The following is a 56,776-nucleotide window of genomic DNA, read 5'->3' as shown; positions in this document are numbered from 1 at the left end:
CGGCGGCCTCGTTATGTTGAGGCAGGTTTCCGTTGTCGGGGAACTTGGGCTGTATATAGTCACGCCAGCCAAAGAAGGGAAGAGGCGAATGCGCCAGGTGATTGCGGGGCTGGTACTGTGGGCGTTCGGCGCGATATCAGCGCTGGCCGATGGAGAGAAGGCCGGTGAGTTCGACTACTATGTCCTGTCGCTTAGCTGGTCGCCAAACTGGTGCGCGCGCGAAGGCGATGCGCGCGAGTCGGATCAATGCGACGCGCGCCATGACCATGGTTGGGTGCTGCACGGGCTTTGGCCGCAGTTTCATCAGGGCTGGCCGTCGTATTGCAGCACCTCAGAGGCGCCACCCACCCGTCGCATGACGGGGGAAATGCAAGACATTCAGGGCAGTTCCGGTCTTGCCTGGCATCAGTGGAAGAAACACGGTTCCTGTTCGGGTCTCAGCGCAACGGACTATTTCGCGTTGTCTCGTGCGGCGTATGAAAGCGTTCAGCGCCCGCAGGTATTCCGCAAGCTGGACACGTCGGTCAAACTGCCCGCGTCGGTAGTCGAGGATGCATTTCTGAAGGCTAACCCATCCTTGGCGCCCGATATGATCACCATCACCTGCAAACAGGGTTACATCGAAGAAGTTCGCCTGTGCCTGTCCCGCGATTTGAATCCCGTGCCCTGCGGCCGCGACGTGATCCGCGACTGCACGGCCGAAGATGCGCTGTTCGATCCGATTCGCTAGAGCGTCTTGTTCTGGCAGTCCCGGGCGTAATCCAACGCCTTGGCGGTGCCTTTCAGGTCGATCGCCATGACAACCTCACCCGCAGGGTTGTAAACGGTCATGGACTTGTTCTGGGCGATTGCATTGACGAAGTCGCGGTCGGTGAAAAACACCGTCGCGCCGGGCACGCGATCCTGTTTGAACCCGATGGCAGTAGCGTCATAGCTTTTCCCATCCAGCTCGAACCGGATCGGATAACTCTGTCCCGGCTCGATATCACCCCAAGCCTTATTGTAGACTGTGAAATACCCGCGATTGTCCAGCGCGTCATAGCCTAGGCGAACCACCGAAAGATCCTGATAGACCGTCTGGATCAGGCAGCCATTGCCGAGGTTCGGGTCCATCATGATGTTCCACCCCTCGACAAAACCTTTGTCGATCAATTCCTGCGACCAGGCGGCGGTGGCAGTGAAAGTGGCGAAAATCAGGGCGAGAACACGTCTCATATAATTTGCTCCGGACAAATGTACGTTAAAGTCACCTCTTCCTAACCGTTATCCTCTTCTACCCCAACGACATTTTGAAATCTGAATGAGGATGCCATTCCGAAATGGGCAGGGGCTTTCTTGAGGCGGGTTAGTTTTCGTTGAATGCTTTTCGTATCTGCCGGGCATTGATCAACTCTTCGCGGACTTCCATCCGGGGCCGCCAGTCGTATCGTTTATCGGCATCGAGCTTTGACCAGAACAATACGCCACCGTATCGCCAGGGGTCCAGCAATATACCATCATGCACTGTATCGCCTCGTTTGCTGATCACGGCCGAATGATGGATGATCCTGAAGTCTGTTGGCGGAGAGGTGGCCCAATGCATGGTCAGCGTGCGGAAGTTTTCCTGGTTCAGGCGTTTTTGAAGATCCTCGGCCCAGTCATTGCAAAGACCACGTTCTCGAAATCCATGAATGACCTTGGCATTGTGAATGATTGGTGGATCTGTGACCCGATATTCCTGTGCGAGTTGAAGTGAATAGCTGTGCGCGATTTGGGCCGCTCGCGTGGCCTCTTCCGGATCAACATCTGGTCCAAGTCCGCGAATTTCCGACGCCAGCCCATCGATATCAGATTGCTGGGCAGTTGGCTTTGCGGTGCATCCAGCAAGTGTTAAGGCAAATGTTGCAACAAGTAGCCATGCAAAGATCTTTGGCATCTTTTCTCCAATGGAACAGGCAGCGTGCGCCCTGTCTCAGTAAGTTTGGACATCTACGTGCTTGGGTTCGGGCGTAAGCTTCGTTGGTGATTTTCCAATTGGCAAGCCTCAGCCGTCACAGTTCTTTTCGTGCCCTGAGTGCTGCGGAAATCGTACCGTCATCCAGATAATCCAGTTCGCCGCCGATCGGCACGCCTTGCGCCAATGACGTCAGGCGCACCTGACCCTCCAACTGATCTGCGATGTAATGGGCGGTGGTTTGGCCATCTACGGTGGCGTTCAACGCCAGAATAACTTCGGTAATCCCTTCGGCTGTCACCCGGTCTTTAAGGCGGGGAATGCGTAACTCGTCTGGGCCAACCCCGTCCAGGGCTGATAGGGTCCCGCCCAGAACGTGATAGCGGCCTTTGAAGACTGCAGCGCGCTCCATGGCCCAAAGGTCGGCCACATCCTCGACCACGCAGAGCTCTCCGGTCGCGCGGACCTCGCTATCGCAGATGTCACAGATGTCGGTGGTGCCTACATTTCCGCAGTTCAGGCATTCACGGGCAGTGGCCGCCACCTGCTGCATGGCGTCGGCCAGAGGTGTCAAAAGCAAAGCACGCTTGCGGATCAGGTGCAGCACCGCACGGCGGGCCGAGCGGGGCCCGAGACCGGGCAGCTTGGCCATCAGGTCGATCAGGTTGTCGATGTCGCTGTTCGAACTCACCGGCGCGCTCCTGTAAATGGGCCGGGCGTTGAGCCCGGCCGATAACCCGTCAGGCGGGTGTATCAGAACGGCAGCTTGATGTCTTTCGGCAAGCCCATGCTTTCTGTTAGCCTGCCCATCTCATCTTGCGAGCGTTCAGCGGCCTTGGCCTGTGCGTCTTTGATCGCGGCCAGGATCAGGTCTTCGACCACTTCCTTGTCGTCCCCGTTAAAGATCGACGGGTCGATGTCCAGACCTTTCAACTCGCCTTTTGCCGAGGCAGTGGCCCTGACCAACCCTGCGCCGGATTCGCCGACAACCATGATGTTGTTTAGCTCTTCCTGCATATCCGTCATTTTGGTCTGCAAATCCTGTGCGGATTTCATCATCTTGGCCATATCGCCCAGACCGCCGAGTCCTTTGAGCATCGCTGTTCTCCTGCAAATCGGTTTGAGCCTTAAATACGGACGGCATCCGTGCGGCACAAGGGGCGAGGGGCTTCCCGCCCGTCGTCAAGGTATTTGGCAAGGCCCTTCTTACCGTTGAGCCCCGGTTTCGTTTCATCCAGTTTGGACAGTTTGGACGTCAGTCTTCCTCGAACGGATCCCATTCGTCCTCAACTTCGGGCAGGGCTTCTGTCTCGACCTTTGCTGCCCGTTGTTCCGGCGTTTCAATTCTAGTGATCCGGGCTTTGGGAAACTGCGTCAGAACGGCTTGAACCAAAGGATGTTCAGATGCAGTTGCTTTCAAGGCCAATTCGGAAGCATCGCGCACTTCACCAATAGTGGGCGCATCACCATGCGACACAATCGAAACGGCCCACCGATTGCCTGTCCAACGTTGCAGCGCGGATCCCAAACGAGGGGCCAAGTCTGTTGGGGCGGGTGCAGCCGGCGTAAACTCGATGCGACCCGGCTGGTACGAGACAAGGCGCACCCCGTTTTCAACCTCGACCAGCAACTTTACATCCCGATTTGAGCGGATCATTTCGACAACGTGCTCGAATGTTGGATAGCGCGCGAGTGCTGCTTGCACATCCTGCGCAAGCGCGGCAACAGGCGCACCGCCCGACCCGTGTGAGGCCGGGATGGCAGACGTCGAAATTGCGGCACTCGCCTGAACGGGAGCAGTGCTTTTTCCAGACACTGGGACACCTCCGCCCGGTCCACCAACAGTCGGAGGTGGCGAGTCTTGCAGCCTCTTGATCAGCTCTTCGGGGCTTGGCAGATCGGCCACATGGGTAAGACGAATGACAGCCATTTCTGCCGCCATCATGGCGTTCGGGGCTGCTGAGACTTCTTCCAGCGCTTTCAGCAGCATTTGCCACATCCGTGTCAGAACGCGCATTTGCAACGCCTCAGCCATTTGTTGACCACGGGCACGCTCGTCTGGTGATACTGTCGGATCCTCGGCTGCATCGGGTGTGATTTTCACAACCGAAACCCAGTGTGTGATCTCGGCCAAATCGCGCAGGACTGCCAGCGGGTCAGCCCCTTCGGCATATTGAGCGCTCAATTCTGTCAATGCCCCTGCTGCATCACCGCGCAGGATCATATCCATCAGATCCAGTACACGTCCGCGGTCTGCCAGACCCAGCATGGCGCGCACCTGATCTGCGGTGGTCTCGCCCGCGCCATGAGAAATCGCCTGATCCAACAACGAGGTAGCATCACGCGCCGAGCCTTCAGCGGCCCGCGTGATCAACGCCAGCGCGTCATCTGCAATCTCGGCGTTTTCGGCCGCTGCTATCTTGCGCAGCAGGCCTATCATGTCTTCGGGTTCAATCCGACGCAGGTCAAATCGCTGACAGCGCGACAGAACCGTAACCGGAACCTTGCGAATCTCGGTGGTGGCGAAGATGAACTTCACATGTTCAGGCGGCTCTTCCAACGTCTTGAGCAGCGCGTTGAAAGCGCTGGTCGACAGCATGTGAACTTCGTCAATGATGTAAATCTTGTAGCGAGCGCTGGCGGCGCGGTAGCGGACGCTGTCGATGATCTCGCGAATATCGTTCACACCCGTGCGGCTGGCGGCGTCCATCTCCATAACGTCGACATGACGGCCTTCTATGATGGCCACACAATGTTCGCATTGCCCGCAAGGTTCGGTTGTTGGTTTGCCTTCGCCGTCAGAACCGATGCAGTTCATGCCTTTAGCGATGATCCGCGCGGTGGTGGTTTTCCCGGTGCCACGGATGCCGGTCATGATGAAGGCTTGCGCGATCCGATCCGCCTCAAACGCGTTTTTCAGCGTACGCACCATTGCGTCCTGACCCACCAGATCAGTAAAGGTTTCCGGGCGGTATTTGCGGGCGAGAACCTGATAGGCGGGGCTGGGTGCGTCGGTCATGTTTACTCTGGCGGATTCGGGGCTTCGGCACAGCGTAGTGGTCACCATCGCCCGCGTCCACTGCAGCGTGCGAGGATTTTTATTTTGGAATCGGACCGGATGCGCGTATTGCTAGAGGGGTACATTTCACGAACTATTTTTCGCGACAGTAATTAAAGGGGGGGGAGCGTTACATGTCTCAGCTGGTGATCTACGCCTTGCAAGTTGGAGGAGGCACGCTTGCCCTCACATCAATGCCCGGTCGCGGCGGGGACTACGCAGGTGATCTGGACACAATCTCAAGCTGGAAGCCGGGTCTTGTGATTTCTACGGCAACCGAAGTCGAGATGTTTCAGGCCGGCGCGCAGGACTTTGGAAGCGATATTCAAAGTCGGGCCAGCCGATGGGTTCATCTGCCAATCGAAGACTTTAACGCGCCACCCCGCACCGTTCTGGATGAATGGCCGTCCGTTAGCTCTGCCGTGCGCCACGCCTTGTCTGGAGGCGGTCGTGTCATGCTGCACTGTAAGGGCGGTTGCGGCCGGTCGGGAATGCTTGTTCTACGGCTGATGGTCGAATGTGGCGAACAGCCCGACAAGGCGCTGGTACGGTTGCGCGCCTTGCGCCCCTGTGCCGTCGAAACAGACGAACAAATGGCATGGGCCGTCGGTTCGACCCTGGAAGAGGTGAGCGTCAGATCAGGCTAAGATGCCCGCGGCCATCTGCACGGGTTGGCGAGGTTTAAGAGCCAAAACCTCGAGCATTGCGCAAGGCGGCGTTGCGATGATCCCGGATGGCATGGTCTGGATATCGGTGCCAAAGATCATGTCGGCATAATCGTCCAGCTGTTTGGTGTTTGCCGTGGCATCGGTGCCGCAAAATACACGCATCTGATCGGGCTGGGCCCGAAACCGCGCGGTGCAGCCCTCGGGACAATGGGTCAACTCGCTGCTGCCTTCGATTTCGAACTCCGAAGTGGCGACTGGATGAGCTTCTGCCATAGCCTGTGCCATCGCGCGCGCCATTCGGGCCAGTGCAGGGCATGTCTTGCCTGTCCGTTGACAAACGGTTGCTGTGTATTCGTGTGTTCTTGTCTTCCAGATCATCTTGCGCCCTCCGCGCAGCGGACAGGGGCTTGGATCAGGCAGGACGGCGGTGTGCTGTCAGGACCTGCCCGGACACCCCGCCCGAGTTTCGGTTACAGTTCCGATGGCAGGTCTCCTGACTTGCGGGTCATCGCTTTACCGACCTTCCCGGCCATTGGGCCAGTGGTATTTCGGCATTGCTTTCCGCTTACAGTTGCGGGGGCAGTCGCGGATTTGGATCGTCCCGGAGTATCCGGTCAGAACCGCACCGTGTTCCCTTTTCATCCCGACCCCTAGTAGGGGGCAGGAACCATCACACAATCGCTAGCGTCTGATTGCGCCCTGAGTCAAGCTGGACTTTATGTCTTGCGCTCCTACTCAATCCCAAGCGGACGTGTGGTCAACCTGAACCGGTGTTGACTCGGATACAGGAATTGGTGCCATTTGAGGATGGTGAACCGATTGGTTCAGTTTTTCCGAGGTCGCTATGTTGGACACACAGCAGAGGGTATTGACCGAAGACTTTCGGTTCCCGTCCGGGCCGGCGATGCTTTCGGCACGGCTATATCGGCCAGCTTCCGAGCCAGAAATCGTTATTGTTCTAAACAGCGCAACCGGAGTTCCACGAGATTACTACCGATATTTTGCGCAGTGGCTGGCGGAAGAACAGGGCATGGCCTGCCTGACATATGACTACCGGGACTTTGGGCACTCTCTATCCGGAGATCTCAACAAATCCACAGTCACTATGGCAGACTGGGCGCTGATTGATATGCCCGCGGCCAGGGCCGAGATGCGCCGGCGCTTTCCGAAAGCGAAGCAATGGACCATCGGTCACTCGGTGGGCGCGATGCTGGGTCCGGTTCAACCCGACATTGGTCAGATCGACCGAATGATTGGGGTATGTTCGGGGCTGGTCACACTGAAAGATCACCCTTGGCCGTATCGTGCGCTGGCGTGGTTGTTCTGGTATGGGCACGCACCCTTGCTTGCGCGTCTTTTGGGGTACCTGCCAGGAAAGGCCATCGGGTTCGGCACGGACCTGCCAGCTTCGGTTTACTGGCAATGGCGCAAATGGTGCACGGCGCCATTGAATTACGTTCCTGAAATAGGCCTCGATTTACCGGCGGTCAAATGGTCAGAAACAGGAACTCCCGCAGACCTGTTTGCCTTCGAAGATGACGAGATGGTCCCTCCGGACGCAGTGTGGCGGCTGGCGGATCTTTACGGCCCTGACGCCAAACAGCATCTTTTGTCTGCGTCTGAGTTTGGTCTAACCGAAGTCGGTCATATCGGGGCGTTTGCCCGCCGGAATGCGGCTGTCTGGCCTAGGTTGATAGCGTGAGGGATGGGCGCCGAAAACTCGGCGCCCATATATCATCGGCCGTTGCGAGAGTTTTTGTCTTTCATCACCGAACGGACCATTTTGCCAAACGCCTTGTCGCGCGCGCGGGACTGGGCCACGGTTTCCGAGTTTCGCTGATCCTCACGTCGCAGTTTTCTCCATCGTTCCAGACGCGAAGCGTCCAGCACGCCGTCTTCAATGGCACCTTGAACTGCGCAATCTGGTTCCGCAATATGCTGACAATCCGAGAAGCGGCACCTGGTCGCCAACTCTAAAACGTCTGAGAACACCTCATCCACGCCGTCTTGCGCGTCTAGCAAACGCAAGGCACGCATTCCGGGCGTGTCAATCAGCCAGCCACCGTTTCGCATGCGATGCAGCGCGCGGGAGGTCGTCGTATGTCGACCATGCGCATCATCTTCGCGAATGCCTGCGGTTGCCTCGTCCTGACCCGTCATCCCATTGGCCAGTGTCGTCTTGCCGACCCCCGAAGATCCAACCAGCGCTGCGGTCTGGCCGGACGGGCACCAGGACAGGACCTGCTGGATTTCTGTCTGATCCAGCGCGTTGATTGCAACAACCGTCACTACAGGTGCCAAAGTCTGAGCTTGAGCAACGTATGTGTTCGGATCATCGCATACATCGGCCTTGGTCAGCACAATTACCGGATAGCATCCAGCTTGATTGGCCAGTGCCAGGTATCGTTCCAACCGGGGTAAGTTGAAATCAGCATTGCACGAACTGACAATAAACAGCGCGTCGACATTTGCTGCTATCAGTTGCGCTTCGGCGCCGGTGCCGGCTGCGCGGCGTTTCAGGACGCTGCGCCGATCCAGCAGGGTCCGAATGCGATTGTGTTCGTCCGCCAGCACCCAGTCTCCGACCGCATAATCGCCTGTCGGTCGGTCAAGGGTGAGCAGAGGTGTTTCGCCATCCGTGCCCAACCCGGTCAGACGATCGCGATGAACGGCTGTGATACGAAACGGTAAGCAAGACGAATTGGCCGCGTGTTGCGCGGCAAAGTGGTGGGACCATCCCAGGTCCGATAGAAATATGGACATTGTTCTGCCTGTGTTCAGGTACAGTAACCCGGACAGATGGCATGCGCGCACCTGTCGGCTATGTGTTCAGGCGGTTTGAGGTTCGAGTACTAGAACCGGGCTGCCCGAAGGGTGTCTGCTACAATCATAAAAGCCCTCCTTCGGCCAATGCTCTTTGGTGTCTAGCGTCAAGTGAGAGGTTGGACATCGACCCAAGCGGGGCTCGTTGTGGCTGCTTCCTTCCGGATCTGACCAGGTTGGCGAGGCGCTCGCCCGCGCCAACCTCTCAGGTGTCGATATAGGGAAAGCTTGAGAAAAAGACAACCCGTCAGAGCGTCAGGCGGATACGCACGAAACCGTCCGCATCGGTGCCTAGCACCTGGGGCGAATACACATCCAACTCGCCCAGATGCCTGAGCGCGCCCTGGCCCGTCCTGAGAATCGCGCACGCACCTGATAGAGGCAGAATCGCAAAGGGATAGGGTGCTTGTTCCATCGGATCCGCTGGCAGGTGTTTTGACAAATAGTCCCGCAATGCGCTTTTTATATCCAATGGCGGCAAACTGATCGGTTGAGCGTTCGCAATGAATGGAAAGTGACCGCCGCCGTTGGCCCGGTAGTTGTTGAGGGCCACAACGAATTTCTGATCCGGTCGGAGCGGGTTTCCTTCAAACGTTGCATTCTTGATCCGGCCATAGTTCGGATTGATCAGCGTCCCATCCGCGTCCCATCGAGGCGGTTTTGATGGATCGATTTGATAAGATAAGCCAAAGAGAACATCGAAATTATGCCCGGCCCGCCCGGGATCTATCAGGTTGTTTTCTGTGCCTCGTGAAACTTGGTTGAAGATACCTGCCGACATCTCAAGCCAGTCCAAGACTTGTGCGCCGTTGACCTGTATTGCTCGCAGTTCATTGGGAAAAACATGTAGATCCGCAATATGTCGCAGGCAAATCTCTCCGGCAGGCACGTCAGTGTAGTATTGAGGACCTGAGCGCGCGCCGCACTTGTAAGGGGATGCTGCCGAAAGCATGGGTAGATTTTCCGACGCGGTGCCGCGCAGGAATGGGCGCAGGGCTGCGGCTTGTGCGGCGGCGACCAAAGCAAGCCCTAGGTCAGGTGCGCAAAAACTAAAGTAACTATGCATATCTTGTGCAACCCGAGCGACGGGTTTCGCCACTGCTGCCCGCGTTTGGGTGTGCCCGGGTGTAATCAGATGGACTATGTCTTGGTCTTCAGGTGCTAAAATCCCAGAGCTGTGGGAGTGGATAGACCGCAACTCAACGCAGTGATCTTCAACGTGCCACTTATTGTCCGAATTGCGAGTTACACTCAGGTCAACAACGCCCAGATGGGATCCGGCAGAGCCTGGCATGATCACAGGCTTGCCATGGACCAGCCCGGCCAAATGATCGACGTGCTGAAGGCTTTCGTGCGTAGAGCCAGGAAGGGTCAAATGGGTGTGTCCGGCAACAATTGCATCAACCCCGTCGATGGCAGCCAAAGGGATCACGGCGTTCTCCAACCCCGCGCTGGCATGGGTTTGCCCGAGACCTGAATGGGCAAGTGCAACAATCAGATCACAGCCAAGGCCCTGCAGCTTGGTTACAGTTTTTTGCGCCGCACTCAGGATATCTTCCGAGGTCACTTTGCCTTGTAAATGGTGTGCTTCCCATCGTGTTGTCTGGGGTGGCAGTACCGAAAAGACGCCTACGCGAATGGCAGTATTCTGTCCGTCCAGCGGCACGACGCGGTCGAGTATCACATGATCCTGCCACCGTTGCGCGGTATTGCCTTGCCGATGCAAGTTACTACACAGAACCGGGGAGGGCGCTTGTGCGAGGATTCGGTCCAGCGCGTTCAGACCAAAGCCAAAATCGTGATTTCCTAGCCCGATTGCGTCGTATCCCAATGCCTCAAAGGCTTGCATCATTGGATGGGTGCCGTCATTTAGCGCCGCCCACTCCCCTAGCGGCGTGCCTTGAAGGGAGTCTCCGTTGTCAAACAAGAGGACAATGTCGTCTTCCGCCTGTCGTCTGGCCGCGCGGATAAGACTGGCGGTTCGCGTCAAGCCAAGTGTTGGATCCGGCTTGTCTGAATAATAGTCGAAACTTGTTAGGTTCATGTGCAAGTCGGTCGTCGCTAAAATGCGAATACGCCCGCTTGGTGCCTTGGTCTGAATCGGCCTTGAGGGTCGTTGATTAGATCTCAATTTTCCACTTTTAGATGCTGCTGCTCAACCAAATACAATTAGAAGCATAATGAAGAAATTTTCGAGGCAACCATGAGGCTTTTTTAGCGGCATTGTCCGAATTCGTTGCCGGTGAATTGCGTTGCAACGAGGGCCTAGTCGTGGCAGCCCTGTGCGCAAGATCCAAAGGAAACTCAATGAAAAATGCGGAACAGGTGACTTTCGGCGGCTCTGGCCTGGATCGAGCCGCGCATCTTCGAAGCGACGCAGACAAGCTAACCGCGGTTGCAAGTGATCCAAACGCAAAATGCCTGCTGCTCTGGCGTGGCAAGGTTCTGGTAACCGGTGAAGCCCTGGATCAACTTGGGTTTGTCCCAATGACACATGTCTTGATCAATAACGGGCCCGGCGGCATCGTCGAAACTCCGATCTTTCTGGGGCTTAGCGAAATGGGCGCGCCGTTCTTTGCGGCAGATATTTCGGATTGGACGGCCCACGGGCACGACCTCTCTGCTCTCGGCGCGTTTGTCGACAGGTCCGAACAACAGCACCCTGAATTGCCGGATGGGTATGTGTTTGCCGAATTGCGCCGAATCATGACCCGGCTACCCACTCGGGATGCCGAACTTGCTGCGACTGCCAAGGCTGTTATTGGATGGCACGAAACCCATCGTTTTTGCGCACGTTGTGGTGTTGCCAGCGATCTGTCTCAGGCCGGGTGGCAGCGCAGTTGCCCTTCGTGTAGCGGCCAACATTTCCCGCGAACGGATCCGGTCGTCATCATGCTGATTACCCACGGTGATTCTGTTTTGATGGGGCGTTCCCCTGGATGGCCCGATAAGATGTTTTCGCTGTTGGCGGGATTTGTCGAACCGGGAGAAACGCTTGAGGCTGCCGTGCGGCGCGAAGTGATGGAAGAAGCGGGGGTACCCGTCGGCGCTGTCTCATACCTCTCAAGTCAGCCTTGGCCATTTCCGGCGTCGTTAATGTTCGGCTGTGCGGGTGAGGCATTGTCGCGCGACATTGTCATCGACCCGGTCGAAATCGAAGAGGCAATGTGGGTCAGTAAGACTGAGATGATGCAGGCCTTTGCCGGAGAGCATCCGCAGATATTGCCGGCGCGAAAAGGTGCAATCGCACATTTTTTGCTGCAAAACTGGCTTGCAGATACGCTGGTCTGAGGAAACACTGAGCAGTAACTAAGATCAACAAAAGGCCGACATGCAGTTTTCAGCGCGTGAAGATATCGAAGCCCCCATCAACTCGGTGTTCGACATGGTCGCCGATTTTGAGCGTTTCGAGCGTATGGCGATGCGGCGTGGGATCGATGTGCGGCGCAGCGCAGATAGTTCTGTAGTTACGGCAGGAACAACATGGGAAACCGAGTTCAAGCTGCGCGGAAAGCCGCGTCAGATGTCGGTGCTGATGACAGATTGTGACCGCCCGTCACAAATGAGGTTTGAGGCAACCAGCAAAGGAATGACCGGGATTACGACGGTCGATTTTCTGGCGCTGTCGCAGCGCAGAACTCGCCTGAGCGTAGAGATGTCTCTGGCTGCCAAGTCTCTGCCGGCGCGTTTGTTGCTGCAGTCAATGAAGCTGGGACAATCCCGGTTTCGCAGGCAGTTTCAAATGCGTCTGGGTGATTTCGCAAGAGAGCTGGAGCAGCGCCATTTGCATGGGTCTTGAGGCCGTTTTGGGCGGATAAACAACCAGACAGGACCGGGTGTTTGAGCATCGTGATTTTTAGAACTGCGCAAGAAAGTGACGCCGAGGGGATCGCGAGCGTCTTGCAAGATCTTTTCGATGCGGGAAAGAGAAGAAAACCCTGCAGCGCTGAGTTTGTCTTGGGTCACTATATCAGTCATCCTGACAGCATTAGATGTACTCTGGCAGGTGATCAGAGCGGGCACATACTTGGGTTTCAGTCTCTCAGGCATGCTGTCGCGGACAACCCTTATGACGTAGCCGTTGGTTGGGGCATAATAGGCACTCATATTCGGCCCTCGGCTGCCAGGCGCGGCGTTGGACGCGGCTTGTTTGCCCAGACGCTTGATGCTGCACATGGCTTTGACCTGACCTTCATTGACGCAACGATTGGTGCAAAAAACGCTGAAGGCTTAGCCTATTATGAAGCTATGGGCTTCCGGGAGTATCGGCAGATGGAAGATGCTGTGTCGAAAGTGTATCAGTTGCCGTCCTAAAACTGCGTAGTCGAGGGACCTAGTTTCAGCAAGCGGGGTCAGTTGTGTCGCAGATCATATTCCTCCACGGTGCGTCCAGCAGCGGCAAAAGCACGATTGCCCGCGCCTTACAGCAACAGATCGAAGTACCGTTCTGGCATGTATCCATCGACCATTTAAGCGATGCCGGTGTTTTGCCGATGGCACGGTATAGGGCAGAGGACTTTGATTGGCCTTCAGACAGGTCTGCGATTTTTGACGGGTTCCACAGGTCTGTTTCAGCGTATGCCGATGCGGGTAACAACCTGATCCTTGAACACATACTCGACACACCGGGATGGGCGGAAGACCTTAAAACGCGTCTGGAGTCGCATGATGCTCTGTTTGTTGCTGTGCAATGCCCGATTTCGGTTCTGATCAAGCGAGAACGCCTGCGTGGTGACAGACCCTTTGGAAGTGCTGCGCGGGACCAGGAACGTATCCATGAGGGCAGGGTATATGACCTGGAGGTCAACGCAACCGAAGATGTTGCAGCCAATGTGGACAGGATTCTGACCGCGTGGCGCAGCGGTGAGCGACGGTCAGAATTCAGCCATGAGTAATTGTGGACAGCGTTTAGCCGCGTGGTTGTGTAGCAGGATAAACGCCCAGGATTTCCACATTGGTCGTAAAGTGCTGTAGCTCGTCCATGGCAAGCTGCACATTTTGATCCTCGGGGTGACCCACGATGTCGGCGTAGAACTGCGTCGCCGTGAATGAGCCGTCGACCATATAGCTTTCCAGCTTTGTCATGTTGATACCATTGGTGGCAAATCCACCCATCGCTTTGTAGAGCGCCGCAGGGATGTTGCGGACCTGAAACACGAAACTGGTGATCATGCCGTGTTCGCCCCTACGCGACTGGTCGGCCTGTCGGGACATGACAAGAAAACGGGTTGTATTGTCGCCGTGGTCTTCAATATTGCGGGCCAATATATTCAGGCCATAGATTTCTCCGGCCAGCTCGCTGGCCAGGGCAGCAGAATGGACGTCACCGACATCAGCAACTTCCCGAGCCGCTCGGGCGTTGTCGGGACTGACACGACCGCGGATACCGTGCTTTTTTAGGAAAGTCGCACATTGTGGCAGCAGCACAAGATGGGAATGAGCCTCGGTAATGTCCTCTAGCTTGGCCCCGGGAACACCCAGAAGGTTGATATGAACCCGGACGAAAGCCTCATCAATGATATGCAGCCCGCTATGGGGCAAAAGCCGATGAATATCGGCCACGCGCCCATAGGTCGTGTTTTCAACCGGCAACATCGCCAAATCGGCCTTACCCGCGCGAACCGATTCGATCACATCTTCGAAAGTTCGGCAGGGCAGGGCCTCCATATCCGGGCGCGCGTTGCGGCAGGCCTCGTGGCTATAGGCGCCGGGTTCCCCTTGAAATGCGATGCGATTGGTCATTAGGTCGATTCCGTGCAACAAGTTGGCAAATTGGGCGTTTAGTCGCGGTGTCTATACCTTGCCTCTCGTTAGGGGAAGCCTTAGACACCTGCGCAGACAGCTGAAATGGACACGCGATCAATGTTCGACACGATGACAGTTACCAAGGCCGCGGCAGGCCTGTTTGGCACTTTCCTGGTGCTGCTTCTGGCCAAATGGGGGGCGGATATCCTCTATTATGCAGGTGGTGGCCACGGCGATTCTGAGGCCGCATACATTATCGAAACCGAAAGCTCTGGCGAAAGCGCTGACGGCGAAGAAGTAGTTTTTGAGGACATGCTGGCTGCCGCTGACCCTGAGAAGGGGGCGAGAGTATTCCGCAAGTGCACCGCCTGCCACAAGCTGGAAGATGGCGCAAACGGCACTGGTCCTTACCTGTATGCGATCGTTGACCGCCCTGTCGCTTCGGCCAAGGGCTTTACCGGTTATTCTGCGTCAATGCAGGCCCACGGTGGCAACTGGACGCCCGAAGCACTGGACGCCTTCCTGGAACGCCCGAGCGCCTATATCTCCGGAACATCGATGAGCTTTGCTGGCCTGAAAAAACCTCAGGAACGCGCTGATCTGATCGCTTACCTGCAGACAATCGGCAACTGATTGCTTGCTGAAGATTGAAGAATTTCAAAGCCGCTGCCCCTTGCAGCGGCTTTTTTGTCTTAAGAAATCTTCACAAAGCGCTCACGCGTTCTAAACTTGCTACTGTAATCACTGGACCTTTAGCTAGGTTTAGGCGCATTAAGACGTTCCAAGGGGTGTAGGAGACGCGGGCATGACAGTTAGACGCAAGAAACCGGTACAGGGCGGTATGCAGCGGCGGACTGCACTGCAGCTTTTGGGCGGAAGTGCCGTTGCAGCATTGACGCCGAGCGTAAGAGGCGCATTTGCGGCGGCGAGCGAAAGTAGCGACATTATTAAGGCGCACGGGTACTCCTATTTTGGTGACCTTAAGTATCCGGCAGATTTTCCACATTTTGACTATGTGAACCCGAGCGCTCCCATAGGGGGCCAAATCTCGGTGTCTTCACGCGGTACGTTTGATGGGATGAACCGCTTTAACTGGCAAGGTAAAGCGGGCCTTTATTCTGGCCTGATTGCTGAAAGCATGTTCGGCAGCAGTCCGTTCGGGTCTGCCTCACCGGCGGATTCCATTACCGAAGCCTATGGTTTGCTGGCGGAATCCGTTGAATACCCGAGCACCAAGGATTGGTGTATTTTCTATATGCGACCCGAGGCGCGCTTTGCCGATGGTACACCACTGACAGCGCATGATGCTGCGTTCACCCATGATCTGTTTCTAGAACAGGGTATTCGCAGCTATGCGCGTGGCGTCAGCCAGCGCATCGAAGGGTATGAGATCATTGATGACCACACGATCAAATTCAACTTCGTAGATGGAATATCGCGCCGGTCTTTGATCTCGCAGGTTGGTGGCACGCCAGTGTTTTCCAAGGCGTGGTACGCAGAAACAGGTGAACGACTGGATAAGCAAAGTTTGCAGACCCCCATGGGGAGCGGCCCTTATGTCCTCGATGACTATGAGCTCAATCGATACATCGTCTACCGCCGCAATCCAGACTATTGGGGTTGGCATCTGCCGATCAACGTGGGCCGACACAACTTTGAAACAGTGCGGGTTGAATACTTTGCGGATGACGCCGCCGAATTCGAAGCTTTCAAGGCCGGAATCTATACGTTTCGAGCCGAAGGCAGCACCAAGAAGTGGGCGACAGGCTATGATTTCCCCGCAGTAGAAAAGGGCTATGTTAAACGCGATAGCATCCCAGTAATGGTGCCACCGTCTCCGCAGGGTTTCATTTTCAACATGCAGCGCGAGCCATTCAAAGACATAAAGGTCCGTGAGGCGCTTGGGTTGGCCTATAATTTTGAGTGGACATCGGAGTCGCTTCAATACGGTCTGACCGAACAGCGCCATTCCTTCGCGGAAAACTCTGAAGTTGCAGCCGATGGCTTGCCGACGGAGCAGGAAACAGCTTTCCTGAATTCATTGGGTGATTTGGTTCCAGAAGAGATCTTTACGCAGGAAGCCGTTCGCGCCCACAGTTCGAAAGGAAACCGAACGGTAGATCGCGCCAACAAGCGAACGGCGCTGAGGCTTTTGTCAGAGGCAGGCTGGACGGTGTCGGCGGGTGGCAAGCTTCAGGATGCCGAAGGCAATCCGATGAAAATCACGATTATGCTCTCGGCGTCTACTTCCGATACGGCGGAAGCCATCGTAACGACGTATGCAGCTAACCTGGAGAGCTTTGGCGTCGCTGTGAATGTTGAGAAAATCGACAGCGCTCAGTGGATACAAAGGTATTACGACAAAGACTTCGACATGATCTTTTTCCGCAACCAGTCCTTCCTAGAGGCCGGGACGGGATTGAAGCAGTTTTATGGATCCGAGACTGCGGTGGTGTCATCCTACAACCCACAATCATTGCAAGAGCCGCTTGTGGACGCGATCATCGACGCAGCGCTGGAAACGAAATCCCGCGAAGATGAGATTGCAGCCCTAAAGTCGCTCGACAGGGTACTGCGGTATTTGCGTATTCAGGTGCCCACTGGGTATGTGGCTGACACCTGGGTCGCCTACTACGATATGTTTGAACACCCCGAGGAACTGCCGCCGCTGGCTGTCGGGCAGTTTGATTTCTGGTGGTTCAATGAAGAGAAATACCAGAAACTGAAAGCTGCAGGCGCGGTGAGGTAACCAGCTTTGGGAGCGTATATTCTTCGCCGGCTGCTGCTGGTCATACCGACATTGCTTGGGATCATGATTGTGAATTTCACACTGGTGCAATTCGTACCAGGTGGACCAATCGAACAAATACTGGCCCAAATGCAAGGTGAGGGCGACGTTTTTGCAGGCTTCGCCGGCGGGGATAATGCTCAAACCGAAGAAACCTTTGGCTCTGACAGCGAGTATATCGGTGCGCGTGGTCTGCCAAAAGAGTTCATCGAAGACTTAGAAAAGGAATTCGGCTTCGATAAACCGCCGCTCGAGCGGTTTTTGAACATGATGGGCAACTATCTGACGCTGGATTTCGGCCAGAGCTATTTCCGCTCGATCAGTGTTATCGATCTGGTTCTGGAAAAGATGCCGGTTTCCATCTCGTTGGGCTTGTGGTCCACATTGATCGCTTATCTGGTGTCGATCCCGCTTGGAATTCGCAAAGCCATCAAAGATGGCACGCGGTTTGATACCTGGACCAGTGGTGCCATCATCGTCGCCTATGCCATTCCAGGCTTCCTTTTTGCAATCCTGTTGCTTGTGCTGTTTGCGGGCGGATCTTATTGGCAGATATTTCCGTTGCGAGGGCTGACTTCGGACAATTGGGAAAGCCTCAGCCTGTTCGGCAAGATCACAGACTATTTCTGGCATATCGCTCTGCCGATCATCGCTCTGACGATTTCGGCCTTTGCGACGCTGACCCTGCTGACCAAGAACTCGTTTCTGGATGAGATCAAGAAACAGTATGTTATGACCGCGCGCGCCAAAGGGCTGAGCGAAAGCAAGGTTCTGTACGGGCATGTCTTCCGCAACGCGATGTTGATCGTGATTGCGGGCTTTCCTGCGGTGTTCATCGGCGTGTTCTTTGGTGGTTCGATCATCATCGAAACGATCTTCTCGCTCGATGGTCTTGGCCGTCTTGGTTTCGAGGCCGCTGTCGCGCGAGACTACCCAGTCATATTTGGTACGTTATTTATCTTTGGCTTGATGGGGCTGGTTGTCGGTATCATCAGTGACTTGATGTATGTCCTTGTCGATCCGCGCATCGATTTTGAGAAACGAGAGGGTTAAATGGCACTTTCCCCTCTCAACCAACGACGCTGGCGTAGCTTTCGGCGCAATAGCCGGGCCTTTTGGTCGCTGATCATTTTCTCGGTGCTTTTTGGCTTGTCTTTGTTTGCCGAATTCATCGCGAATGACAAACCGATCCTGGTGAAGTACCGCGGTGAGTTCTACACGCCCATCTTCAACTTCTACGCCGAGACTGATTTTGGCGGCGACTTCCAAACCGAAGCGATCTATCGCGACCCTGAGGTCCGATGCCTGATTGACAGTGGTGGTCTCGAGCAATGCTTTGACGACCCTGACGGCATCATCGAACAGATTGATGCGGGTACATTGCAGGTTGACGGGTTCGAACGTGGCTGGGCCATCTGGCCATTGATCCCGTATTCTTTCAACACCAGCGTGGACCGCCCCGGAGCGGCCCCTCTCCCGCCCAATAGCCAAAACCTGCTGGGCACGGATGATACCAAACGGGATGTGCTGGCCCGAGTGATCTATGGGTTCCGCCTATCGATCCTGTTCACGCTGATCGTGACCGGCGCGGCCAGTTTGATTGGGATCTTCGCTGGGGCCATACAGGGGTTTTTCGGAGGCTGGCTTGACCTGATCTTTCAGAGGATCATCGAGATATGGTCGGCGACGCCGTCCCTGTATGTCATTATCATCATGTTCGCCATTCTCGGGCGAAGTTTCTGGCTGCTTGTTGCCTTGATGATCCTTTTTGGATGGACGGGTCTGGTGGGCGTTGTGCGGGCCGAATTCCTGCGCGCGCGAAACCTTGAATACGTGCGTGCGGCACGGGCGCTTGGCGTGGGTAACATGACAATCATGTTCCGTCATATGCTGCCAAACGCAATGGTGGCGACGCTGACATTCATGCCGTTCATCGTGACGGGCACCATCGGAGGCTTGGCCTCTTTGGACTTCCTTGGCTTCGGGTTGCCCTCTTCTTCACCGTCCCTGGGTGAAATGACCCTACAGGCGAAACAGAACCTGCAAGCCCCCTGGCTGGCCTTCACTGCGTTTTTCACCTTTGCCATCATGCTGTCGCTTCTGGTCTTCATCTTTGAAGGCGTCCGCGATGCATTTGATCCGAGAAAGACCTTTTCATGAGCTTGCTGGATGTGAACAACCTTAAGGTCTCGTTCCGGCAGGACGGTCAGATATCAGCAGCCGTCAAAGGCGTCTCATTCACTGTTGATCGCGGTGAAACCGTCGCTTTGGTCGGCGAATCCGGTTCCGGAAAATCCGTGACAGCGCTGTCCACCGTGTCCCTGTTGGGCGACAGCGCGATTGTCGAGGGCTCGGTCAAATATGATGGCCAGGAAATGATCGGCGCCTCGGATCAGCGTTTGATGGATGTGCGTGGCAATGACATCAGCTTTATCTTTCAAGAACCGATGACCTCGCTCAACCCGCTGCACACGATCCAGAAGCAGATGGCGGAATCGTTGGCGCTGCATCAGGGTCTGACCGGGGATGAGGCACGAGACCGGATTATTGAGCTGATGATCAAAGTGGGTATACGTGACCCACAGGATCGGTTGGACAGCTATCCGCACCAACTGTCTGGCGGGCAACGGCAGCGGGTCATGATCGCTATGGCACTGGCCAACAAACCCGACATCCTGATTGCCGATGAACCCACGACCGCGTTGGACGTGACCATTCAGGCGCAGATTCTGGAATTGCTGGCCGACCTACAGAAGTCGGAAAACATGGGGATGTTATTCATTACCCATGATCTTGGCATTGTCCGGCGGATCGCGGATCGGGTCTGTGTGATGAAAGACGGTGAGATCGTCGAAACTGGTCCGACTGTCGAGATCTTTGATGACCCGCAGCATCCGTATACCCGCAAGCTGCTTGCGGCCGAACCATCCGGTTCGCCAGATCCCGTGCCCACCGACGCTGAAGTGGTTGCACAAACTGATCATCTGAAAATCTGGTTCCCGATCCAACGTGGATTTCTGAAACGCACAGTTGGCTACGTAAAAGCCGTCAACGATGCGACGCTGAGTGTACGCGCAGGCGAGACCCTGGGTATTGTCGGCGAAAGCGGCTCGGGTAAGACAACACTCGCGTTGGCGATCATGCGGCTGATCGCTTCCGAAGGTGGAATCACCTATCGCGATCAGGATGTACGCCGCTGGTCCACGCGCGAGCTGCGGCGGCTGCGCAAGGACATGCAGATCGTGTTCCAGGATCCGTTCGGCAGCCTCAGCCCGCGTATGACCTGCCAGCAGATCATTGCTGAAGGATTGGCCATTCACAACGTCGATCCGCACCGGGCCCCGCGCGATTTGGTGGCCGAAGTAATGACCGAAGTTGGTTTGGATCCGGCCTCGATGGACCGATATCCACATGAGTTTTCTGGCGGGCAACGCCAGCGTATCGCGATTGCACGCGCCATGGTTCTGCGGCCTAAACTTCTGGTGTTGGACGAACCCACCAGCGCGCTCGACATGACGGTGCAGGTTCAAATTGTCGATCTGCTGCGCGAGTTACAGCGAAAATACGGGCTGGCCTATTTGTTCATCAGCCATGATCTGAAGGTCGTGCGGGCGATGTCGCACAACGTCATCGTTATGCGAAATGGCGACGTGATCGAAATGGGCGCCGCCGAAGACCTGTTTGAAAACGCCCAGACCGACTACACCCGCGAACTGATTGCGGCGGCGGGCTGATAACCCACCGATTCTCCCGTCAGGCGTTGGCTGTTTCCCGTGTTGCTGTTTTGGGCACCGGCCCGCGCAGTTCTTCGTAATGGTCAAAGCTCAGCTTCACCCAACCGGTGCCTCGGGTGGCACTGGCGAGCGTTCGGTGCAGTTCATCTTCGGCCACTGCCGGCAACATGGCGTTAAATACCTCCCAGCCTGCGGCATTTGGGTTGCCCTCAAACCCCAGGATTTGCCCTTGCAACGTGCTGATTGTCGGAACGAGATCGCCCACGAAATCTGATGGCAGGTGGATTTCTGCGTTCAGGATCGGTTGCAGGACCACGGGTTTGGCTTGCGGCAAAGCCTCGCGCACGGCGATTTTACCCGCTGTTCGGAAGGCGTAGTCCGAGCTGTCGACGTTGTGGTGTTTGCCATCGCTCAGTGTGACCTTCACATCGACCACCGGAAATCCTTCTGGACCCTGAACCAACGCGTCTTTGGCGCCATGTTCGACGGACGGGATATAGTTCTTGGGGACCGAACCACCTTTTACAACTTCTTCGAACTGGAACCCTGAACCGCGCGGCATTGGTGCAACCGAGATGACGACATCCGCAAATTGCCCAGCACCACCAGATTGCTTGCGATGTCGCTGCCGGTGTTCGACGGTCGATTTGATGGTTTCACGATACGCGGTTTCCACCGGGTCGGCTTGGATTTCGATGCCAAAATCCTCGGCCAATTTGGCTGTCACCCGGCGCATATGCTGAGGGCCCTGCGAACCAAGAACCGCGTGTCCGCTCAATTCGTCCTGTTCCATATGCAGGCCCGGATCAATCTCGACCATCCGGGTCAAGGCATTTGAAAGACGTACATCATCACGCTCATGCGCCGGGGATACCACTTGCCGATGCCCAGCCGGGTGGGGTTCTGCCCATTCCGGGAGTGGCGTGGCCGAAGTGCTGTCATAAAGAAAGCCGGGGTTGAGGTGATCGGATTTCACCGCCAACCCGATCTGTCCAGCCCCCAAAGCGCTGATCTGGGTTTTGGCATCCAACGTGGTCAGACTGCCGACTGTCTCCCCGCCCAAAGCTTCATGCGCTTTTACACCATCACCCAGACCACGCAGCACGACGATCTTGCCGATGTGCTTTTTGACATCCGCGAAACCCGCAATAGCGCGGGCACTGTCCGCCGCCTCATCCCGGCCTGCTGCGATGTCAAACTCCGGGGCTTCATGCCGTAGTGCTTTCATCAGCCGGGTCAGACCATTGCCGTGGCTGGCCGCGCCCAGACAGGCTGGAATCAGTTGGTGGCTTTGCAACACTTGTGCGGCAAGGTCGTAGATTTCGGCGCTGGGCGGCTGCTTGTCTTCGATCAGTTGCTCTAACAAATGGTCGTCGTAATCCGACAGGGTTTCGAGCAACTCGGTACGGGCTTCCTGTTCGCGGTCTTCCACGGATTGCGGCAGCTCGATCAGGGCCGAGGGTTGCCCCTCCTGATACTTCCAGGCCCGTTCCGAGATCAGATCGACAGCACCTATGATCGTACCGCCGTCACGGATCGGCACCTGACGAAGCGTGATATGGTGGCTGCAATAGGTTTGCAGTGCCGCGATGATGTCGCGGATTCGTCCATTTGGGCTGTCCATCCGGTTGATGAACAAGAAACAGGGAATACCGGCTTCTTCGACCAGGCGCAGATAAGGGGCACATAAAACGGCGGCATCGGGGTCGGGTGGAACCACAATGACGGCTGCGTCCGAGATCGCCATGGCCGGGCCGACATACGCCAGCGCATCGCCACCACCATCCACGTCAACCGCGCACCACGGCTCGTCCAAATAAGAAAAACCGTGCAGGTGCACGGTTCCGGATACGTCGAACGTGGCGGGCCGGCCATCGAGGCGGCTGATGGCCTCGACCAGTGTAGACTTGCCCGATTGACTGGGCCCGAGGACGGTAAAAACGCGCATAGGTGCTGTCCCTCTTTCAGGTTGCAGAATGGATGCACGAAAGGAGTTGTCGAGCGCGTCAGCGTCGGCATGGATCGCCTGTAATCTAGCCTGCCTCAGGCTGTGGGGTGGTCAGTTTCCCCAGGTCTTTAGTGTGGAGAAAAGCCAGGGCGTACGTCAAGCCCCGGTTCAGGAATGCTGCAGAGTGGCCGATATCGGCCCGCCCAATTCTGGTCAGATCGCCGAGCTGTGCCCGGCTTTGCTGAGATCATAAGCATCAAAGCTGCGGGCGATCATCCTGGTCAACGGGCGCGCCTCGGGCGGAACGAACAGCCCGTCCTCGTCAATGCGCAACAGTCCATCAAAGGTCGCGTTCGCGGCGCTATACATACCGTGTAACTCGGCAGCGGAGATATCGTGGTCCCGAAGGATCTCGGCTGTGTCGATCTGGAAATCGCACATCAGAGCCTCGATCAAACGCGCGCGCAAAACGTCCTCACCTTCGAACAGATGGCCGCGCGAGGTCGAAAACTGACCGTTGCGGATTGCTTTCGTGTGGGCAGACGTCGCCGGAGCATTCTGTGCGTATCCTTGCGGGAAGCGAGAGATTGAGCTGGCCCCAATCCCGATCAAAACTTCGGCCTGATCGTCGGTATAACCTTGAAAATTGCGTTTCAAACGACCCGCACGCAAAGCGTGGGTCAGGCCATCGTCATTTGTGGCAAAGTGATCAATTCCGATTTCGGCGTAGTTGTCCCACATAAACAGCCGCCGCGCGGTATCGAACAACTCCAGCCTTTGTTCAGGTGTGGGAAGCGCATCAGACGGGATCATCTGTTGCCGCTTCGCCATCCAGGGCACATGCGCGTATCCATAAAGCGCAACCCGATCGGGGCTGAGCGACAGCAGCTTTTGCACGCTTTCCGTCATTCGCGTTTTGGTTTGGTGCGGCAGGCCATACAGAATATCGGCGTTCAGGCTGCTGATACCTCGGGCTCGGATCATATCGATCGCGTCACGTGTGGTGTCGTAGCTTTGGACGCGTCCGATGGTCTTCTGAATCTCATCATCGAAATCCTGAACGCCAATCGACGCACGGTTCATTCCCGCGCCGGCCAGCGCGTCCAGTCGCGCGTTGTCAATTTCATTCGGATCAATTTCGACCGAGAATTCTGCGTTTGGACCCATTGGTACGATGCCCAGAATGTGCTGTGCCAGATCGCGCATCAATCCCGGGTTTAGCAACGTCGGGGTGCCGCCACCCCAGTGCAGGCGCGACAGGACCACACCGTCTGGCAAGCGCTCGGCTAGCAGGTCCAGTTCTGCTTTTAGAACATCCACATAGGCGATCACTGGATTGTCTGTTTGTGTTCCCTGCGTCCTGCAGGCACAGAACCAGCACAGCCTGCGGCAGAATGGAACGTGGATATACAGTGAGATCTCGCTGCCCGGTTTAATCCCCGAAATCCAGTCGCCAAAACGACCCGCCCCCAAGTCATTGTTGAAATGCGGGGCGGTGGGATAGCTTGTGTAACGCGGGACTTTCGCGTCAAATAGTCCAAGCTTTGCCAATTGTGGTTTCACTATCATATCGATACCCTTAGGTGAGATACGACTTAGCGACTTTGACAGAGATCAAGTGGAAACGCGCATGACCGTGAAGGCCCAATTTGACCACACCAATTGCGAGGGGTGCCCGATTCGGCATCGGGCTGTGTGCGCGCATTGTGATACTGATGAGCTCGAAGAACTTGAGGGCATCAAGTATTACCGAAGCTTTGAGGCCGGGCAGACAATCATCTGGTCAGGGGATCAGATGAGCTTTGTTGGGTCTGTCGTGTCGGGCATTGCGTCGTTGACACAGACCATGGAAGACGGCCGAACGCAGATGGTGGGCTTGCTGTTGCCAAGCGATTTTGTCGGTCGTCCTGGCCGCGAGACGGCCCCTTACGATGTGCAGGCAACAACTGACGTTGTGATGTGCTGTTTTCGTAAAAAGCCGTTCGAAGACCTGATGAACTCGACACCTCATATTGCGCACCGTCTGTTGCAGATGACGCTGGATGAATTGGATGCAGCCCGCGAATGGATGCTCGTGCTGGGGCGCAAAACCGCGCGTGAGAAAATCGCCAGCCTTTTGTCGATCATAGCGCGCCGGGATGCGTCGGTCAGCCAGAAGGCTCAGTCTGGGCCAATTGTGTTCGACCTACCGCTGACGCGTGAGGCAATGGCAGACTATCTTGGCCTGACTCTTGAAACGGTAAGCAGACAGATATCAGCTTTGAAACGGGACAGTGTGATTTTGCTGGAAGGCAAGCGGCACGTCACGATCCCGGATATGGCGCGGTTGATGGATGAAGCTGGCGACGATTCAGATGGTGGTTTTTTGGTGTGATCACGTTCCTGCGTGACCTCGAACTGCAGCCGTGATCTACTGGTCCGGATGAAACGAATATCAGGAGCAGCGCATGACATTCAGTAGCCTATTGGCCATGATTTTGATCGGTGCAATCGCCGGTTGGCTGTCGGGCAAGATCATGGAGGGCCGGGGTTTTGGCCTGATCGGAAACATAATTGTCGGGATCGTCGGGGCCTTTCTTGCGGGTTTGATTTTCCCGGCACTTGGGTTCGCTGTGGGCGGCGGCTTGATCTCGTCGATACTGTTTGCCACGGTCGGAGCCGTGATCTTGCTGTTCCTGATCGGATTGATACGACGCTGATAGACAAGCCGCCTTGTCGGGCGGCTTGTTGAATTTCTCAGATCAGTGGGCGAGGAAGACCGGCACCACCGACTGTTCCAGCATATTGCGCGTTGCGCCGCCCAGAATGGCCTCGCGGAATCGCGAATGGCCATAAGCCCCCATGATGATCAAATCCGATTCGGTGTCTAACGCGTGACGGTTCAGAATGTCGGACACTCGGGTCATGGTTTTGCTGAGCACTTCGATCTCGCATTTCACGCCGTGCCGCGCCAGCATCTGGGATAACAGTCCACCGGGATCGGACCGATCCGGGCCATGGCGCGGAGGGTCGATCACCACGATATGCGCCAAGTCAGCGTGTTTGAGGAAGGGCAAGGCGCGGCGAATGGCTCGCATGGCTTCGACGCTCTCGTTCCAGGCAATCATCACTTTGCGCGGCACAGAAAACGGCTCGGCGTCGTTAGGAACCACCAGAACAGGCGCGTGACCTTCGAACATGGCCGCTTCGATTATCGGCTCCGCCTCGGCACCCCGATCCTCACCATAGGGATGGGGAAGGACCACCAGATCTGAGAACCGTGCCCTATGTGCCACATGGCGCCCGATATCCGCAATTTGCGCAACGCCGTTTTCAGCAGACCAGCGAATACCGGTTTTTCCCAGAAAATCCTTGGCGAAATTCAGCACCTCATCCGCTTCGGCGTTGGCACGGCTTAGCGTTTCCTGAAGGATCAAAGCGTTGGCGCCAGCATAGTAATAACCGGTCTGACTGCGATCCACGCCCAGGCATAGCGCTTCGGCGTGGGCATCCTGTGCTTCGGCCAATGCCGCCAGCTGAGCCAATGCTGCCTGAGCTGTCTTTGTTTCGGTCATAACTGTGAGAAGAGATTTGTAGCCCATATCGACCTCATATTTTGAGCATTTGGTCCCATGCGACCAGGTAACCCATCCATCAGCTTATGCGTGTCATAGATTTCGGGCTATTGTCTTGACACAGATCAAAGCAGCATTGGTCGCTGTCCGACAAAACAGCAACCAGACAAAAGGGTCTTGCGCGGCGAGGGAATCGGAATCGTGTGAGGCAATTCAAAGGGACGCAAAATGTCGAATTACATCAAGCTGATCGTGCTTGGGCTGGTCGTGCTGTTCGCAGCGATCGGGACCAACTACGCACGGGATTTGGCGTATCAGGTGCATGCGGTACTGGTGATGTTGATTGCCGGTGGACTGTTCATCTGGACGCTGCGCAACACCGATGAGCCAGATATCCTTGTTGACCGCTCGTCAGAGTACATGGATGACGTGATACGTTACGGCGTGATCGCGACGGCCTTTTGGGGTGTGGTTGGGTTCCTTGCCGGAACTTTCATCGCGTTTCAGCTGGCTTTTCCTGAGCTAAACTTTGAATGGGCGCAGGGGTACCTGAATTTTGGACGCCTGCGGCCCCTGCACACTTCGGCCGTGATTTTTGCCTTTGGCGGCAATGCACTGATCGCCACCTCGTTTTATGTGGTTCAGCGGACCAGTGCAGCGCGCCTTTGGGGCGGCAACCTCGCGTGGTTTGTGTTCTGGGGATACCAGCTGTTCATTGTTCTGGCTGCGACCGGTTATGTATTGGGCGGGACCCAATCCAAGGAATATGCCGAGCCTGAATGGTATGTAGATCTGTGGCTGACTGTCGTCTGGGTGGCTTACCTGGCCGTCTATCTGGGCACGATCGTCAAGCGGAAAGAGCCCCACATCTACGTGGCAAACTGGTTCTATCTGGCCTTTATCGTCACCGTCGCGATGCTGCATCTGGTCAACAACATGACCGTCCCTGTCAGCATCTGGGGTTCGAAATCCGTTATCGTCTGGTCGGGTGTGCAAGATGCCATGATCCAGTGGTGGTACGGCCACAACGCAGTGGGCTTTTTCCTGACTGCGGGCTTCCTTGGGATGATGTACTATTTCATCCCGAAGCAGGCCGAACGTCCGGTGTTCAGCTACAAGCTGTCGATCATCCACTTCTGGGCATTGATCTTCCTGTATATCTGGGCCGGTCCGCACCACCTGCATTATACCGCGCTGCCTGACTGGGCTTCGACGCTGGGCATGGTGTTCTCGATTGTTCTGTGGATGCCGTCCTGGGGGGGTATGATCAACGGTCTGATGACCCTGTCGGGTGCATGGGACAAACTGCGCACGGACCCGATCATCCGCATGATGGTCATCTCGGTGGGCTTCTACGGCATGTCCACTTTTGAGGGTCCGATGATGTCGATCCGCGCGGTCAACTCGCTGAGCCACTATACGGACTGGACCATTGGTCACGTGCATTCGGGTGCGCTGGGCTGGAATGGCATGATCACCTTTGGTGCGCTGTACTTCCTCGTGCCTGTCCTGTGGAAGCGTGAGCGTCTGTACTCGCTACAGATGGTCAGCTGGCACTTCTGGCTCGCGACCATTGGCATCGTTCTGTATGCCGCGTCGATGTGGGTCACCGGTATCATGGAAGGCCTGATGTGGCGTGAAGTGGATGCCAACGGCTTCCTGGTGAACTCGTTCGCCGACACCGTCGCGGCCAAGTTCCCGATGTATGTGGTCCGCGGTCTGGGTGGGGTTCTGTTCCTCGCTGGCTCGGTGATCATGTGCTACAACCTGTGGATGACTGTACGGAAAGCGCCGGCCAAAGAGGCCAGCCTGACCGTCGCGGTCCCGGCTGAATAGGAGGGCCGGAGCTATGGCAATTCTCGACAAACATAAGATCCTCGAGACCAACGCGACCCTCCTGCTGATCTTCAGCTTTTTGGTCGTAACCATCGGTGGCATCGTGCAGATCACCCCGTTGTTCTATCTTGAGAACACAATCGAGAAGGTGGAGGGCATGCGCCCTTACACCCCTCTCGAAATGGCAGGGCGTGACATTTACATCCGCGAAGGCTGCTATGTCTGCCACAGCCAAATGATCCGTCCGATGCGGGATGAGGTCGAACGCTATGGCCACTATTCGCTGGCGGCTGAATCGATGTATGACCATCCGTTCCAGTGGGGATCGAAACGCACCGGGCCAGACCTGGCACGAGTCGGTGGCCGCTACTCGGATCAGTGGCATGTGGACCACCTGCGCGATGCGCAATCCGTAGTGCCGGAATCGGTGATGCCCAAATACGGCTTCCTCGAAAACCGCAGGATTGACGGCAGATACATCGGCGACGTCATGGCTGCGAACGCTCTGGTCGGGACACCTTACACCGATGAAATGCTCGAGAATGCCGTGCTGGATTTCCGCGCGCAGGCCGACCCAGACAGCGACTATGACGGCCTGTTGGAGCGCTATGGCGAAAAGGTCAATGTTCGGAACTTTGATGGCCAGCCCGAGCTGACCGAAGCCGATGCACTGATCGCTTACCTGCAGATGCTGGGTACATTGGTCGACTTCTCGACCTTCAACCCAGATGCAAACCGTTAAAGGAGGGTGCGATGGAAGAATACACGATCCTTAGGCAGTTCGCGGACAGCTGGATGTTGCTTTTGTTGTTCGTCTTTTTCATTGGCATCGTCATTTGGGTTTTCCGCCCCGGTGCAAGCAAAGAATACAAGGACACCGCCAACATCCCGTTCCGGCACGCTGATGCGCCAGCGCCCCTTCGGGGCGACGATGAAGCTGCGCCCCGCACGGGCGACAAACCCGCCGAATCCAAGGAGGCGAGTAAATGAGCAAGACACCTGAAAAACAGCCGGGTGATCCGAACACCACTGGCCACACCTGGGACGGGATCGAGGAATTCGATAACCCAATGCCACGCTGGTGGTTGTGGACCTTCTATGTCACCATCATCTGGGCCGTCATCTACACGATCATGTATCCCGCATGGCCTTTGGTGCAGTCCGCGACTGCAGGTGTTCTGGGTTGGTCCTCGCGTGAACTGGTGCAGCAGGAAATGGTCGCCTTTGAAGAGGCAAATGCGCCGTGGAATGCCAAGTTGGTCGAAACCCCATTGGATGACATCGCCAGGGATGCAGAGCTGCAACAATACGCTGTGAACGCGGGCGGTGCCGTATTTCGCACATGGTGCGCACAGTGCCATGGTTCAGGCGCGCAAGGCGCGACGGGCTTTCCGAACCTGTTGGATGACGCGTGGCTTTGGGGCGGTACGCTGGATGACATCGTAACCACCGTGAGCTATGGCATCCGTAGCGAGGAAAGCGACGACACACGGTATTCCGAAATGCCCGCTTTTGGCGAGATACTGGAGCCGGAAGAGATCACTCAGGTGGTGCAATACGTGATGTCGCTGACAAATGCCCAAAGCGATGATGCGGCTGCACAGGCGGGCAAGGTGGTCTTTGAAGACAATTGTTCCGCCTGTCACGGAGAAGATGGCGCCGGTGATGTCATCCAGGGCGCACCGAACCTGACAGACGCGATCTGGCTTTATGGCGGCAGCGAAGAGGCATTGACCGAAACGGTCAAGTACAGCCGCTTCGGCATTATGCCGCCCTGGGATACCCGATTGACCGAGGCACAAATCCGCGCTGTGTCGGCTTATGTTCACCAATTGGGTGGCGGCCAGTAACGGATAAAGAATACCTCCGGGCGGTCCACCGCCCAGAGGTTAGGGCACCGGCTGTTCCATCTGTTCGCGCGTTTCCAGAACAGCCGGTGCTACTTTTTTAGACTACATCTCCGACCGGATCCGGTCCAGACGCGTGACGGCCCCACCGTCAATGGCGTGGAGCTTTGCCGCCGTGGGTGTCTTCTTTCCACCAATGCGCGTCCGGCAGCCAACGTCTTTGTGGGGTTTCTTCGCGACGCGCGTGGTTGTCATCCGGCTCAAGCATTCGGGTGGCGTTCATGAAAGTTCTGGCAAAGATCGAGAGCATCGGGTCTCTCCTCTGATTGTGTTGGAACAGTCTCAGGATTGATCTTCGGGCTAAAAAATGCGACTCAATTGCAATTCTTATATGTAAGAGGAAATTACATATGGATTGGCTCAACCTGCCGCCGCTGGCTTCGCTCAGAGCCTTTTCAGCCTTCGCCGAAAAGGGTGGGGTGGTCCCGGCCGGGGCCGCGCTAAATGTCAGCCATGCTGCAATAAGCCAACAATTGCGTGCCTTGGAGAAGCATATGGGTGTCGGCTTGTTGGACCGAACTGGAAAGTCGTTGTCGCTGACCACAGAAGGGCAGCAACTGGCACGCGCTTTGCAACTTGGGTTTGGTTCAATTGGTACCGCTGTCGAGGATTTGATGCGGACGGGCCAAGAGCGTCCGGTCCATGTTTCACTGACCGCATCCTTTGCGGCGTTCTGGCTGATGCCGCGCTTGCCGGTTTTTCAAGCCGAACATCCTGACGTGAATCTGGCGCTCGACCCGACCCCGCACCTTGTCACGCTAAGTCCCGGTGGGGTGGATGTTGCAATCCGATACGGTGTAGGCGGCTGGCCCGGAGTCGACGCCGAGATGTTGCTGGAAACGCCATTTGTCATTGTTGCTGCACCCAGTCTGTTGGGGGGAAAGACCTCTTGGACGCCAAAAGATCTTGGCCAACTGCCATGGCTAGAGGAATTCGGAACGACTGAGGCGACGACATGGCTGGCCAAACGCGGCGTGGATCATGGGCCCAGCGCCGGAAGTATCTCTCTTCCGGGGAATTTGCTGCTGGAAGGGCTTCGCGCGGGCCAAGGCGTGACGGCGACCGTGCGACATTTCGTCGAGCACGACATCGCTGCGGGGCGACTGATCGAACTGTATGCCGAACCTGAAGGCAGCGGATATCACGTTTTAACCGGTAAAGCGCCTGTCAGACCCGCTGTGAAGACATTTGTGAAATGGCTCAAACGTCAGGCGCAAGAAATGTGCTAAAAGATGTTTGTTCGATGCGCGTTTTGACCCATGTCAAAGTCTATCAACACATGATCTGGAAAAAGCGTCGTCAGAACATCCATTAGTGGAGCCAGCCAGTGAGCGAGTCCGACCCCGCACCCAGCCTGTACGCCCCTCGAGAGCCTATCTTTCCAAGGCGCGTATCCGGTCCGTTTCGCAATCTGAAATGGATCATACTTCTGGTCACGCTGGGCATCTATTATGTGACACCATGGATCAGATGGGATCGTGGCCCCAGCCTGCCAGATCAGGCGGTCCTTTTGGATTTGGCAAACCGCCGGTTTTACTTTTTCTGGATCGAGATCTGGCCGCACGAGTTCTATTTTGTGGCGGGGCTGCTGATCATGGCGGGCCTTGGCCTGTTCCTGTTCACCTCGGCCCTTGGTCGCGTGTGGTGCGGCTATGCCTGCCCACAGACCGTCTGGACAGATCTTTTCATTCTGGTCGAGCGCTGGATCGAAGGGGACCGGAATGCCCGGCTGCGATTGCAGCGGCAAGAGAAAATGGATCTCCGAAAAGCCCGGCTGCGGCTGACGAAATGGGTATCTTGGTTTCTGATTGGTCTGGCCACGGGCGGCGCCTGGGTCTTCTATTTCGCCGATGCCCCAACCTTGGCGCGGGATCTTGTGACAGGCAATGCGCACCCGGTGGCCTACACGACTATGCTGATCCTGACAGGAGCGACCTTTTTCTTCGGCGGGTTCGCCCGCGAGCAGATTTGCATCTATGCCTGCCCCTGGCCGCGTATTCAGGCAGCAATGATGGATGAAGATACGCTTGTGGTCGGCTATCGCGAATGGCGAGGGGAGCCTCGTGGCAAAGGTAAGCGGACGACCGATTCCGAGTTAGGTGATTGCATCGATTGCATGGCCTGCGTGAATGTCTGCCCTGTGGGCATCGACATACGGGATGGTCAGCAGCTCGAATGCATCACATGTGCCCTATGTATCGACGCGTGCGACGACATGATGGCCAAGATTGGCAAACCCCGAGGTCTGATCGACTATATGGCGCTGAGTGACGAGACCCGCGAACGATCCGGTGAGCCACCCAGAAGTGTTTGGAAACACGTCTTCCGTCCCCGTACAGTCATGTACACGGCGCTTTGGTCTTTGGTGGGATTTGCGCTGATGTTTGCCTTGTTCATCCGCTCGGACATCGATCTGACCGTCGCACCGGTGCGAAACCCAACTTTCGTGACCCTTTCGGATGGCACGATCCGCAATACCTATGACGTTCGGCTGCGCAACAAACATGGCGAGGACCGGTTGTTCAAGCTGTCCCTGGCCGGCGATTCTGCCATGAAACTGGCAATTGAGGGTACGGAGATTGATACCGTGAACGTCACCGCGGATACTGCACAATTGACCCGCGTTTATATAGTCTCTTCCAAGGATACGGCACCTGCGAGCGCTGATACAACGCCGGTACGGATCTGGGTGGAAGATCTGAGCAGCGGAGAACGCGCCTACAAAGACACCACGTTCAATGGACGAGGAAACTGATCATGGCTGAACGAAAATTCACTGGAAAGCATGCTCTTGCGGTTTTTATCGCTGCGTTTACCGTGATCATAGGTGTGAACCTAGTGCTGGCTTACAGCGCGGTCAAAACCTTTCCGGGGCTTGAGGTCAAGAACTCTTACGTGGCCAGTCAGGAGTTCAACACGCGTCTGAAAGAGCATCAGGCGCTGGGCTGGGAAATTCGGGCTGAGGCCAAAGGTGGGCTTTTGATCCTGCATATCACCGACCAAAGTGGCGCGCCGGTTCAGGTGGCCGAGCTTCAGGCTGTCGTCGGGCGTGCAACCCATGTGCGCGATGATTTCACGCCTGTTTTTTCGTTCGACGGGACAGCTTATGCCACACCCGCCACATTGGGTGAAGGAAACTGGAACGTCCGATTGGTAGCGCGTGATCGCGACGGAGCAGAGTTTGCGCAGCGCGTTCCGTTTTATGTGAAAGGCTAGGGCTGTGACAGCGCATCTTTCTTCTGGTACAGCGGCTTGTCCGGGTTGCATTGCTGCCCCGTCAGAGCCTGCGCGCCCAATTCCGGAAGATGTGCAAATTGCCCTGTCTCTGCCGGGCATTCATTGTTCGGCCTGCATTGCGACAGTTGAGCGAGAATTGAATGCCCATCCCGGGGTTGAAGATGCGCGCGTGAATCTGACGCTTAAGCGCGCCATGATCAAAGCTATACCCGAGACCTCGGCCGCTGATCTGATCCCTGTGTTGGAACGCGCAGGGTTTGAGGCGCATGAATTGGACCCCGGCGCTTTGTCAGCCACGCAGACCAACAAGGCCGGGCGCGATTTATTGATGAGGTTGGCAGTTGCCGGGTTCGCCTCAATGAATGTGATGTTGCTATCTGTCTCGGTCTGGTCTGGGGCAAGCGATGCAACGCGCGACATGTTCCATTGGATTTCGGCTGCGATTGCCTTGCCAGCGATTGCCTTTTCCGCGCAGCCATTCTTTGCCAACGCCTGGAGCGCGCTACGCGTCAGACGGCTGAATATGGATGTGCCAATTGTGTTGGCGATTCTGCTGGCGCTGGTCACATCGCTTTGGGAAACTGCGCTTAGTGGCGAGCATGCATATTTTGATGCTGCTTTGACCCTGACCTTCTTTTTGCTGGCCGGGCGCTATCTGGATTATCGCACACGGGCCGCAGCGCGATCTGCCGCTGAGGAGTTGACAGCGCTTGAGGTTCCCCGCGCCATTCGTGTCGTGGATGGGGTCGAAGAAGAAGTCGCTGTGGCCACGTTGAATTTGGGTGACCTGATCCTCGTGCGCCCCGGGGGGCGGATGCCGGTCGATGGTCAAATCGTTTCTGGCCAGTCTGAATTGGATCGCTCATTATTGACCGGTGAAACATTGCCCGTGTTTGCTGGAACCGGCCACTCGGTAAGCGCGGGCGAGGTTAACCTGACAGGGCCGCTTACGATCCGTGCGACGGCGGTGGGCGAAGATACCTCATTGCACCGCATGGCTGATCTGGTTGCCATCGCTGAATCCGGTCGGTCGCGATACACATCGCTGGCGGACAAGGCTGCCAAGCTTTACGCGCCGGGTGTTCACATCCTGTCAGCGCTCAGCTTTGTGGGCTGGTTTATCTATTCCGGTGATCTGCGAACGGCGCTGAACATCGCCGCAGCGGTTCTGATAATCACCTGCCCTTGCGCTTTGGGGCTGGCAGTACCTGCGGTCACAACTGCTGCATCGGGCCGGTTGTTTCGCAAGGGAATGCTGATCAAACATGCGACGGCGCTCGAACGATTGTCCGGAGTGGACACAGTTGTTTTTGACAAGACAGGAACGCTCACGTCAGGGACCCCTGAGCTGACAAATCTGGACGCGCATTCCCGCGAGGATCTTGAAGTGGCTCTTGCTCTGGCCGAAGCCTCGGCACATCCGCTGTCTGCAGCGTTGGCCAAAGCGGCTCGTGTGGCGGGTGTAAAACCTGCCGATCTGCGCAAGATCACCGAGATTCCCGGATACGGAACCGAAGGTGAATTGCATGGTCAGCGTGTACGCCTCGGGCGCGCCGCCTGGGTGGGTGGTGAACAAAGTGTGGCAACCACCGCCTGGTTGGTAATCGGCGACAACGCTCCGGTGGCCTTCGAATTTTCGGATGCTTTACGTCAAGGCGCGTTTGATGCGGTTCAGGCGTTTCTGTCCGCAGGCAAAGAGGTCATTCTGATCTCGGGCGACTCGCAAGGCGCGGTGAGTGCAATGGCCGACAAGCTGCGGATCGAAACGTGGATGGCTGAAGCCTTACCACGGGATAAGGCGCAACGCATTCAGGAACTCGGCAATCAAGGCCATCGCGTGCTGATGGTGGGTGACGGCCTGAACGACACCGCTGCACTTGCCGCAGCTCATGTTTCAATCTCTCCGGCATCAGCGCTGGATGCAGCCCGTGTTGCATCAGATATCGTGCTGTTGGGTAACGATCTTTCACCGATTGCAGAGGCCTGCGACACCGCTGTCAAAGCCACTCGGCGCATTCGTGAGAATTTTCAAATAGCGACCGTCTATAACGTGATCGCCGTTCCGCTTGCGGTGGCTGGTCTGGCGACGCCCTTGATCGCAGCCTTGGCGATGTCGACCTCATCGATTACGGTGTCTTTGAACGCGCTGCGGCTGAGGTGATGTGAATGGACGTTCTCGCCTATCTGATCCCGATCTCACTGTTTCTGGGCGGAGTTGGTCTGGTTGCATTTGTCTATACCGTGCGTTCAAATCAGTACGAAGATCCCGAAGGCGATGCGCGCCGGATCTTGAACGACGAATGGGACGATAAACCCAAGCCCTGATCAGCGCAGGCCCAAAACCAGAGTTGATCCAACTGCCCTTGAAATTGCCGCAATGCCCGGCTATGTCCCGCCCATCCGCTAGCAGAGAGATAACGCCAAATGGCTACCACCAACCCGATCCAGTTCATTCAGCAAGTCCGTGCCGAAGTTGCAAAGGTCGTCTGGCCCACGCGGCGCGAGGTGCTGTTGACCACGGTCATGGTGTTCATCATGGCAGCTTTAACGGCCGTGTTCTTCGCGCTGGTTGATCTGGGTATTCGTGGTGGTCTGCAGCTGATCCTGACCTCCTTCGGATAAGGCGGATCTTTCGGGGCCAAAACGCTGCTGAAATTGCAATGCAATTGCCTCTGCCCTCTTGCACAGTGCGCGATGTCAGAGTAGGTGACGCGGTACCTTTTGGGATAGGCGTGCGGCGATTCGGACTGCGCGCCGCTTTTTATTCCGAACGACGCGGTGGCTCCGCGACAGGATATTAATTCAGGCTGTGTCCGAAAATGTGATGCGGTCTAATGCAAACAAGGACGACAGGTTCATGGCGAAACGGTGGTACTCGGTCAGCGTTCTTTCGAATTTCGAAAAGAAGATCGCAGAGCAGATCCGCACGTCGGTGGCTGAACAGGGCCTTGAGGACGATATCGACGAAGTGCTGGTGCCCACCGAAGAGGTGATTGAAGTGCGCCGGGGCAAGAAAGTCACGACTGAACGCCGCTTCATGCCTGGTTACGTGTTGGTGCATATGGAAATGTCCGATCAGGGCTATCACTTGGTTAACTCGATAAACCGTGTCACCGGGTTTCTTGGGCCGCAAGGTCGCCCGATGCCGATGCGCGACGCCGAGGTCAACCAGATCCTCAATCGCGTTCAGGAAGGTGAAGACGCACCCAAGCTGATGATCACCTTCGAGGTTGGCGAGAAGGTCAAGGTCAACGACGGCCCGTTCGAGGATTTTGACGGCATGGTCGAAGGCGTGGACGACGACGCTCAGAAGCTGAAAGTTTCGGTCTCGATCTTTGGTCGGGAGACTCCTGTCGAGCTGGACTTTACGCAGGTCACTAAACAGAGCTAAGCACGTTTCTCGCGAAATTTGAAACGCCGCGATGCAACAGGCAACGCGGCGTTTTTTGTTTGGGCCCTACAGCGGTCGATACCGTTTTGCGTATAGCCTCATTGCGCCTGAATCATAGCCGCGCGCAAGAGTTGCGGGCGGTCGGTTTGCGACGGTAAGAAGACAGCTTGCGATCCGGCGTCCAGTGCCGAAAGGCTCGAATCATACCATTGCATCGCAAGATCCCGGCGTTCCTGAACGCCGAAGCCTTCACGCAGGTGATGCCCAACCAGCTCTCCATAGGCGGGTTCACCCATTGCAACAAGCATCAGCGCAGAGCCAACCGCGGCATCCATGTTGTCCTGACGGTAGCCCATCGCCAGACAAACCTTGCTCGTTGCGGCAAGATCTTCGGGACTAAGCCCGGAGTCCAGTGCAAGCTTACGTATCTGGGTTTCAGCCTCTGTTTTTGAGCTGATGGACAGAGCGTCAACTTGTGGTGCCAACATCTCACCATAAGAGTCACATTGCGCGGCCACCTGATCCGGCGTCAGCCCCTGGATGTCCTGCATGAGATCTTCGCCACGCGCCATCGCGTAACTACGGGCAAGGCAGAACTGCTCGCTGAGTGCGAAATCAGGATCAGACATGTTCGACAAAGTCGTGTAGCCACCATTGGTCGAGGTTTGCAGCATTACCCCGCTGCAGCGATTGGCCAGCGACGGGCCCCCGGTACCGCCAGAAAACAGGCTCGGAAGGCTCGCGGTTGTCGTTTCAGCGGTGTTTGTCTCGGGCTCGGCTGCTTGGGGCTTGATAACCGGGATAGCTTGAGCCGGAGCCTGAGGCGCCGCTGCCAAAGAAGAACCTGTTTGAACTTGACGGCGGTACTCCATCAGAAGCGGTTGGCCCGAGAGTTGAGTGGCGGCCTGTCCGCCGCTCGTTGCCCAGTAATAGGCCTGCTGCAGGAAGTCATACTGATAAGGCTGAAAGTCATAGCCACTTACAGGATAGCCCATTGATGCCTGGTAGCGCTCGATTGCTGTGCGGGTGCCGCGACCAACCTGACCATCGACCCGACCAGCATTGTAGCCGAAGTAATTCAGGGCCGTCTGAGTCTGCGCACCTTGTGTGGTCGAGGGTATACCCTGCCGGTAGGTACGGGTGGTTCTTGTTGCTGTCCGGGCCTGCTTCTTTTTCTGCTGGTCCCTGCCGATCGCGTAGCCTATGACGCCGCCAACGACAGCACCGCCCAGGATTTCGCCAGCGTCAGCCCGCGCGGTCTGCGGGGCAGTCGCGGTAAGAGACAGCGCGACCCCTAGCGTTACAATGAAACGAATGATCATAATTAACCTCCACCAAAAAAATATCCAATCTCGCAGAGTATAGCACAGCCGCCAGTATTGTCGTGTTACGTGCGCGAAAATCCTGGTTGGGGACTGCATATCTAAATTTTTTACTGTATTAATGGTTTCTTAGCGGCGTTCACAAACACATGCGCAATGGTCCGCATTCCGTGAGCCGGTGACAATCCGCTCAGCGTTCGATTCGATGTTATCGGATTGGGTCGCCGACCACTTGCCAACCCCAACGATCCCCTGTAGACGCCGCCTCTATCGTCTTTGGGCGAGATTCTCTCGTGGGAGATTGCTGGGATCGCGATCCCGGATCGGACCGCGCAACATAAACCGGGTGGGACGCGTCCCACCTACGTTGAAAGGAAAACCAAATGGCCAAGAAGCTTGCTGGTACAATGAAACTGCAGGTTCCTGCAGGTCAGGCGAACCCGTCGCCGCCAGTTGGTCCGGCGCTGGGTCAGCGCGGCATCAACATCATGGAATTCTGCAAGGCGTTCAACGCCAAGACCGCAGACATGGAGCAGGGCGCACCTTGCCCGACCGTAATCACCTATTATCAGGACAAGTCCTTCACCATGGACATCAAGACGCCGCCTGCGTCTTATTACCTGAAAAAAGCAGCTGGCCTGAAGCCGGTTGGCAAGCGTAACCGCCCTCGTGGCGCGGAAAACCCAGGTCGTGAGACCGTGGCATCCGTGACCTCGAAGCAGGTGCGTGAAATCGCCGAAGCCAAAATGAAAGATCTGAACGCCAACGACGTCGAAGGCGCAATGCAGATCATCCTGGGCTCGGCCCGCTCTATGGGCATCGAGGTGAAGTAAGATGGCAAAACTCGGTAAACGTACGCGCACTGCGCGCGAAGCATTCGCTGGCAAGGCAGATCTGTCGGTCGAAGAAGCGGTTGCACTGGTCAAAGCCCATGCAACTTCGAAGTTTGACGAAACCGTCGAGATTGCTCTGAACCTGGGCGTTGACACCCGTCACGCAGACCAGATGGTTCGTGGCGTTGTTGGCCTGCCCAATGGCACCGGTAAAGCGATGCGCGTCGCTGTGTTCGCTCGCGGCCCCAAGGCTGACGAAGCAAAAGAAGCTGGCGCCGATATCGTTGGTGCAGAGGATCTGATGGAAACCGTTCAGGGTGGCACGATCGAATTCGATCGCTGCATCGCGACCCCGGACATGATGCCCGTTGTTGGCCGTCTGGGTAAAGTTCTGGGCCCCCGCAACCTGATGCCAAACCCTAAAGTTGGCACCGTAACCATGGACGTGAAAGCGGCCGTGGAAGCAGCCAAGGGTGGCGAGGTTCAGTTCAAAGCTGAAAAAGGTGGCGTTGTGCACGCCGGTGTTGGCAAAGCGTCGTTCGACGAAGCCAAGCTGGTCGAAAACGTCCGCGCCTTTATCTCGGCCGTGGCCAAAGCCAAACCCGCAGGTGCCAAGGGCACCTACATGAAGAAAATCGCGCTGAGCTCGACCATGGGCCCTGGCGTGACTTTGGACGTGGCGACGGCTTCGGGCGAGTAAGCCCTAGCTTTTAGCTGTGACAGAATTAGGCCCGGGCGGCGTGAGCTGCCCGGGTTTTTCTTTTCAGGGGGTCTATCGAAACGCCTGCTTCAGTCGAATTCCCAGCCGTGTACGCATGTGGTCCTCGAAATCACTGCACTTATGGTCTGGTTGGCACAGGCGCAGCCAGTCCTTCAGCAGTCGTCCTCGGATACAGAAATCCAGAATTTCGATGTTGATCGGGTGGCGGTACAGCCGAAAGAACATCTCTTTGTTGCGTTTGAGGATGCCGCTGCGGTCCACATCGGCGCCAGCGCCGTCCCGAAAGATATCGGATTTCAGGAAATCGACGATGTCGTAAACTGCCAGTTTGTCGCGCGCTTCGGTGAAGTCCAGCCCGATCGTTTGGCCCTGTCCCACGATCAGATTGAGGCCGTGAAAATCGCCATGCGAAAAAACCCGAATATCTGAAACGCCCTTTAGACGTTCAGCTTCGGCGAGCATGGTGTTGACCATCCGCTGGCTTTCTTCTGCAAGCTCCAAAGGCAGGGATTGGAACAGATCCTGAACGCTGTCGGTCATCCATTTTGGTCGAAACGCGTAGTCCTCAGCTGGGCGAAATCTGTGCAGATCATTGAGCCATGATCCTGCGCGGCGAAAAACCTGCGCAACCTGATCGTCATCTTTGCTGTTGTAGATCAGGTCAACCGCCGTAGGCCGGTCGATGAATTCGGTGACGAAAAAGGCGCCTCCGGGCGAGATGTAAATGGGGTGCACAACCTGCGACGTCTTGTTGCCGTCAAAATGGGTGGAAAGCTTCGTCAGCAGATCAAATTCGTCGTTAAGCCGCCCAGAGGCAGGAGACTCGGTATCGATCTTCAACGCATAGGTTCGCGTACCCGACTGAACTTTTAGAACCATCCTGGAGTTTGGAAAGCCGTGAGACCTGTAGAAACACTCGAATCGTGGCGTGTCATCAGCCGGGAGCTGACGCGAAAACTCGCCCACGAATTTAGATGCTAAGGCCTGTTCGCTTTCAGTGAGGTTGAACATTTCGGTTGGAAACTACATATCCCGGATCAGACTACCAGTACCGCTCGACTGGACCTGAGCCGGTAACCAGTGTCAATGGGTCCAAACCAAGAGGTGTTTATGATGCGCGTGGGCCCTTGGTGGCGAAGCCCGGCTGAAAGACACGGTCGGGCCAATTTACCCCTTGGAAACCCCGTGCGTCTGCCCTAAAGAGAGCTGCGGAGTAAAGCGTGCGATTCGTCGTGCGCTTTATTTTGTTTCGTCCAAGACGGTGGGTGGGTCCATCTGGCCCCTTAATTCCCTGCCTGAGACGGGTAAGACCAAAGAATTTCGAGGGTCCCACCCTCGGGCGAATTTTGGCTCAATCCCGTAACAACGGACCTGAACGCCGGGGCGTAAGCCGCGGCAAATATGAGCCGGGGTGAGATTTCACCCCAAACTTGGAGAGAACTGTGGATAGAGCCCAGAAAGAGAAAGTGGTCGAGGAACTCGGCCAAATCTTCGAAAGCTCTGGCGTCGTAGTGGTTTCGCACTACGCCGGTCTGACAGTTGCCGAGATGCAGGACCTTCGCGCACGTGCTCGTGACGCCGGTGGCTCCGTGCGTGTTGCCAAGAACAGGCTCGCCAAAATCGCCCTCGATGGAAAGCCATGTGAAAGCATTGCTGACCTGCTGACGGGTATGACCGTTCTGACCTATTCCGAGGACCCTGTGGCAGCAGCCAAAGTGGCCGAGGACTTCGCCAAGGAGAACCAAAAGTTCGAAATCCTTGGCGGTGCAATGGGCGAGAACGCTCTGGACCGCAAAGGCGTTGAAGCCGTTTCGAAAATGCCGTCTCGCGAGGAGCTTATCGCTTCGATCGTGGGCTGCATTGGCGCACCTGCTTCGAACATCGCCGGCGCGATTGGCGCACCTGCAAGCAACATCGCAAGCATCCTTTCCACCATCGAAGAGAAGGCGGAAGCTGCGTAAGCGGTTGGCACTGAATGATCTGCGTAGGGCATATGTCCTGACGTTGGAACACACACTGTAAACGGAAAGAGCTGATACAATGGCTGATCTGAAAGCACTCGCAGAAAGCATCGTGGGTCTGACCCTGCTGGAAGCACAAGAACTGAAAACCATCCTCAAAGACGAATACGGCATCGAGCCCGCAGCTGGCGGCGCCGTAATGGTTGCAGCAGGCGGCGACGCCGGTGGCGCAGCCGAGGAAGAAAAAACCGAATTCGACGTCGTTCTGAAGAACGCCGGCGCTTCGAAAATCAACGTGATCAAAGAAGTTCGCGGCATCACCGGTCTTGGCCTGAAAGAAGCCAAAGAGCTGGTCGAAGCTGGCGGCAAGATCAAAGAAGCTGTGTCGAAAGACGAAGCCGAAGAGATCAAAGGCAAGCTAGAAGCAGCTGGCGCCGAGGTCGAACTGGCCTAAGTCAGTCTTTTGGTGTGTCGCTGATGCACCGGAAATTTGGCTGGATCCGGAGAAATCCGGGTCCAGCCGAACCTGTCTTAGAAAGGACCTCTGACACAGGAGGTGTTTTCTAAGACGCGGTTCGCGGATCGGGAGGCCACCATTCGGGACGGTGGCCACGAATTGATCCGGACGTGTCGTCTCTAATGTGCAAGGCGCCGGGGCCCGACGGTGTCTTAGCCCGCTGAGAACATCGAAAGGTGACATCTGACATGGCTCAATCGTTCCTTGGCCAGAAACGTCTTCGGAAATACTACGGCAAAATCCGCGAAGTGCTGGAGATGCCGAACCTCATTGAGGTCCAGAAATCTTCTTATGATCTATTCCTGCGCTCCGGCGATGCAGAGCAGCCCGCAGACGGCGAAGGCATCAAAGGCGTGTTCCAGTCGGTTTTCCCGATCAAGGATTTCAACGAAACCTCCGTTCTGGAGTTTGTGAAATACGATCTGGAAAAACCCAAATACGACGTCGAAGAGTGCATGCAGCGCGACATGACCTACAGCGCGCCGCTGAAGGTCACTCTGCGTCTGATCGTGTTCGATGTCGATGAAGATACCGGCGCCAAGTCGGTCAAAGATATCAAGGAACAGGACGTGTTCATGGGCGATATGCCCCTGATGACGCCAAACGGGACATTTGTTGTGAACGGCACTGAGCGAGTGATCGTATCCCAGATGCACCGTTCGCCCGGTGTGTTCTTCGATCATGACAAAGGCAAGACCCACTCCTCGGGTAAGCTTCTGTTTGCCTGCCGCATCATCCCGTATCGCGGCAGCTGGCTGGACTTTGAGTTTGACGCCAAAGACATCGTCTTCGCCCGTATCGACCGTCGCCGCAAGTTGCCTGTGACAACCCTGCTTTATGCGCTGGGTCTGGATCAGGAAGCGATCATGGACGCCTATTACGATACGGTGTCCTACAAGCTGGACAAGAAGAAGGGCTGGGTCACGCCGTTCTTCCCCGATCGTGTACGTGGCACGCGCCCGACCTATGATCTGGTTGATGCGAAATCCGGTGAGGTGATTGCAGAAGCAGGCAAGAAAGTTACACCGCGCGCTGTCAAGAAGCTGATCGAAGAGGGCACTGTCACCAACTTGCTGGTGCCGTTCGATCATATCGTTGGTAAGTTTGTCGCCAAAGACATCATTAATGAAGAAACCGGCGCCATCTATGTCGAAGCCGGTGATGAGTTGACGCTGGAGTATGACAAAGACGGCGATCTGATCGGTGGTTCTGCGAAGGAACTGATCGATGCGGGCGTCACCGACATCCCGGTTCTGGATATCGATAATGTCAATGTCGGTCCCTACATGCGCAACACCATGGCCGCAGACAAGAACATGGGCCGTGACACCGCGCTGATGGACATCTATCGCGTGATGCGTCCGGGCGAGCCGCCCACCGTCGAAGCGGCCTCGGCCCTCTTTGAAACGCTGTTCTTCGACAGCGAGCGCTATGACCTGTCCGCCGTTGGCCGTGTAAAGATGAACATGCGTCTGGCTCTGGATGCGCCCGATACACTGCGCACCCTGCGCCGAGAAGACATCGTGGCCTGCATCAAGGCGCTGGTTGAGCTGCGTGACGGCAAAGGTGACATCGACGATATCGACCACCTCGGCAACCGTCGTGTGCGTTCGGTCGGCGAACTGATGGAGAACCAGTACCGCGTTGGCCTGCTGCGCATGGAGCGCGCGATCAAGGAACGCATGTCGTCGGTCGAAATCGACACCGTCATGCCGCAAGACCTGATCAACGCGAAACCGGCTGCTGCTGCTGTTCGCGAATTCTTCGGCTCGTCGCAGCTGTCGCAGTTCATGGACCAGACTAACCCACTGTCCGAAGTCACCCACAAACGCCGCCTCTCGGCGCTTGGCCCCGGTGGTCTGACACGTGAACGTGCGGGCTTTGAGGTGCGCGACGTACACCCGACCCACTATGGCCGGATGTGCCCGATTGAAACGCCGGAAGGCCCGAACATCGGTCTGATCAACTCGCTGGCCACCTTTGCCCGCGTGAACAAGTATGGCTTCATCGAAACACCGTACCGCGTCGTCAAAGACGCCGAGGTGACCGATGAGGTTCACTACATGTCCGCGACCGAGGAAATGCGACACACTGTGGCGCAGGCGAACGCGACACTGGATGCGGATGGCAAGTTCATTAACGATCTGGTTTCGACCCGTCAGTCCGGTGACTACACCCTTGCCCCGCGCGAGAATGTGGACCTGATCGACGTCAGCCCGAAACAGTTGGTATCGGTTGCTGCATCGCTGATCCCGTTCCTTGAAAATGACGACGCCAACCGCGCCCTGATGGGTTCGAACATGCAACGTCAGGCGGTTCCGCTGCTGCGGGCCGAGGCGCCGCTGGTCGGCACCGGTATCGAGGAAAAGGTTGCCATCGACTCGGGCGCTGCGATTCAGGCGAAACGTGCCGGCATCATCGACCAGGTTGACGCCCAGCGTATCGTTATTCGTGCTACCGAAGATCTGGAACTGGGCGATGCTGGCGTTGACATCTATCGTCTGCGCAAATTCCAGCGTTCGAACCAGAACACCTGCATTAACCAGCGTCCGCTGGTCAAGGTGGGTGATATGGTTGGCAAGGGCGAAGTGGTTGCCGACGGTCCGTCCACCGACATCGGTGAACTGGCCCTTGGTAAAAACGTGGTCGTCGCGTTCATGCCGTGGAACGGTTACAATTACGAAGACTCGATCTTGATCTCGGAACGTATCGCGCGCGATGACGTCTTTACCTCGGTCCATATCGAGGAGTTCGAAGTCGCCGCCCGTGACACCAAGCTGGGTCCGGAAGAGATCACCCGCGACATCCCGAACGTCGGTGAAGAAGCGCTGCGCAACCTCGACGAGGCTGGCATCGTATACATCGGTGCGGATGTTGAACCGGGCGATATTCTGGTTGGCAAGATCACTCCGAAGGGCGAAAGCCCAATGACCCCGGAAGAAAAGCTGCTGCGCGCCATCTTTGGTGAAAAAGCATCTGACGTGCGCGACACCTCGCTGCGCGTGAAGCCGGGCGATTATGGTACGGTCGTTGAGGTTCGCGTCTTCAACCGTCACGGTGTGGAAAAAGACGAGCGTGCGCTGCAGATCGAGCGTGAGGAAGTCGAACGTCTGGCCCGTGACCGGGACGACGAGCTGGCGATCCTTGACCGCAACATCTATGCGCGTCTGCAAGGTCTGATCCTGGGTAAAACTGCTGTCAAAGGCCCGAAAGGCGTCAAGCCCGGCTCGGTGATCACCGAGGACCTGCTTGAAATGCTGACCCGTGGTCAGTGGTGGCAGCTGGCCCTGGAAGACGAGAAGGACGCGCAGATCGTAGAGGCTCTGAACGAGCAGTACGAAGTGCTCAAGCGCGCTCTGGATGCCCGTTTCGAAGACAAGGTCGAGAAAGTCCGTCGTGGCGACGACCTGCCGCCGGGTGTGATGAAGATGGTCAAAGTCTTCATCGCCGTGAAGCGTAAGCTGCAGCCGGGCGACAAGATGGCCGGTCGTCACGGGAACAAAGGTGTGATCTCCAAGGTTGTTCCGATGGAAGACATGCCGTTCCTGGCCGATGGTACGCCGGTTGACTTCTGTCTGAACCCGCTGGGTGTGCCTTCGCGTATGAACGTTGGTCAGATCCTTGAAACCCACATGGGTTGGGCCGCACGCGGCCTGGGTTTGAACATCGACGAGGCACTGGGTGAATACCGCCGTTCCGGCGACCTGACCCCGGTTCGCGAAGCGATGAAGCTGGCCTATGGCGAGAATGTCTATGAAGAAGGCATTGCCGGCATGGACGAAGGTCACCTGATCGAGGCGGCGGGCAATGTGACTCGTGGTGTTCCGATCGCGACCCCGGTCTTTGACGGTGCCAAAGAGGCTGACGTCAACGATGCGCTGGTGCGTGCGGGCTTCTCGGAAAGCGGTCAGTCGGTTCTGTTCGACGGTCGTACGGGTGAGCAATTTGCGCGTCCTGTGACCGTTGGCATCAAGTACCTGCTGAAACTGCACCACCTTGTGGATGACAAAATCCACGCGCGTTCGACCGGGCCGTACAGCCTGGTTACCCAGCAGCCGCTGGGTGGTAAGGCGCAGTTCGGTGGTCAGCGCTTTGGTGAGATGGAAGTCTGGGCTCTGGAAGCTTACGGCGCCGCCTACACCCTGCAGGAGATGCTCACCGTGAAATCGGATGACGTCGCCGGCCGGACCAAGGTCTATGAGTCGATCGTCAAGGGCGAGGATAACTTTGAAGCGGGCGTACCGGAATCGTTCAACGTTCTGGTTAAAGAAGTCCGTGGCCTCGGCCTGAATATGGAACTCCTGGATGCGGAGGAAGAGTAGGGGCGGCAACGCCCCACACTCATCCCATCCCAATTTGTAAGGACGCAAAATGAACCAGGAAATCACCAACAACCCGTTCAACCCGCTGACGCCGCCGAAAGTCTTTGACGAGATCAAAGTCTCCCTGGCGTCGCCCGAGCGGATTCTGTCTTGGTCCTATGGCGAGATCAAGAAACCCGAAACCATCAACTACCGGACGTTCAAGCCCGAACGTGACGGTCTGTTCTGCGCGCGTATCTTTGGCCCGATCAAAGATTACGAATGTCTGTGCGGCAAATATAAGCGGATGAAGTATCGCGGCGTTGTCTGCGAGAAATGCGGTGTGGAAGTTACCCTCCAGAAAGTCCGCCGCGAGCGTATGGGTCACATCGAACTGGCCGCGCCTGTCGCACACATCTGGTTCCTGAAATCGCTGCCGTCCCGCATCGGTCTGATGCTGGACATGACGTTGCGCGATCTGGAACGTGTTCTGTACTTTGAAAACTATGTCGTCATCGAGCCCGGTCTGACTGACCTGTCCTATGGCCAGATGCTGAACGAAGAAGAGTATATGGATGCGCAGGATGCCTATGGCATGGACGCGTTCACCGCGAACATCGGTGCCGAAGCCATCCGTGAGATGCTGGCCCAGATCGATCTGGAAGCCGAAGCCGAACAGCTGCGCGCTGATCTGGCCGAAGCAACCGGTGAACTGAAGCCCAAGAAGATCATCAAACGTCTGAAGGTTGTTGAATCTTTCCTCGAGTCGGGCAACCGTCCCGAGTGGATGGTGATGACCGTGATTCCGGTCATTCCGCCGGAACTGCGTCCGCTGGTTCCGCTGGATGGTGGCCGTTTCGCGACTTCGGATCTGAACGATCTGTATCGCCGCGTCATCAACCGGAACAACCGTCTGAAGCGTCTGATCGAACTGCGCGCACCTGACATCATCGTCCGCAACGAAAAGCGGATGTTGCAGGAATCGGTGGATGCTCTGTTCGACAACGGTCGTCGCGGCCGCGTAATCACCGGTGCCAACAAGCGCCCGCTGAAATCGCTGTCCGACATGCTGAAGGGTAAGCAAGGTCGCTTCCGTCAGAACCTTCTGGGGAAACGCGTCGACTTCTCGGGCCGTTCTGTCATCGTGACTGGTCCGGAGCTTAAGCTGCACCAGTGTGGTCTGCCCAAGAAGATGGCGCTGGAACTGTTCAAGCCGTTCATCTACTCGCGCCTCGAAGCCAAGGGTCTGTCTTCGACCGTTAAACAGGCGAAGAAACTGGTCGAGAAAGAGCGTCCCGAAGTGTGGGATATCCTCGACGAGGTGATCCGCGAACACCCTGTCATGCTGAACCGTGCGCCGACATTGCACCGTCTTGGCATTCAGGCGTTCGAGCCGGTCTTGATCGAAGGGAAAGCGATTCAGCTGCACCCGCTGGTCTGTTCGGCCTTCAACGCCGACTTCGACGGTGACCAGATGGCCGTTCACGTCCCGCTGAGCCTTGAGGCCCAGCTGGAAGCGCGCGTTCTGATGATGTCGACCAACAATGTTCTGTCGCCAGCAAACGGCGCGCCGATCATTGTTCCTTCGCAGGATATGATCCTGGGTCTGTACTATGTGACGCTGGAACGTGAAGGCATGATCGGCGAAGGCAAGGTCTTTGGTTCGATCGAAGAAGTTCAGCATGCGCTGGACGCCGGTGAAGTGCATCTGCACACCAAAATCACCGCGCGGATCACGCAGATCGACGAGGAAGGCAACGAAGTTCAGAAGCGTTTCGAGACCACTCCGGGCCGTTTGCGTCTGGGGGCTCTGCTGCCGCTGAACAACAAGGCGCCGTTCGAACTGGTCAACCGCTTGCTGCGGAAGAAAGAAGTGCAACAGGTGATCGACACTGTCTACCGGTACTGCGGTCAGAAAGAGTCGGTGATCTTCTGCGACCAGATCATGTCGATGGGCTTCAAAGAGGCGTTCAAGGCCGGTATCTCATTCGGCAAGGACGACATGGTGATCCCGGGCGACAAGTGGGGCATCGTTGATGAAACCCGCGGTCAGGTGAAAGACTTTGAACAGCAGTACATGGACGGCCTGATCACTCAGGGCGAAAAGTACAACAAAGTTGTCGATGCCTGGTCGAAGTGTAACGACCGCGTCACTGATGCGATGATGGGCACGATCTCGTCTTCGGATCGGGCAGAGGACGGGTCCGAACAGGAACCGAACTCGGTCTACATGATGGCGCACTCCGGTGCGCGTGGCTCGGTCACTCAGATGAAGCAGCTGGGCGGGATGCGCGGCCTGATGGCAAAGCCGAATGGCGACATCATTGAAACGCCGATCATCTCGAACTTCAAGGAAGGTCTGACCGTTCTTGAATACTTCAACTCGACCCACGGTGCCCGTAAGGGTCTGTCGGATACCGCTCTGAAGACGGCGAACTCGGGTTACCTGACCCGTCGTCTGGTGGACGTCGCCCAGGACTGCATCGTTCGCGAGATCGACTGTGGTACCGAGCGTGCGATCACGGCTGAGGCTGCGGTCAATGACGGTGAGGTTGTTTCCTCGCTGGCCGAGCGTGTGCTGGGGCGTGTCTCTGCCGACGATGTTCTGCGTCCGGGTACGGATGAAGTTCTGGTTGCCGCTGGTCAACTGATCGACGAACGTATGGCGGATACCATTGACGAAGCTGGTGTTGCATCCATGCGCATCCGCTCGCCTCTGACCTGTGAGTCGGAAGAGGGCGTCTGCGCCACTTGCTATGGTCGTGACCTAGCGCGTGGTACACGGGTTAACACCGGTGAAGCGGTGGGCATCATCGCCGCCCAATCCATTGGTGAACCTGGCACACAGCTGACGATGCGGACCTTCCACATCGGCGGTGTTGCCCAGGGGGGACAGCAGTCCTTCCAGGAAGCCAGCCAGGACGGTGTCGTTTCGTTCGAGAACCCGCAGCTTTTGGTCAATTCAGCAGGTGAAAGCCTGGTGATGGGCCGGAACATGAAGCTGGTGATCAGCGACGAACATGGCGAAGAGCGTGCCAGCCACAAGCTGGGCTACGGTTCGAAGCTGTTCGTTAAAGATGGCGCCAAGGTGGCTCGTGGCGACAAGCTGTACGAATGGGATCCCTACACCCTGCCAATCATCGCCGAGAAAGCCGGTACCGCGAAGTATGTCGACCTTGTTTCGGGCATCGCTGTCCGGGATGAGACCGACGATGCAACCGGTATGACCCAGAAGATCGTGATCGACTGGCGCGCCGCCCCCAAAGGCAGCGACTTGAAGCCCGAGATCATTCTGGTTGGCGAAGATGGCGAGCCAGTCCGCAACGATGCGGGCAACCCGGTTCACTATCCGATGTCGGTGGATGCGATCCTGTCGATCGAAGACGGTCAGCAGATCGAAGCTGGTGAAGTTGTGGCGCGTATCCCGCGTGAAGGTGCCAAAACCAAGGACATCACCGGTGGTCTGCCGCGTGTGGCTGAACTGTTCGAAGCCCGTCGTCCGAAAGATCACGCAATCATCGCAGAAGCCGATGGTTATGTGCGCTTTGGCCGCGACTACAAGAACAAGCGCCGCATCAGCATTGAGCCGGCGGACGAGTCGATGGAAACGATCGAGTATATGGTGCCCAAGGGCAAACATATCCCGGTCGCGGAGGGCGACTTTATCCAGAAGGGTGAATACCTGATGGACGGCAACCCGGCCCCGCATGACATCCTGTCCATCATGGGTGTCGAAGCGCTGGCGGATTACATGATCGACGAAGTGCAGGATGTTTATCGCCTTCAGGGCGTGAAGATCAACGACAAGCACATCGAGGTTATCGTGCGCCAGATGCTGCAGAAGTGGGAGATCCTGGATTCAGGCGACACCACCCTGTTGAAAGGCGAACATGTCGACAAGCAAGAGTTTGACGCAGCCAACGAGAAGACACTCTCGCGTGGTGGTCGTCCGGCTCAGGGCGAACCGATCCTGCTGGGGATTACCAAAGCCTCGCTGCAGACACGTTCGTTCATCTCTGCGGCGTCGTTCCAGGAAACCACCCGCGTTCTGACCGAGGCTTCGGTTCAGGGTAAGAAAGACAAGCTGGTTGGCCTGAAAGAGAACGTCATCGTTGGTCGTCTGATCCCTGCCGGGACCGGTGGTGCCACCCAAAGTGTCCAGCGCGTAGCTCAGTCACGCGATAACGTGGTGATCGAAGCTCGCAGGGAAGAGGCTGAAGCCGCCGCTGCTCTGGCTGCGCCGGTCATGGATGACGACATGGTCGGAGACGAGCTGGACGTTCTGGTGGAAACACCAGAAAGCCGCGAGTAAAGGCAATCTGATACCAAATGATGAGGCCCCGCGATGTCGCGGGGCCTTTTTTTGCTAACTATCAAACCGCGCGGTTCCTACTTCGCTGCAACAGCCGCTCCACAGCTCTGCTTTGAGCCCTTAGCAACTACAACTTAACATGTTAGCGTGAATACAATTTTTACGACGAAAGAAAAAACACTGCCCTTGTCTAAAAGAAAAAACACTGCCCTTGTCTAAATGGAAGAAAACGAAGCAGCTTGAAGGTGCGTACAGGCTTTATCGTCCTGAAGACGTTGCACGTTTCACTCGCTGTATTTCCGATGTGTTTCCAAAGCTTGATGGTCGGTTCGAGAGCTTCGGCGCAGATTGGATGGGTCGTCAATTTGCCTTGGATCATAGCCGAACTGAAATCGGCCAACCCGAGGTTGCACTACTCGACCCTGCCACTGTCGAGATATTCGAAATACCATGTGGGTACTCAGACTTCCACAATGTGGAGATGGTTCAATTTCCCAACGAAACAATTGAATACGAGAGGTATAAAGAATGGCTGTCTTCCGGCGGAAAACAACCGTCCTACGGAGAATGCGTGTGCCACAAAGTATCTCTTTTCTTAGGTGGCAAAGATGACTTTGCCAATCTGGAAATCACAGACCTAGAGGTCTATTGGGGCATTACAGGGCAAATTGTAGCGCAGGTTCGAGACCTTCCAGACGGGACAAAAATCAACCGTGTTGATATCTCGGAAGCATGATCCCTAGGGACGCTAACTTGAGCCGCAACTTTGTCCGCGATGCCGACTTTGAGCAAATACAGCATTTGCTGCATCACATCGTTGTTTTCTCGGATAATACACATTTTGGCTAACCGTTTTCGGTTTCACCGAAAAGACCCGCGAACGATTGCCAATTTTCACCTCGAGCACGGTTAAAATCCACTTTGCTTGAGCTCCAGGAGATTGACATCTCTCCAGCTTGTAAGACCAATGCATCGACACCGTTACTTCGGACCCATTCGCCATGACACCAAACACAAAGGGCGCGCTGCTGATGATGGGCAGTATGGCGGCCTTTACCTTGAATGACACGTTGGTGAAAGCTGCTCTGCAGGACCTGCCTCTTTTTCAGCTGGTCGCAATCCGAGGGGTTCTGGCGGTTATCCTTGTTTATTTGCTGGCCCGATCCCTTGGCGCGCTGCACCTGAATTTTCCGCACCATGATAAGTGGCTGATCGCACTGCGTTGTCTTGCCGAGCTCTCGGCGACGTTCTTTTTCCTGACCGCTCTGAAGAACATGCCTTTGGCTAATGTAACGGCTGTTCTTCAGGCGCTGCCCTTGACGGTCACTTTAGGTGCCGCGTTGCTTTTCTCGGAACATATCGGTTGGCGTCGCGCCTTGGCGATTGCACTCGGGTTTGCAGGGATGCTGCTGATCGTCAGGCCTGGCCCGGCCGGGTTCAGCGTGTATTCGGTTTACGCACTCATCGCGGTTGCCTCGGTGACGGCACGGGATTTGATCACGCGTCGCATGTCGACCGACGTACCTTCTATGGTCGTCACGCTGGCGACGTCCGCATCAATTGCGCTGGCCGCGGCGGTTGCTTCGGTGCTCGAAGGGTGGGTTCCGGTTTCGGTCGCGACGGGATCGTTGGTTGCTGCGGCGGCCGTGTTCGTTTTGATGGGGTACTTGTTCAGCGTCATGGTTATGCGCCAGGGTGACGTCGGGTTCGTGGCCCCGTTCCGATACTCTAGCTTGATCTGGGCGCTGGGTTTGGGCTGGGCCGTATTTGGCGAATGGCCTGACAACTTGACGATGCTGGGCGCTGTACTGATAGTGGGAGCTGGTTTGTTCACCTTGCTGCGGGGACGGTCACGTCAACCGGCCGAGTGAATCTTCCTGACCGTGTTTTCATCGATGGCAAAGCGCGCAACAAATTCGTTTTCGGCTTCAGACGACAAAAGTGGCAATTCTCGGGTGTCATTGCGTGCCTGATGGGAGTCGTTGAAACTGTTCAAGGCTCGCACCCACATTGGGGCGTCCGGAAAGCTGACCACGGGCATGAAGCGACCGATCCTGTTGTGCGTGAAGCTCATGATCGTTTGTGAGCACTTCCCCGCAACGTACATGCCCAAACCCACGCCAAGAAGTGAGTTAAAGATCGGTTTTGCCCGCACACCGTCTGGCCCGAACCGGGCAAGAAACCCATTGTTAAAGTCGATGCCCACGGTTCTGTTGCGCTCGATCACCCCACGACTGTCGTGGGCGGCAATACGCAGTCTTTCGACGAAGTCGACTGAAACGGCGTCATCGTCGTCATGGCGGAATTGAAGACATGGCTTGTCCGGGTCCTTTCGGGATGAATTCAGCACCTCTTTCATCACCGTGCGATGTTGGGCGGGTTCCCGTCCGAGTATCCGGATTTGTCTGATATCAGCGGTCAAATCCATTAACCGTTCATAGCGCTCTTTCGGAAGGCAATTTCCGATCACAATCAGAAATTCGAAATCTTCGTCGGTCTGTTCCCGAATACAGGGCAAAGTAGAGGATTCGAACAAGCGAAACCGCTCGTTCAGTCGTGCGGGACTGTACAAATAGCGCCGCCGCTCATCGATGGTTTCATGTTGGATTTGGTAGCCGCCAATCGCGGGATAGGAAAAGCGGCAGAGGCCGATGACTTGCATGATTTATCCACTGGCAGATCAATGCGCTGACTATGCCGATGTCATAGGTGGGCTGCAACCAACCAGGGCGCTGGAAACTTAAGACCTGCTTTGATAAATCAGTGCAATCAAGCTGGCAGGGTGTGCTGTTGACACTTCGGCCGACTCCCCCTATACGCGCGTCATCTCGGTACCGGGGGCCGCCCCATAACCGATTCCAGTAATGAACTGGTCAAGGCCCGGACACTTTTATCGTTCGCGCCCTCTGATAACAAACCGCGACGTTCACCTCGGAATGGGAACGCTCGCGGGTTTTGCGCTTGTGGACGCATAAGTGCAGCGAATTTAACCGCACGCATCGCGCGTGCATGTCATGTGTGTTGCAAAACGGGGATATAACCGGAATGCCAACGATCCAACAGCTGATCCGCAAGCCGCGGCAGCCGAAAGTAAAACGCTCGAAGTCCATGCACCTGGAGCAGTGCCCGCAGAAACGCGGCGTCTGCACACGTGTTTATACGACCACACCGAAAAAGCCGAACTCGGCGATGCGTAAGGTTGCCAAAGTGCGCCTGACCAACGGGTTCGAGGTCATCTCGTACATCCCCGGTGAAAGCCACAACCTGCAGGAACACTCGGTTGTTTTGATTCGCGGCGGCCGTGTAAAAGACCTTCCCGGTGTCCGTTACCACATCCTGCGCGGTGTTCTGGATACCCAGGGCGTCAAAGACCGTAAACAACGTCGTTCGAAATACGGCGCGAAGCGTCCCAAATAAGAAGGAGAGGCTGATATGTCACGTCGTCACGCCGCCGAAAAACGCGAAGTCCTGCCTGACGCCAAATTTGGCGACAAGGTCCTGACAAAATTCATGAACAACCTGATGATCGACGGTAAAAAGTCGGTTGCAGAGCGCATCGTCTACAACGCATTTGATCGCGTTGAAGGCAAGATTAAGCGCGCACCTGTCGAAGTGTTCCACGAAGCGCTCGACAACATCAAACCATCGGTCGAGGTTCGCTCGCGTCGGGTTGGTGGTGCAACCTATCAGGTTCCGGTCGAAGTGCGCCCCGAGCGCCGCGAAGCACTGGCCATCCGCTGGCTGATCACTGCTGCGCGTGGCCGCAACGAAAACACCATGGAAGAACGCCTCGCCGGCGAACTGATGGACGCCGTACAGTCCCGCGGTACCGCTGTGAAGAAGCGCGAAGACACCCACAAGATGGCCGAGGCGAACAAAGCCTTCAGCCACTACCGTTGGTAATTCCAGAGGCTTATCAAAATGGCACGCGATTATACACTCGATCATTACCGTAACTTCGGTATCATGGCGCATATCGATGCAGGTAAAACCACTTGCTCGGAGCGTATCCTGTATTACACCGGCAAATCCCACAACATTGGTGAGGTGCACGACGGTGCCGCCACCATGGACTGGATGGAGCAGGAGCAGGAACGCGGCATCACCATCACTTCGGCTGCGACCACCACCTTCTGGGAACGCACCGAAGACGGCGAAACCGCTGACTCGCCCAAGCACCGCCTAAACATCATCGACACCCCCGGCCACGTCGACTTCACCATTGAAGTTGAGCGTTCGCTGGCGGTTCTTGACGGTGCGGTTTGTGTTCTTGACGCAAACGCCGGTGTTGAGCCCCAGACCGAAACCGTGTGGCGTCAGGCTGACCGCTACAAGGTTCCGCGTATGGTGTTCGTCAACAAGATGGACAAGATCGGCGCCGACTTCTTCAACTGTGTTCGCATGATCGAAGACCGTACCGGCGCACGTGCTGTTCCGGTTGGTATTCCGATCGGCGCAGAGACCGAGCTGGAAGGCCTGGTTGATCTGGTCACTATGGAAGAGTGGCTGTGGCAGGGCGAAGACCTGGGCGCAAGCTGGGTCAAAGCACCGATCCGTGACAGCCTGAAGGACATGGCTGACGAATGGCGCGGTAAAATGATCGAAGCGGCCGTCGAAATGGACGACGACGCGATGATGGAGTATCTGGAAGGCAATGAGCCCGACGTTCCAACCCTGCGCGCCCTGCTGCGCAAAGGCACATTGGAAATCGCGTTTGTTCCGGTTCTGGGTGGCTCCGCGTTCAAGAACAAAGGTGTTCAACCGCTGCTGAACGCTGTGATTGACTATCTGCCCAGCCCGCTGGACGTTGTTGATTACATGGGCTTCAAGCCGGGCGACGAAGACGAAGTTCGTGACATTCCGCGTCGTGCGGATGATGACATGGCGTTTTCGGGTCTCGCGTTCAAAATCATGAACGACCCCTTCGTTGGCTCTCTGACGTTCACCCGGATCTATTCGGGCACCATGCAGAAGGGCGACTCGATCCTGAACTCGACCAAAGGTAAGAAAGAGCGCATCGGTCGTATGATGATGATGCACTCCAACAACCGGGAAGAGATCGAAGAAGCGTTCGCAGGCGATATCATCGCGCTGGCGGGTCTGAAAGACACGACAACCGGTGACACCCTGTGTGATGCGAAGGATCCGGTGGTTCTGGAAACCATGACCTTCCCCGATCCGGTGATCGAGATCGCGGTCGAGCCCAAAACCAAGGGCGACCAAGAGAAGATGTCCCAGGGTCTGGCCCGTCTGGCCGCAGAAGACCCGTCCTTCCGCGTGGAAACTGACATGGAATCCGGTCAGACCATTATGAAGGGCATGGGCGAACTTCACCTGGACATCCTGGTGGACCGTCTGAAGCGCGAGTTCAAGGTCGAGGCCAATATCGGTGCGCCGCAGGTGGCCTATCGTGAGACCATCGGTCACGAAGCGGAAATCGTTTACACCCATAAGAAACAGTCGGGTGGATCGGGTCAGTTTGCTGAAGTGAAAATGATCATCACACCAACAGAGCCGGGCGAAGGGTATTCCTTCGAATCTCGCGTTGTCGGTGGTTCGGTGCCCAAGGAGTACATTCCGGGCGTTGAAAAAGGGATCAGATCCGTCATGGATAGCGGCCCGCTGGCTGGCTTCCCTGTGATCGATTTCAAAGTAGCGCTGATCGAGGGTAAGTACCACGACGTGGACTCTTCTGTTCTGGCCTTTGAAATTGCCGCACGTATGGGTATGCGCGAAGGCATGCGCAAAGCTGGCGCGAAACTGCTGGAACCGATCATGAAGGTCGAAGTGATCACCCCGGAAGAATACACCGGCGGGATCATTGGTGACCTGACATCGCGTCGGGGCCAGGTGTCTGGACAAGAACCCCGCGGCAACGCCATCGCTATCGACGCGAACGTTCCGCTGGCCAACATGTTCGGCTACATCAACACTCTGCGTTCGATGTCGTCGGGCCGTGCTCAGTTCACCATGCAGTTCTCGCATTACGATCCGGTTCCGCAGAACATCTCGGACGAGATTCAGGCGAAATATGCATAAGCGAAATCAGGGAAGGGGCGTTCGACCTCTTCCCTTTCTCAATGACAGGAGGCCATCATGGCAAAGGAAAAGTTTGAGCGTAATAAGCCGCACGTCAACATTGGAACGATTGGCCACGTTGACCACGGCAAGACCACGCTGACCGCAG

At 56.4% G+C, this 56,776-nt stretch carries 53 protein-coding genes, 1 other RNA gene and 1 riboswitch; of the genes, 37 read left to right on the top strand and 17 right to left on the bottom strand.

Features of this window, described 5'->3' with window-relative positions; translation table 11 throughout:
* Positions 1-88: 88 nt before the first annotated feature.
* On the top strand, positions 89-730 hold the full coding sequence (locus ACR0BU_RS23000; RefSeq protein ID WP_299084762.1) for a ribonuclease T2 family protein: 642 nt from the start codon (positions 89-91) through the stop codon (positions 728-730).
* Here the strand turns inward: ACR0BU_RS23000 and ACR0BU_RS22995 are convergent.
* From ACR0BU_RS22995 to ACR0BU_RS22975, 5 genes are all read right to left on the bottom strand, one after another.
* Positions 727-1,215 (bottom strand): hypothetical protein, encoded by a 489-nt coding sequence (locus ACR0BU_RS22995; protein WP_480739162.1) that lies wholly within the window; start codon positions 1,213-1,215, stop codon positions 727-729. The two genes, ACR0BU_RS23000 and ACR0BU_RS22995, sit on opposite strands and share 4 nt — an antisense overlap.
* Before the next feature lie 130 nt (positions 1,216-1,345).
* Positions 1,346-1,915: a hypothetical protein gene (locus tag ACR0BU_RS22990; RefSeq protein WP_480739164.1), complete on the bottom strand. Its 570-nt coding sequence runs from the start codon at positions 1,913-1,915 to the stop codon at positions 1,346-1,348.
* Positions 1,916-2,030: 115 nt separating this feature from the next.
* The gene (gene recR / locus ACR0BU_RS22985) at positions 2,031-2,624 is read right to left on the bottom strand and encodes a recombination mediator RecR (RefSeq protein WP_299084758.1); all 594 of its coding nucleotides are present in this window, start codon (positions 2,622-2,624) and stop codon (positions 2,031-2,033) included.
* Between the two features lie 62 nt (positions 2,625-2,686).
* The gene (locus ACR0BU_RS22980; RefSeq protein WP_299084756.1) at positions 2,687-3,031 is read right to left on the bottom strand and encodes a YbaB/EbfC family nucleoid-associated protein; all 345 of its coding nucleotides are present in this window, start codon (positions 3,029-3,031) and stop codon (positions 2,687-2,689) included.
* A gap of 157 nt (positions 3,032-3,188) precedes the next feature.
* Positions 3,189-4,952, bottom strand: coding sequence for a DNA polymerase III subunit gamma/tau (locus ACR0BU_RS22975; RefSeq protein ID WP_480739167.1), 1,764 nt, complete (start codon positions 4,950-4,952; stop codon positions 3,189-3,191).
* A gap of 173 nt (positions 4,953-5,125) precedes the next feature.
* On the opposite strand from ACR0BU_RS22975, the gene ACR0BU_RS22970 reads away from it, so the two are divergent.
* Entirely contained in the window at positions 5,126-5,638 is a 513-nt protein-coding gene (locus ACR0BU_RS22970; RefSeq protein WP_298937779.1) for a protein-tyrosine phosphatase family protein, read from the top strand.
* Here the strand turns inward: ACR0BU_RS22970 and ACR0BU_RS22965 are convergent.
* On the bottom strand, positions 5,630-6,037 hold the full coding sequence (locus ACR0BU_RS22965) for a hypothetical protein (protein ID WP_480739169.1): 408 nt from the start codon (positions 6,035-6,037) through the stop codon (positions 5,630-5,632). The two genes, ACR0BU_RS22970 and ACR0BU_RS22965, sit on opposite strands and share 9 nt — an antisense overlap.
* Before the next feature lie 88 nt (positions 6,038-6,125).
* Positions 6,126-6,345, bottom strand: a riboswitch (cobalamin riboswitch).
* 158 nt (positions 6,346-6,503) lie between these two features.
* Here ACR0BU_RS22965 and ACR0BU_RS22960 point away from each other — a divergent pair.
* On the top strand, positions 6,504-7,361 hold the full coding sequence (locus ACR0BU_RS22960; RefSeq protein WP_480739171.1) for an alpha/beta hydrolase family protein: 858 nt from the start codon (positions 6,504-6,506) through the stop codon (positions 7,359-7,361).
* A gap of 32 nt (positions 7,362-7,393) precedes the next feature.
* Here ACR0BU_RS22960 and rsgA read toward each other — a convergent pair whose 3' ends face one another.
* The 3 genes from rsgA to ACR0BU_RS22945 all read right to left on the bottom strand — a co-directional run bounded on the left by rsgA (position 7,394) and on the right by ACR0BU_RS22945 (position 10,613).
* Positions 7,394-8,422, bottom strand: a complete 1,029-nt coding sequence (gene rsgA, locus ACR0BU_RS22955; RefSeq protein ID WP_480739172.1) for a ribosome small subunit-dependent GTPase A — start codon at positions 8,420-8,422, stop codon at positions 7,394-7,396.
* Between the two features lie 169 nt (positions 8,423-8,591).
* Positions 8,592-8,690: signal recognition particle sRNA small type (ffs, locus tag ACR0BU_RS22950), an RNA gene on the bottom strand.
* Between the two features lie 39 nt (positions 8,691-8,729).
* Positions 8,730-10,613 (bottom strand): bifunctional 2',3'-cyclic-nucleotide 2'-phosphodiesterase/3'-nucleotidase, encoded by a 1,884-nt coding sequence (locus ACR0BU_RS22945; protein WP_480739174.1) that lies wholly within the window; start codon positions 10,611-10,613, stop codon positions 8,730-8,732.
* Positions 10,614-10,789: 176 nt separating this feature from the next.
* Between ACR0BU_RS22945 and nudC the strand changes: the two genes are divergently transcribed.
* Genes nudC through ACR0BU_RS22925 form a run of 4 tightly spaced genes read left to right on the top strand, consistent with a single transcriptional unit; the run spans position 10,790 to position 13,377 of the window.
* Complete coding sequence (gene nudC, locus ACR0BU_RS22940; RefSeq protein WP_480739176.1) at positions 10,790-11,773, top strand: NAD(+) diphosphatase; 984 nt, start codon at positions 10,790-10,792, stop codon at positions 11,771-11,773.
* A gap of 40 nt (positions 11,774-11,813) precedes the next feature.
* Positions 11,814-12,281, top strand: a complete 468-nt coding sequence (locus ACR0BU_RS22935) for an SRPBCC family protein (RefSeq protein WP_480739178.1) — start codon at positions 11,814-11,816, stop codon at positions 12,279-12,281.
* Between the two features lie 50 nt (positions 12,282-12,331).
* Complete coding sequence (locus tag ACR0BU_RS22930) at positions 12,332-12,796, top strand: N-acetyltransferase family protein (RefSeq protein WP_480739207.1); 465 nt, start codon at positions 12,332-12,334, stop codon at positions 12,794-12,796.
* Between the two features lie 44 nt (positions 12,797-12,840).
* Complete coding sequence (locus tag ACR0BU_RS22925; protein WP_480739180.1) at positions 12,841-13,377, top strand: chloramphenicol phosphotransferase CPT family protein; 537 nt, start codon at positions 12,841-12,843, stop codon at positions 13,375-13,377.
* 13 nt (positions 13,378-13,390) lie between these two features.
* On the opposite strand, the gene ACR0BU_RS22920 is transcribed toward ACR0BU_RS22925, so the two are convergent.
* A complete protein-coding gene (locus tag ACR0BU_RS22920) occupies positions 13,391-14,224 on the bottom strand; it encodes a prephenate dehydratase (protein WP_480739181.1) in 834 nt (277 codons plus the stop codon).
* A 120-nt stretch (positions 14,225-14,344) separates the two neighbouring features.
* Between ACR0BU_RS22920 and ACR0BU_RS22915 the strand changes: the two genes are divergently transcribed.
* The 5 genes from ACR0BU_RS22915 to ACR0BU_RS22895 all read left to right on the top strand — a co-directional run bounded on the left by ACR0BU_RS22915 (position 14,345) and on the right by ACR0BU_RS22895 (position 20,749).
* Positions 14,345-14,860, top strand: coding sequence for a c-type cytochrome (locus ACR0BU_RS22915; RefSeq protein WP_480739209.1), 516 nt, complete (start codon positions 14,345-14,347; stop codon positions 14,858-14,860).
* 172 nt (positions 14,861-15,032) lie between these two features.
* Positions 15,033-16,976 (top strand): extracellular solute-binding protein, encoded by a 1,944-nt coding sequence (locus ACR0BU_RS22910; protein ID WP_480739182.1) that lies wholly within the window; start codon positions 15,033-15,035, stop codon positions 16,974-16,976.
* A 6-nt stretch (positions 16,977-16,982) separates the two neighbouring features.
* Positions 16,983-18,068: a microcin C ABC transporter permease YejB gene (locus ACR0BU_RS22905; RefSeq protein ID WP_480739183.1), complete on the top strand. Its 1,086-nt coding sequence runs from the start codon at positions 16,983-16,985 to the stop codon at positions 18,066-18,068.
* A complete protein-coding gene (locus ACR0BU_RS22900) occupies positions 18,069-19,175 on the top strand; it encodes an ABC transporter permease (protein ID WP_480739185.1) in 1,107 nt (368 codons plus the stop codon).
* Positions 19,172-20,749 (top strand): ABC transporter ATP-binding protein, encoded by a 1,578-nt coding sequence (locus ACR0BU_RS22895; RefSeq protein WP_480739187.1) that lies wholly within the window; start codon positions 19,172-19,174, stop codon positions 20,747-20,749. Before ACR0BU_RS22900 ends, ACR0BU_RS22895 begins: the two co-directional genes overlap by 4 nt.
* 19 nt (positions 20,750-20,768) lie before the next feature.
* Here ACR0BU_RS22895 and ACR0BU_RS22890 read toward each other — a convergent pair whose 3' ends face one another.
* Together ACR0BU_RS22890 and hemN are read right to left on the bottom strand one after the other, a co-directional pair.
* Entirely contained in the window at positions 20,769-22,697 is a 1,929-nt protein-coding gene (locus ACR0BU_RS22890; RefSeq protein WP_480739188.1) for an elongation factor G, read from the bottom strand.
* A gap of 213 nt (positions 22,698-22,910) precedes the next feature.
* Positions 22,911-24,266: an oxygen-independent coproporphyrinogen III oxidase gene (gene hemN, locus ACR0BU_RS22885; protein ID WP_480739190.1), complete on the bottom strand. Its 1,356-nt coding sequence runs from the start codon at positions 24,264-24,266 to the stop codon at positions 22,911-22,913.
* A gap of 61 nt (positions 24,267-24,327) precedes the next feature.
* On the opposite strand from hemN, the gene fnrL reads away from it, so the two are divergent.
* Together fnrL and ACR0BU_RS22875 are read left to right on the top strand one after the other, a co-directional pair.
* The gene (fnrL, locus tag ACR0BU_RS22880) at positions 24,328-25,071 is read left to right on the top strand and encodes a transcriptional regulator FnrL (protein WP_298937795.1); all 744 of its coding nucleotides are present in this window, start codon (positions 24,328-24,330) and stop codon (positions 25,069-25,071) included.
* 73 nt (positions 25,072-25,144) lie between these two features.
* Positions 25,145-25,396, top strand: a complete 252-nt coding sequence (locus ACR0BU_RS22875; RefSeq protein ID WP_298937796.1) for a GlsB/YeaQ/YmgE family stress response membrane protein — start codon at positions 25,145-25,147, stop codon at positions 25,394-25,396.
* 42 nt (positions 25,397-25,438) lie between these two features.
* Here ACR0BU_RS22875 and ACR0BU_RS22870 read toward each other — a convergent pair whose 3' ends face one another.
* Positions 25,439-26,278 (bottom strand): universal stress protein, encoded by an 840-nt coding sequence (locus ACR0BU_RS22870; RefSeq protein WP_300072704.1) that lies wholly within the window; start codon positions 26,276-26,278, stop codon positions 25,439-25,441.
* 201 nt (positions 26,279-26,479) lie between these two features.
* On the opposite strand from ACR0BU_RS22870, the gene ccoN reads away from it, so the two are divergent.
* Genes ccoN through ccoP form a run of 4 tightly spaced genes read left to right on the top strand, consistent with a single transcriptional unit; the run spans position 26,480 to position 29,937 of the window.
* Positions 26,480-28,087 carry a cytochrome-c oxidase, cbb3-type subunit I gene (ccoN, locus tag ACR0BU_RS22865; protein WP_299892805.1) on the top strand — a complete coding sequence of 536 codons (1,608 nt, stop codon included), beginning with the start codon at positions 26,480-26,482 and terminating at the stop codon, positions 28,085-28,087.
* Positions 28,088-28,100: 13 nt separating this feature from the next.
* Positions 28,101-28,829, top strand: coding sequence for a cytochrome-c oxidase, cbb3-type subunit II (gene ccoO / locus ACR0BU_RS22860; RefSeq protein WP_480739192.1), 729 nt, complete (start codon positions 28,101-28,103; stop codon positions 28,827-28,829).
* A gap of 11 nt (positions 28,830-28,840) precedes the next feature.
* Positions 28,841-29,077: a cbb3-type cytochrome c oxidase subunit 3 gene (locus tag ACR0BU_RS22855; protein WP_298937800.1), complete on the top strand. Its 237-nt coding sequence runs from the start codon at positions 28,841-28,843 to the stop codon at positions 29,075-29,077.
* Positions 29,074-29,937, top strand: a complete 864-nt coding sequence (gene ccoP, locus ACR0BU_RS22850) for a cytochrome-c oxidase, cbb3-type subunit III (RefSeq protein WP_298937801.1) — start codon at positions 29,074-29,076, stop codon at positions 29,935-29,937. The genes ACR0BU_RS22855 and ccoP overlap by 4 nt, the downstream gene beginning before the upstream one ends.
* Before the next feature lie 148 nt (positions 29,938-30,085).
* Here ccoP and ACR0BU_RS22845 read toward each other — a convergent pair whose 3' ends face one another.
* Positions 30,086-30,244, bottom strand: coding sequence for a hypothetical protein (locus tag ACR0BU_RS22845; protein ID WP_480739193.1), 159 nt, complete (start codon positions 30,242-30,244; stop codon positions 30,086-30,088).
* Positions 30,245-30,344: 100 nt separating this feature from the next.
* On the opposite strand from ACR0BU_RS22845, the gene ACR0BU_RS22840 reads away from it, so the two are divergent.
* From ACR0BU_RS22840 to nusG, 7 genes are all read left to right on the top strand, one after another.
* The gene (locus tag ACR0BU_RS22840) at positions 30,345-31,223 is read left to right on the top strand and encodes a LysR family transcriptional regulator (protein WP_480739195.1); all 879 of its coding nucleotides are present in this window, start codon (positions 30,345-30,347) and stop codon (positions 31,221-31,223) included.
* A 98-nt stretch (positions 31,224-31,321) separates the two neighbouring features.
* Positions 31,322-32,749 carry a cytochrome c oxidase accessory protein CcoG gene (gene ccoG, locus ACR0BU_RS22835; protein ID WP_480739196.1) on the top strand — a complete coding sequence of 476 codons (1,428 nt, stop codon included), beginning with the start codon at positions 31,322-31,324 and terminating at the stop codon, positions 32,747-32,749.
* A gap of 2 nt (positions 32,750-32,751) precedes the next feature.
* Positions 32,752-33,210, top strand: coding sequence for a FixH family protein (locus ACR0BU_RS22830; protein WP_300072717.1), 459 nt, complete (start codon positions 32,752-32,754; stop codon positions 33,208-33,210).
* A 4-nt stretch (positions 33,211-33,214) separates the two neighbouring features.
* Positions 33,215-35,392: a heavy metal translocating P-type ATPase gene (locus ACR0BU_RS22825; RefSeq protein WP_480739198.1), complete on the top strand. Its 2,178-nt coding sequence runs from the start codon at positions 33,215-33,217 to the stop codon at positions 35,390-35,392.
* Positions 35,393-35,397: 5 nt separating this feature from the next.
* A complete protein-coding gene (gene ccoS, locus ACR0BU_RS22820; RefSeq protein WP_298937807.1) occupies positions 35,398-35,556 on the top strand; it encodes a cbb3-type cytochrome oxidase assembly protein CcoS in 159 nt (52 codons plus the stop codon).
* 99 nt (positions 35,557-35,655) lie between these two features.
* Complete coding sequence (gene secE, locus ACR0BU_RS22815) at positions 35,656-35,853, top strand: preprotein translocase subunit SecE (RefSeq protein ID WP_120633940.1); 198 nt, start codon at positions 35,656-35,658, stop codon at positions 35,851-35,853.
* Positions 35,854-36,088: 235 nt separating this feature from the next.
* A complete protein-coding gene (gene nusG, locus ACR0BU_RS22810) occupies positions 36,089-36,622 on the top strand; it encodes a transcription termination/antitermination protein NusG (protein WP_298937808.1) in 534 nt (177 codons plus the stop codon).
* Between the two features lie 98 nt (positions 36,623-36,720).
* Here nusG and ACR0BU_RS22805 read toward each other — a convergent pair whose 3' ends face one another.
* The gene (locus ACR0BU_RS22805) at positions 36,721-37,944 is read right to left on the bottom strand and encodes a peptidoglycan-binding domain-containing protein (RefSeq protein ID WP_480739199.1); all 1,224 of its coding nucleotides are present in this window, start codon (positions 37,942-37,944) and stop codon (positions 36,721-36,723) included.
* A 383-nt stretch (positions 37,945-38,327) separates the two neighbouring features.
* Here ACR0BU_RS22805 and rplK point away from each other — a divergent pair, with 383 nt between their 5' ends.
* A complete protein-coding gene (rplK, locus tag ACR0BU_RS22800; protein ID WP_085823307.1) occupies positions 38,328-38,777 on the top strand; it encodes a 50S ribosomal protein L11 in 450 nt (149 codons plus the stop codon).
* A gap of 1 nt (position 38,778) precedes the next feature.
* The gene (gene rplA / locus ACR0BU_RS22795; RefSeq protein ID WP_480739201.1) at positions 38,779-39,477 is read left to right on the top strand and encodes a 50S ribosomal protein L1; all 699 of its coding nucleotides are present in this window, start codon (positions 38,779-38,781) and stop codon (positions 39,475-39,477) included.
* 72 nt (positions 39,478-39,549) lie between these two features.
* Here rplA and ACR0BU_RS22790 read toward each other — a convergent pair whose 3' ends face one another.
* Positions 39,550-40,377 (bottom strand): aminoglycoside phosphotransferase family protein, encoded by an 828-nt coding sequence (locus ACR0BU_RS22790; protein WP_299084698.1) that lies wholly within the window; start codon positions 40,375-40,377, stop codon positions 39,550-39,552.
* Between the two features lie 563 nt (positions 40,378-40,940).
* Between ACR0BU_RS22790 and rplJ the strand changes: the two genes are divergently transcribed.
* From rplJ to ACR0BU_RS22760, 6 genes are all read left to right on the top strand, one after another.
* Positions 40,941-41,459, top strand: a complete 519-nt coding sequence (gene rplJ, locus ACR0BU_RS22785) for a 50S ribosomal protein L10 (RefSeq protein WP_298937812.1) — start codon at positions 40,941-40,943, stop codon at positions 41,457-41,459.
* 79 nt (positions 41,460-41,538) lie between these two features.
* Positions 41,539-41,913, top strand: coding sequence for a 50S ribosomal protein L7/L12 (gene rplL, locus ACR0BU_RS22780; protein WP_170350962.1), 375 nt, complete (start codon positions 41,539-41,541; stop codon positions 41,911-41,913).
* Positions 41,914-42,164: 251 nt separating this feature from the next.
* Complete coding sequence (rpoB, locus tag ACR0BU_RS22775; protein WP_300072727.1) at positions 42,165-46,298, top strand: DNA-directed RNA polymerase subunit beta; 4,134 nt, start codon at positions 42,165-42,167, stop codon at positions 46,296-46,298.
* 49 nt (positions 46,299-46,347) lie between these two features.
* Positions 46,348-50,589, top strand: a complete 4,242-nt coding sequence (rpoC, locus tag ACR0BU_RS22770) for a DNA-directed RNA polymerase subunit beta' (RefSeq protein WP_299084692.1) — start codon at positions 46,348-46,350, stop codon at positions 50,587-50,589.
* Between the two features lie 211 nt (positions 50,590-50,800).
* Entirely contained in the window at positions 50,801-51,325 is a 525-nt protein-coding gene (locus tag ACR0BU_RS22765; protein ID WP_480739203.1) for a T6SS immunity protein Tdi1 domain-containing protein, read from the top strand.
* Positions 51,326-51,590: 265 nt separating this feature from the next.
* A complete protein-coding gene (locus tag ACR0BU_RS22760) occupies positions 51,591-52,460 on the top strand; it encodes a DMT family transporter (protein WP_299892783.1) in 870 nt (289 codons plus the stop codon).
* On the opposite strand, the gene ACR0BU_RS22755 is transcribed toward ACR0BU_RS22760, so the two are convergent.
* Positions 52,445-53,251: a putative rhamnosyl transferase gene (locus ACR0BU_RS22755; protein ID WP_480739205.1), complete on the bottom strand. Its 807-nt coding sequence runs from the start codon at positions 53,249-53,251 to the stop codon at positions 52,445-52,447. The two genes, ACR0BU_RS22760 and ACR0BU_RS22755, sit on opposite strands and share 16 nt — an antisense overlap.
* 383 nt (positions 53,252-53,634) lie before the next feature.
* Between ACR0BU_RS22755 and rpsL the strand changes: the two genes are divergently transcribed.
* The 4 genes from rpsL to ACR0BU_RS22735 all read left to right on the top strand — a co-directional run.
* Positions 53,635-54,006, top strand: coding sequence for a 30S ribosomal protein S12 (rpsL, locus tag ACR0BU_RS22750; RefSeq protein ID WP_005621086.1), 372 nt, complete (start codon positions 53,635-53,637; stop codon positions 54,004-54,006).
* 15 nt (positions 54,007-54,021) lie between these two features.
* Positions 54,022-54,492: a 30S ribosomal protein S7 gene (gene rpsG, locus ACR0BU_RS22745; protein ID WP_113791688.1), complete on the top strand. Its 471-nt coding sequence runs from the start codon at positions 54,022-54,024 to the stop codon at positions 54,490-54,492.
* 18 nt (positions 54,493-54,510) lie between these two features.
* The gene (fusA, locus tag ACR0BU_RS22740; protein WP_298937819.1) at positions 54,511-56,628 is read left to right on the top strand and encodes an elongation factor G; all 2,118 of its coding nucleotides are present in this window, start codon (positions 54,511-54,513) and stop codon (positions 56,626-56,628) included.
* 57 nt (positions 56,629-56,685) lie between these two features.
* The coding region (locus ACR0BU_RS22735) for a GTP-binding protein (RefSeq protein WP_036223564.1) at positions 56,686-56,776 on the top strand (91 nt) is incomplete at its 3' end.

It is taken from the genome of Ruegeria sp. CK2, assembly GCF_056536585.1.
Note: the sequence above shows the minus strand (reverse complement) of the source record. Positions and strands in the feature narration are given on the sequence as shown.

Bases quoted from the DNA above. Each gene is read 5' to 3' on its own strand.
- nusG (WP_298937808.1), top strand. From the start codon at position 36,089: ATGGCGAAACGGTGGTACTCGGTCAGCGTTCTTTCGAATTTCGAAAAG.
- rpsL (WP_005621086.1), top strand. From the start codon at position 53,635: ATGCCAACGATCCAACAGCTGATCCGCAAGCCGCGGCAGCCGAAAGTA.
- ACR0BU_RS22990 (WP_480739164.1), bottom strand. From the start codon at position 1,915: ATGCCAAAGATCTTTGCATGGCTACTTGTTGCAACATTTGCCTTAACA.
- ACR0BU_RS22935 (WP_480739178.1), top strand. From the start codon at position 11,814: ATGCAGTTTTCAGCGCGTGAAGATATCGAAGCCCCCATCAACTCGGTG.
- ACR0BU_RS23000 (WP_299084762.1), top strand. From the start codon at position 89: ATGCGCCAGGTGATTGCGGGGCTGGTACTGTGGGCGTTCGGCGCGATA.
- rpsG (WP_113791688.1), top strand. From the start codon at position 54,022: ATGTCACGTCGTCACGCCGCCGAAAAACGCGAAGTCCTGCCTGACGCC.
- ccoO (WP_480739192.1), top strand. From the start codon at position 28,101: ATGGCAATTCTCGACAAACATAAGATCCTCGAGACCAACGCGACCCTC.
- ACR0BU_RS22840 (WP_480739195.1), top strand. From the start codon at position 30,345: ATGGATTGGCTCAACCTGCCGCCGCTGGCTTCGCTCAGAGCCTTTTCA.
- ACR0BU_RS22830 (WP_300072717.1), top strand. From the start codon at position 32,752: ATGGCTGAACGAAAATTCACTGGAAAGCATGCTCTTGCGGTTTTTATC.
- ACR0BU_RS22975 (WP_480739167.1), bottom strand. From the start codon at position 4,952: ATGACCGACGCACCCAGCCCCGCCTATCAGGTTCTCGCCCGCAAATAC.
- rpoB (WP_300072727.1), top strand. From the start codon at position 42,165: ATGGCTCAATCGTTCCTTGGCCAGAAACGTCTTCGGAAATACTACGGC.
- ACR0BU_RS22960 (WP_480739171.1), top strand. From the start codon at position 6,504: ATGTTGGACACACAGCAGAGGGTATTGACCGAAGACTTTCGGTTCCCG.
- ACR0BU_RS22870 (WP_300072704.1), bottom strand. From the start codon at position 26,278: ATGGGCTACAAATCTCTTCTCACAGTTATGACCGAAACAAAGACAGCT.
- ccoP (WP_298937801.1), top strand. From the start codon at position 29,074: ATGAGCAAGACACCTGAAAAACAGCCGGGTGATCCGAACACCACTGGC.
- nudC (WP_480739176.1), top strand. From the start codon at position 10,790: ATGAAAAATGCGGAACAGGTGACTTTCGGCGGCTCTGGCCTGGATCGA.
- rplK (WP_085823307.1), top strand. From the start codon at position 38,328: ATGGCCAAGAAGCTTGCTGGTACAATGAAACTGCAGGTTCCTGCAGGT.
- ACR0BU_RS22890 (WP_480739188.1), bottom strand. From the start codon at position 22,697: ATGCGCGTTTTTACCGTCCTCGGGCCCAGTCAATCGGGCAAGTCTACA.
- ACR0BU_RS22760 (WP_299892783.1), top strand. From the start codon at position 51,591: ATGACACCAAACACAAAGGGCGCGCTGCTGATGATGGGCAGTATGGCG.
- rsgA (WP_480739172.1), bottom strand. From the start codon at position 8,422: ATGTCCATATTTCTATCGGACCTGGGATGGTCCCACCACTTTGCCGCG.
- ACR0BU_RS22900 (WP_480739185.1), top strand. From the start codon at position 18,069: ATGGCACTTTCCCCTCTCAACCAACGACGCTGGCGTAGCTTTCGGCGC.
- ACR0BU_RS22970 (WP_298937779.1), top strand. From the start codon at position 5,126: ATGTCTCAGCTGGTGATCTACGCCTTGCAAGTTGGAGGAGGCACGCTT.
- rplA (WP_480739201.1), top strand. From the start codon at position 38,779: ATGGCAAAACTCGGTAAACGTACGCGCACTGCGCGCGAAGCATTCGCT.
- ACR0BU_RS22845 (WP_480739193.1), bottom strand. From the start codon at position 30,244: ATGCTCTCGATCTTTGCCAGAACTTTCATGAACGCCACCCGAATGCTT.
- fusA (WP_298937819.1), top strand. From the start codon at position 54,511: ATGGCACGCGATTATACACTCGATCATTACCGTAACTTCGGTATCATG.
- ACR0BU_RS22755 (WP_480739205.1), bottom strand. From the start codon at position 53,251: ATGCAAGTCATCGGCCTCTGCCGCTTTTCCTATCCCGCGATTGGCGGC.
- ACR0BU_RS22980 (WP_299084756.1), bottom strand. From the start codon at position 3,031: ATGCTCAAAGGACTCGGCGGTCTGGGCGATATGGCCAAGATGATGAAA.
- ACR0BU_RS22855 (WP_298937800.1), top strand. From the start codon at position 28,841: ATGGAAGAATACACGATCCTTAGGCAGTTCGCGGACAGCTGGATGTTG.
- ACR0BU_RS22875 (WP_298937796.1), top strand. From the start codon at position 25,145: ATGACATTCAGTAGCCTATTGGCCATGATTTTGATCGGTGCAATCGCC.
- ACR0BU_RS22895 (WP_480739187.1), top strand. From the start codon at position 19,172: ATGAGCTTGCTGGATGTGAACAACCTTAAGGTCTCGTTCCGGCAGGAC.
- rplL (WP_170350962.1), top strand. From the start codon at position 41,539: ATGGCTGATCTGAAAGCACTCGCAGAAAGCATCGTGGGTCTGACCCTG.
- ACR0BU_RS22910 (WP_480739182.1), top strand. From the start codon at position 15,033: ATGACAGTTAGACGCAAGAAACCGGTACAGGGCGGTATGCAGCGGCGG.
- ccoS (WP_298937807.1), top strand. From the start codon at position 35,398: ATGGACGTTCTCGCCTATCTGATCCCGATCTCACTGTTTCTGGGCGGA.
- hemN (WP_480739190.1), bottom strand. From the start codon at position 24,266: ATGATAGTGAAACCACAATTGGCAAAGCTTGGACTATTTGACGCGAAA.
- ACR0BU_RS22995 (WP_480739162.1), bottom strand. From the start codon at position 1,215: ATGAGACGTGTTCTCGCCCTGATTTTCGCCACTTTCACTGCCACCGCC.
- secE (WP_120633940.1), top strand. From the start codon at position 35,656: ATGGCTACCACCAACCCGATCCAGTTCATTCAGCAAGTCCGTGCCGAA.
- ACR0BU_RS22915 (WP_480739209.1), top strand. From the start codon at position 14,345: ATGTTCGACACGATGACAGTTACCAAGGCCGCGGCAGGCCTGTTTGGC.
- fnrL (WP_298937795.1), top strand. From the start codon at position 24,328: ATGACCGTGAAGGCCCAATTTGACCACACCAATTGCGAGGGGTGCCCG.
- ACR0BU_RS22790 (WP_299084698.1), bottom strand. From the start codon at position 40,377: ATGGTTCTAAAAGTTCAGTCGGGTACGCGAACCTATGCGTTGAAGATC.
- ACR0BU_RS22965 (WP_480739169.1), bottom strand. From the start codon at position 6,037: ATGATCTGGAAGACAAGAACACACGAATACACAGCAACCGTTTGTCAA.
- rpoC (WP_299084692.1), top strand. From the start codon at position 46,348: ATGAACCAGGAAATCACCAACAACCCGTTCAACCCGCTGACGCCGCCG.
- ccoN (WP_299892805.1), top strand. From the start codon at position 26,480: ATGTCGAATTACATCAAGCTGATCGTGCTTGGGCTGGTCGTGCTGTTC.
- ACR0BU_RS22920 (WP_480739181.1), bottom strand. From the start codon at position 14,224: ATGACCAATCGCATCGCATTTCAAGGGGAACCCGGCGCCTATAGCCAC.
- ACR0BU_RS22805 (WP_480739199.1), bottom strand. From the start codon at position 37,944: ATGATCATTCGTTTCATTGTAACGCTAGGGGTCGCGCTGTCTCTTACC.